At 41.0% G+C, this 52,952-nt stretch carries 24 protein-coding genes and 1 pseudogene; 7 read left to right on the top strand and 18 right to left on the bottom strand.

The genetic code is table 11. From position 1 onward, the window contains the following. Together F6K18_RS27485 and F6K18_RS27480 are read right to left on the bottom strand one after the other, a co-directional pair. On the bottom strand, positions 1-2,613 hold a 2,613-nt coding region (locus F6K18_RS27485), incomplete at its 3' end, for a filamentous hemagglutinin N-terminal domain-containing protein (RefSeq protein ID WP_287525520.1). 1,103 nt (positions 2,614-3,716) lie between these two features. Continuing rightward, positions 3,717-4,823, bottom strand: coding sequence for an AbrB family transcriptional regulator (locus F6K18_RS27480; protein ID WP_287525519.1), 1,107 nt, complete (start codon positions 4,821-4,823; stop codon positions 3,717-3,719). Between the two features lie 410 nt (positions 4,824-5,233). On the opposite strand from F6K18_RS27480, the gene F6K18_RS27475 reads away from it, so the two are divergent. Both F6K18_RS27475 and F6K18_RS27470 read left to right on the top strand, forming a co-directional pair. Next, positions 5,234-6,553: a 3-isopropylmalate dehydratase large subunit gene (locus F6K18_RS27475; RefSeq protein WP_287525517.1), complete on the top strand. Its 1,320-nt coding sequence runs from the start codon at positions 5,234-5,236 to the stop codon at positions 6,551-6,553. Between the two features lie 471 nt (positions 6,554-7,024). Continuing rightward, positions 7,025-8,371 (top strand): nitrate/nitrite transporter, encoded by a 1,347-nt coding sequence (locus F6K18_RS27470; protein ID WP_287525516.1) that lies wholly within the window; start codon positions 7,025-7,027, stop codon positions 8,369-8,371. Positions 8,372-8,538: 167 nt separating this feature from the next. Here F6K18_RS27470 and F6K18_RS27465 read toward each other — a convergent pair whose 3' ends face one another. Together F6K18_RS27465 and F6K18_RS27460 are read right to left on the bottom strand one after the other, a co-directional pair. Further along, positions 8,539-9,285, bottom strand: coding sequence for a M15 family metallopeptidase (locus tag F6K18_RS27465; RefSeq protein WP_287525514.1), 747 nt, complete (start codon positions 9,283-9,285; stop codon positions 8,539-8,541). Positions 9,286-9,319: 34 nt separating this feature from the next. Further along, complete coding sequence (locus tag F6K18_RS27460; protein WP_287525512.1) at positions 9,320-11,560, bottom strand: IMS domain-containing protein; 2,241 nt, start codon at positions 11,558-11,560, stop codon at positions 9,320-9,322. Positions 11,561-11,721: 161 nt separating this feature from the next. On the opposite strand from F6K18_RS27460, the gene F6K18_RS27455 reads away from it, so the two are divergent. Both F6K18_RS27455 and F6K18_RS27450 read left to right on the top strand, forming a co-directional pair. Continuing rightward, positions 11,722-13,698, top strand: coding sequence for a hypothetical protein (locus F6K18_RS27455; RefSeq protein ID WP_287525511.1), 1,977 nt, complete (start codon positions 11,722-11,724; stop codon positions 13,696-13,698). A gap of 26 nt (positions 13,699-13,724) precedes the next feature. After that, positions 13,725-14,114: a hypothetical protein gene (locus tag F6K18_RS27450; protein ID WP_287525509.1), complete on the top strand. Its 390-nt coding sequence runs from the start codon at positions 13,725-13,727 to the stop codon at positions 14,112-14,114. 384 nt (positions 14,115-14,498) lie between these two features. On the opposite strand, the gene F6K18_RS27445 is transcribed toward F6K18_RS27450, so the two are convergent. From F6K18_RS27445 to F6K18_RS27430, 4 genes are all read right to left on the bottom strand, one after another. Continuing rightward, complete coding sequence (locus F6K18_RS27445; protein ID WP_287525507.1) at positions 14,499-15,725, bottom strand: DUF1501 domain-containing protein; 1,227 nt, start codon at positions 15,723-15,725, stop codon at positions 14,499-14,501. A gap of 645 nt (positions 15,726-16,370) precedes the next feature. After that, entirely contained in the window at positions 16,371-17,852 is a 1,482-nt protein-coding gene (locus tag F6K18_RS27440; RefSeq protein WP_287525505.1) for a DUF1800 domain-containing protein, read from the bottom strand. A 543-nt stretch (positions 17,853-18,395) separates the two neighbouring features. Further along, on the bottom strand, positions 18,396-20,129 hold the full coding sequence (locus F6K18_RS27435; protein WP_287525503.1) for a trypsin-like peptidase domain-containing protein: 1,734 nt from the start codon (positions 20,127-20,129) through the stop codon (positions 18,396-18,398). A 702-nt stretch (positions 20,130-20,831) separates the two neighbouring features. Next, positions 20,832-20,954, bottom strand: coding sequence for a hypothetical protein (locus F6K18_RS27430; protein WP_287279125.1), 123 nt, complete (start codon positions 20,952-20,954; stop codon positions 20,832-20,834). Between the two features lie 1,389 nt (positions 20,955-22,343). Here F6K18_RS27430 and F6K18_RS27425 point away from each other — a divergent pair. Then, the gene (locus tag F6K18_RS27425) at positions 22,344-22,481 is read left to right on the top strand and encodes a hypothetical protein (RefSeq protein WP_287525502.1); all 138 of its coding nucleotides are present in this window, start codon (positions 22,344-22,346) and stop codon (positions 22,479-22,481) included. Between the two features lie 379 nt (positions 22,482-22,860). Here the strand turns inward: F6K18_RS27425 and F6K18_RS27420 are convergent, their stop codons facing one another. The 4 genes from F6K18_RS27420 to F6K18_RS27405 all read right to left on the bottom strand — a co-directional run bounded on the left by F6K18_RS27420 (position 22,861) and on the right by F6K18_RS27405 (position 43,172). After that, the gene (locus tag F6K18_RS27420) at positions 22,861-24,678 is read right to left on the bottom strand and encodes a hypothetical protein (protein WP_287525500.1); all 1,818 of its coding nucleotides are present in this window, start codon (positions 24,676-24,678) and stop codon (positions 22,861-22,863) included. Positions 24,679-24,966: 288 nt separating this feature from the next. After that, positions 24,967-27,162, bottom strand: a complete 2,196-nt coding sequence (locus F6K18_RS27415) for a hypothetical protein (protein ID WP_287525499.1) — start codon at positions 27,160-27,162, stop codon at positions 24,967-24,969. An 81-nt stretch (positions 27,163-27,243) separates the two neighbouring features. Then, positions 27,244-42,564 carry a hemopexin repeat-containing protein gene (locus F6K18_RS27410; protein WP_287525498.1) on the bottom strand — a complete coding sequence of 5,107 codons (15,321 nt, stop codon included), beginning with the start codon at positions 42,562-42,564 and terminating at the stop codon, positions 27,244-27,246. Positions 42,565-43,019: 455 nt separating this feature from the next. Then, positions 43,020-43,172: a hypothetical protein gene (locus tag F6K18_RS27405; RefSeq protein ID WP_287525497.1), complete on the bottom strand. Its 153-nt coding sequence runs from the start codon at positions 43,170-43,172 to the stop codon at positions 43,020-43,022. A gap of 1,929 nt (positions 43,173-45,101) precedes the next feature. On the opposite strand from F6K18_RS27405, the gene F6K18_RS27395 reads away from it, so the two are divergent. Continuing rightward, the gene (locus F6K18_RS27395; protein WP_287525496.1) at positions 45,102-45,809 is read left to right on the top strand and encodes a hypothetical protein; all 708 of its coding nucleotides are present in this window, start codon (positions 45,102-45,104) and stop codon (positions 45,807-45,809) included. A 219-nt stretch (positions 45,810-46,028) separates the two neighbouring features. Here F6K18_RS27395 and F6K18_RS27390 read toward each other — a convergent pair whose 3' ends face one another. Further along, positions 46,029-47,684, bottom strand: a complete 1,656-nt coding sequence (locus F6K18_RS27390; protein ID WP_287525494.1) for a hypothetical protein — start codon at positions 47,682-47,684, stop codon at positions 46,029-46,031. A gap of 1,033 nt (positions 47,685-48,717) precedes the next feature. Here F6K18_RS27390 and F6K18_RS27385 point away from each other — a divergent pair. Beyond that, positions 48,718-49,809 (top strand): metallophosphoesterase, encoded by a 1,092-nt coding sequence (locus F6K18_RS27385; protein ID WP_287525492.1) that lies wholly within the window; start codon positions 48,718-48,720, stop codon positions 49,807-49,809. 343 nt (positions 49,810-50,152) lie between these two features. Here the strand turns inward: F6K18_RS27385 and F6K18_RS27380 are convergent, their stop codons facing one another. The 5 genes and pseudogenes from F6K18_RS27380 to F6K18_RS27365 form a co-directional block, all read right to left on the bottom strand. Next, a complete protein-coding gene (locus tag F6K18_RS27380; RefSeq protein WP_287525490.1) occupies positions 50,153-50,281 on the bottom strand; it encodes a hypothetical protein in 129 nt (42 codons plus the stop codon). A gap of 262 nt (positions 50,282-50,543) precedes the next feature. Next, positions 50,544-51,785, bottom strand: coding sequence for an FIST N-terminal domain-containing protein (locus F6K18_RS27375; RefSeq protein WP_287525488.1), 1,242 nt, complete (start codon positions 51,783-51,785; stop codon positions 50,544-50,546). A gap of 207 nt (positions 51,786-51,992) precedes the next feature. Continuing rightward, positions 51,993-52,124 (bottom strand): zinc ribbon domain-containing protein, encoded by a 132-nt coding sequence (locus tag F6K18_RS36915; RefSeq protein ID WP_353735193.1) that lies wholly within the window; start codon positions 52,122-52,124, stop codon positions 51,993-51,995. A 59-nt stretch (positions 52,125-52,183) separates the two neighbouring features. After that, positions 52,184-52,480 (bottom strand): annotated as a pseudogene (locus tag F6K18_RS27370) (RNA-guided endonuclease InsQ/TnpB family protein); the annotation flags it as partial. A gap of 24 nt (positions 52,481-52,504) precedes the next feature. After that, positions 52,505-52,675, bottom strand: coding sequence for a hypothetical protein (locus F6K18_RS27365; protein ID WP_287525486.1), 171 nt, complete (start codon positions 52,673-52,675; stop codon positions 52,505-52,507). Between the last annotated feature and the right edge of the window lie 277 nt (positions 52,676-52,952).

The following is a 52,952-nucleotide window of genomic DNA, read 5'->3' as shown; positions in this document are numbered from 1 at the left end:
CTCAACAGTTATATCATTTGTCGCCTCCAACTTAACATCCGCATCCCCAGAAGTTTCATCAAATTCATCATTGATCGTAATATTCGTTCCAGACAAAGAAACACTTTCCCCACTAGCTTTAATTCCGTTACCCGTAGCAACAATATCTCCAGTAGCTTCAATATTAATTGCACCACCTGTCCCACTATCAACTTCTGTATTTTCTGTAGATGCCACCCCAGAATTATTTTCTGTAGCATCTTGCTCCGAAATAGAAATATTTTCTGTTAAAGTCACATTTCCTGCACTCTGAATTTCTATATCTCCCCCAGCAGTAATAATACCATCCACATCCTCACTCACATCACCAATATTCACATCTCCCAACACATCAAAAAATGCTCCACCACTGCCAGAAACAGCTTCCAAATTTTCTACATTCAACTGCAAAGGTGCATCAGTTAAACCTATTCCTCCACTGCCAGAAGTTTGAAATAAAACACTACCCGCATTTATCAATGAATTCTCTGAAACTCTGGCAATATTTCCCCCATTAGCATTAACTAAAACTTGCCCTGTTGTGGTTAAGTTTGCCAAATTTATATCCCCTACTTCTCCTAAATTTCCTAACTCTATTCTGATGTTTCCAATTCCGGCATTTAATGTTGTTACATCTAGTTGATTTATTGATGCTGCTCCGGCACTCCGGTTATCAATATTCATCTCATCATTATTACCAAATAACTCAATATTTCCATTGCCAATTGATGTATCAATATCGGCATTTATATTAATACTTCTACCTGCTTTTAATTCTACAGATTCAGTAGTTTCTATTTTTTCATTAATTGTTATATCGTTGTCGGCGAATAAAATTATATCTCCTGATAATTCCTCAATATTTTCTGCGGAAATTGTTACATCAGAATTTTCATCTTGAGCAAAGGGGTCTATTGGTGTTTCTTTTTCTGTTGTTTCTGAGCGATCGGCAATTTCTGTCTCTGAATTTGTATTTTCTGTTATTTCTGAATTATCGACATTTTCTTCTGTATTTTCTGTAGTAGGATAATCTCTACTTTCTGTAGATTGCACTTCCGAATTATCATCTACTGTTTCTGAATTTTCAGTATTTTCTGTAGTAGGATAATCTCTACTTTCTGTAGATTGCACTTCCGAATTATTATCTACTGTTTCTGTTTCTGAAATTTCAATATTTTCTGTAGATTGCACTTCCGAATTATCATCTACTGTTTCTGAATTTTCAGTATTTTCTGACTCTCCCACTGTAATATTTTCTGGGTCTAATAATATTGTTCCTGGAGTGCCAAACGCAGCACTAACATCGACATTTCCATCAAATATTAATTGTTGTTTTCCAGATACTTCAACAAACCCTCCATCACCAGAAAATTCTCCTCCTCTCGCACTAATATTCCCGGAAAAATTAGTAATTCCATCTGACCAAATTATTACTTGACCTCCATCACCATTTGTGGTAGCGTCAGCGAAAATAAATGAGTTATTGTTAACAAATGTTTGCTGAGAATTGGGTACTATTCCATTACCTTGAAAGTCGCCTCCAATTAATACTCTTCCCCCTCCATTTAGACCATCGGCGTTAATATTGGCATCAATAATTGCTACGCGATCGCCTAACACATTTATCTGTCCTCCGACATTAGATCCCCTCTGACCCCCCTTTGAAAGGGAGGGATTGGAAGTTGTTGATACATCTATATTTCCCGAAGTAATTGCTGTACCTGGTAAATCAGCTACCAGGGTATTTGAATCTATCAACACCACATCACCATTTCCATTCACAGTCATAGATGTGGCCTGAGTTATTTCTCCACCTGTTAAAAGTTCGGGTAAGGATAAGGGGGTTATACCAAAAAGATCTTCCCCATTCGCTGTTGTTGAACCTACTTCCAAACTTAATAAATTTCCTGGTTGGGATATTCTCAGGATACTACCTCCTTCTACTGCTGCGATAGTAACGTTGCCGCCTGCTGTGGAGAGTTGCCCTGTGTTAATAACCGTGCCACCCAACAAAGTAAGATTTTCCCCTGGGTTTAAACTGAGGTTCCCTTCGTTAACTATAGCGCCTGGGTTTGAGACATTAAAATGATAGCCACTGGGGTTTCCTACTAGGTTGGCATAATCATTTGTTCCCATGGCTTGAAACCAGAAGTTATTGCTGTTAAAACCTATACCTGTGGCTGTAGTCACGCTGAATGAGGCGGGGACATTAACACTAGCGTTGGGGCCAAACATTATGCCTGCGGGGTTCATCAGGAAGAGGTTAGAATTACTACCGATGACTTGGATCAGACCATTGATAATTGAGGCGTTACCTCCTGTGATTCTGCCGAGAATATTGCGAGTATCTGGAGTGGTTAGGAAGTTGGCTGTTTGACCAGAGTGAACGTTGAATTGGTCAAAACTGTGGAAGAGGTTAGTCCCATTATGAGCGCCACCTTGAATATTAAATTGATTGCCGTTTTGATTGACGGTTGTACCTGTGCCGTCGTTTGAGGGGGTTATGGGTTGAGATTTGGCGGGAGTTGTAGCCAATATCCCTAAAATTACACTCAGAGCTGTTATACTGTAAGATTCTAATCTATTAGCTTTCATAAAAAACTTTTACAGTTATAATACTTATTTTAAGTAAACAGAGAAATTAGGCAACGACAATATTTTTAGTCAAAATATCATCGTATTTTTCTTCTAGAGATTGTAGCAACGATCCTCCTGTTTATGCTACTAAACCGAACAGCCTAATCTTCCTATTGCAATATAACATTAGACATCTGGTAAAAATCAAAAATAAAATCAATTCTTATCCATAAATTATCAATTATTTCTCCCTGTTGCCTGTTGCCAGATGAGCTGTTGCCTCTTTTCTGGAGATTTCTATTAGAACCTTATTGAATATAATAGCTGTAAACCCAGGTCCAGCAATTCTCATAGTTAACATTCGAGTAATATCATGTCTGGTAGCATCGGTATTGTATAGTTAAAGTAAGAAAGAAGGAAGAAGGAAGAGGGAAGAAGGCTTAAAAGCTTGAAAAAACGTAAATTTCCTGTAGATATTCACTCTTGGTTTTACACAAACGCGCCCCAGCAGACATGATATAAGTTGAATTGCCAACACTAAATCCGCTAACCACCTAGGTTATTAAAAGTTGCAATCATCGCTTCCAACCCACCAGGGGTGAAAGTTAACACAGAAGTTTAAATCCACTTGAGTCAATAGATGAAAGCTATAGTGGTATACGCTATGTAGAACCCATTTGGGATCTTTTTCAAGATAAAGTTTTTTTTAGTAGGAGTCAAGAACACCGAGTCAGGAGATGGAAGGAAGGAATATAGAAAAAGGTCGAAAAATACTCCCCACCTTCCTATCTTCCTACCTTCCCATCTCTTTTGAGAGCGCTTTTGAGATTGGTGAACCACAAATTCAAAACAATAATACTTGTAGGGACGTTCCATGGAACGTCTCTACTGTAGTCTATTCAAATGAAAACTGCTGTAAATAGAACTCAAATGGGTTCTATATAGTATCTTTGCGTAAGTCCTGATTATTTAATTATTTAGATAGCTCTGTAAAGTCGATGCGTTCATAGATGTAGAATTAAAAATTCTCAAACATTTGCCCAGGAATGCACAACCAATAGTATCATTCATCGATCAATGGAAGATTTTCCTTATTCCTTCTTCCTTCTGCCATTATATTGCTATTTTGATATGACACTAGGGCGTATTTTCATTCTCTTAACTATCAGAGTTGTCAACCCAGGTCCAACTAAGATAATAGTTAACATTCGAGTAAGTTGAATTGCCAAAACTAAACCAGCATCACCACCCAACTCATTCACAGTTGCGATCATGGCTTCTATCCCCCCTGGGGTAAAACTTAACACAGAAGTAATTAAGTCCACCTCTGTTAAATTATAAAATTCATAACCTACTCCAAAACAACCGATAATTAATCCTATTACCAGTCCGAGATCAATTAAAATAGCTTTCCACAATTTACGAGCATTTTCCCAATCAAACTGAACGCCTATAGAAATTCCTACTAGCAGGAGACCGACTGCAAATAACCATTGAGGAACTTGTAATTGATATGGCGTTCCCCACAAAGTAGTTAACCCAACTATAAAACTACCTAAAAAAGCAGAGGAAGGCAAACGTAATAATTTTCCGCCCCAAATTCCTAAACCACAACATCCTGCTATTACTAATAAATTCCCAAATATGGATATGCTTGTTTTACCTGATACTAATAAAGTTGTAGTTTGAGTCTGGTCAATAGCTGAAAACATGAATATGGTAGCAGTTGGTATAATAAATACTACTAATAACAATCGCAAATACTGGAGGATAGCAACAGCAATAGGGTCTGCCTCTAGTTCTTCACTCATAGCAACGATAGCAGAAGCGCTGCCAGGAATAGATGCCAGAAAAGCAGTAGAGCGGTTAACTCCACTCAAAAGTGACAACAGATAGCCTTTGAACATACTTAAGGCAGCAGTAATCAGAATACACCCTATTACAGGAATAGCGTAAGTGCTAATTAAACTAATTGTTTCTGGGGAAAAACGAAATGCTGTAGCAATACCAATTATTGCTTTGCCCATCATCATTATTACTTTCGGTAACGGTTGGGGAGTACCTTGAGCGATCGCATAGATAATTCCGGCAATCATCGGCCCGAGCAACCAACCGACAGGAAAATTGAGCCAGTGGAATATAGACCCTACTAAAATAGCTAAGGTTATGGGGACAATGGCAGTTTTGATAGTTGATAATTTTGAGATAATTGCTTGGTTGTTTAACACGCTTAAAAATATATAAAATTTTGCAGACAACTTAATATTTCTTCTGGCAGCTTTGGAATTGTAAATAACTGGGGCAGGTTTTCAACACATTCAGGTTTAACCATACACTTTTTACTACATTCTCCTGTGCCAACAGGAATAATATTAATATTATAGGACTTACGCACTTCAACGTATTTCTGTCATTGCGACCAATAGGGTTTGCGCAGCAGTCCGGAACGGAAAGCAATCTCAAGTCCTAGTTTTTCGTACCTCATGCGTAGTCCTGATTAGTTATTGTAGTTGAATATCTATAATTAGGCTCAGTTGCAACACACCTTACACTAGAACAAGAGTGTGATTCAGAATTTTGCATAAGTTCTATATTTGTTATTGTAGTTAAATATCTACAGTTACTGGAGAACATTACTATGACCATGACCTTAACGGAAAAAATTTTAGCCAAAGCTGCGAAACTTTCTCAAGTAACTCCTGGAGAAAATATTTGGGTTCATGCTGACCTGTTAATGACCCATGATGTTGCTGGCCCCAGTACCATTGGTATTTTTAAGCAGGAATTTGGCGTAAATGCCAAAGTTTGGGATCGAAATAAAATAGTTATTATTCCTGACCATTATATTTTCACCGCTGACAAACGAGCTAACCGCAATCTTGATCTTGTACGAGAATTTGCCATTGAACAAGAAATTAAATATTTTTATGATATTAGCGATCGCTCCGACTTTCAGGCCAACCCTAACTATAAAGGTGTTTGTCATATTGCCCTAGCTCAAGAAGGTCATACTATTCCCGGTCAAGTACTGTTTGGCACTGACTCCCATACTTGTAATGCTGGTGCTTTCGGGTTATTTGCCACTGGTATCGGTCACACTGATGCAGCTTTTGTCATGGGAACAGGTAAATTATTGTTGAAAGTTCCTGGGACAATGCGGTTTGTTTTCTCTGGGGAATTGCCAAATTATCTATTGGCAAAAGATTTAATATTGCATATTATTGGTGATATTGGTGTATCTGGGGCTACTTATCGCACAATGGAATTTGCGGGTGAGACTGTGGAAAAGATGACCATGGAGGAACGAATGACTTTGTGCAATATGGTAATTGAGGCGGGGGGAAAAAATGGTGTTATTGCTGCAGATCGGACAACTTTTGAGTATTTGCAGGGGCGAACTACCAAAACTTTTGAGCCTATTTACAATGATATCAATGCTAGATTTTTTAGTGAGCGCTCCTATGATGTCACAAAATTAGAACCAGTAGTAGCTAAACCTCATTCTCCAGATCGCCGAGAATTAGCACGAAATTGCCGCGATATTATGATTGACAGGGTTTATATTGGCTCTTGCACGGGTGGAAAAATTTCTGATTTTATTGATGCTGCTAAAATTATTAAAGGTCATCAAGTGAAAGTGCCTACATATTTAGTACCTGCAACTCAAACAGTTTACAACGATTTATTTTCCATCAAACACGATGGTCAGACCCTATCAGAAATATTTTTAAATGCAGGTTGCCTCGAACCTGCTCCTCCTTCTTGTGCTGCTTGTGTAGGAGGACCGCTAGATACTTTTGGGCGGTTGAATGAAGCTCATGTATGTGTTTCTACCACTAACCGTAATTTTCCTGGTCGCATGGGTAACAAACAAGCTCAAATATATCTAGCATCTCCCTATACTACTGCTGCTTCTGCTATAACTGGGTATGTTACAGACCCACGAGAGTTTATTTAAGAGAAGAAGGAAGAGTTTAACAATTAATAATTAATAATTAATCATTAATTATTACCTCTCCTTGAAAACGGATAGAATTGACGAACAGGAAAATTAATTCATTAGACATCTGATAAAAATTAAAAATAAAGTCAATTATTATCCATATATAATCAATTATTTCTCCCATATGAGCTGTTCCCTTTTCTCTGAATATATCTATTGTTTCTCCTTTAAAGGAGAGGGATTAACACTTAATCCTTTGAGAATATAGACTAAATATTGAAAAAAAAGGAAATATGGTGTAATATAAAGTCTCATTAATTAGCCATAATAAAAATCTTTTCTCCGATCAATTACTCCCTGTTCCCTGTTCCCTGTTCCCTCAATTTTTTATTGTGGTTATTCAAAGAGACATAATATAAGTTCTCAAGAAGACCGACAATAACTTCTCAGAGCTGATATAATTCTGGTTCAACCCAATCTAATATCATGCTTAAAATTACTCCCAAAAATCTGTTACATCCCGACTATCCTTTCGCTCCTAAAAACTTCCCGTTTTTTTATGGTTGGATAATTTTAATTGTTTGCACCATTGGGGTCATAATGAGCATACCTGGTCAAACTATTGGGATGAGTGCTTTCACTGACTATTTACTAGCTGCTACTGGTCTGTCACGGTTACAATTGAGTAATGCTTATTTTTTTGGTACTTTGACCAGTGGTTTACTATTGCCTTATGGCGGAGTATTGCTAGACCGTTTTGGGGCGCGAGTAACTGTTGTTTGTGCATCAGTAGGTTTAGCTTTAACTTTGTGTTATCTCAGTTTTAGCGATCGCCTAGCCACCCTCATCAGTAACGCACTTCCCAAAATTCCCTATTCAACTATAGCGCTATTAATACTGATATTAGGTTTTGTCTGCCTGCGTTTTTCCGGCCAAGGTATGTTAACTATGACCAGTCGTACAACTCTCGGTAAATGGTTTAACCGTCGTCGGGGTTTTGCTTCTGGTATTAATGGTGTATTAATGGCTTTGGGGTTTTCTATTGCACCTTTAGTTTCAAGTTCATTGATTAATACTTTAGGTTGGCGAAATGCTTGGCTAACTATGGCAGCAGTTGTTGGTATTGGTATGGGGTTAATAGGGTGGGCATTTTATCGCGACCTTCCTGAAGAATGCGGTCTATTAATGGATGGAGAGTTGCAAACACCTACGGTTAAACTAGAAAACTCATCTGAAAACAACTTGCAAGATTTTACCCGCGCTGAAGCCGTCGGCACAATTATGTTTTGGGTGGTGACATTAGTATTATCCTCACAGGCTTTGATCTTTACAGGTATTACTTTTCATATCGTTGATATTGGTGCCGAATTTGGATTATCCCAAGTAAAGACAGTGAGTATATTTTTACCGCAGGCAGTTGTATCTACTATTGTTGGTTATTTGATGGGTATGGCTGCAGACAGAGTTAATATCAAATATTTATTCATGGTGATGATGGTTGGTCAGGCAATAGGTGTGACTGCTATTGCTAATTTTGGCGTGCCATTATTTCGGGTATTAACTATTGTGGGGTTTGGCATTAGTACGGGATGTTTTGGTACTTTATCAGCAGTAGCTTTACCGCGTTTTTTTGGTAGAGCTTATTTGGGTTCTATTTCTGGTTTTCAGATGATGATTCTGGTCATAGCTAGTGCCATAGGACCTTCTTTTTTAGCTATATTTAAAGATAAATTAGGTTCTTATCAACCTGGTCTTTATGGTTGTTTGATATTGGTAATTTTGATTTTAATTCTCACTTTTTTTGCACGCCACCCTCGCAAACTTGATAGATGAATTATATCAAGTCCGGTGGAACAGTTGTCATTACGAACGCAGCGATAGCGGAGTGAAGTAATCGCAAAGTACTGTGATTGCTTTCCGTTCCGGAATGCTCCGCAAACGCTTCACTTCACTTCCTTCCGCTCAAAAAGTATCCTCGCTATATTTACCCCAACTTCAAACTATCGAAAGCCATCATACTTGAAAAAACGCCAATGCCAAGGTTCATAACTTACTCCTTGAGAGTTGTTTTCAGGAAATGACATTTCAAAGCCGTATTGGCTTGCATTTTCAATTAGCCACTGAAAAGCTTTAGTTTCTGCAAATTCATAAGTAATATCTTTTTTCGGGAAATTGCCATCAGTTAAGTCTACAGCAAAACCTGTATGATGTTCACTGTATCCTGGTGGTGCAGAAAGTTTTGCTGCTTTTTCTGGGGAACCCTGGCGCTGAATCTGGTATTGGAACAGTTGCTCTTGATCAGCAATTGTCCGAAAGCCTGAAACAGGAACTATCCAGACTCCTTCATCCCTGGCAGCATATATCATTTTCATCAAAGCAAAAGCAGCTTCTGGTGTCAATTTTTCAAATCTTTGATATTCTGCACCTGTGGCATAACTGCTAACAATTACCATTTTTTGCGGGTCTCCTTCCTGGTAGGGAAAATGTCCGAATTTTGGCTTTTTTACTGTTAACACTGATTTTGGCTCAACTGAGGGAGCGATTGCTGGAGATGGTGGAGATGGAGAAACTGTTTTTTCCGGTGCTGGAGAAACAAGAACGGTAGGCGTAACAGAAGGAGAAGGTGTAACGGTTGCTGGTTTTTTAGTTAAAAATTTCACAATTGCATAACCGTTAAGAATTAGTCCCACAACTAATAAAGTGGTGGGAACAAAAAAACGAAAGCTAGTCCAGAAGCTTTTATTCATTGGTTTCCTATAGACTTATTTTTTAACCTGTTCATTAGTCTAGTCTTGTAGTATTTGCTATTTTCCACTTGCCATTGCTAAATTCAAGAGTAAAGCGATATACCCCACGACTAGCACTCGGATCAATACCTCCACCAATGTAGTAAAGCGTTGTAAACTCGTAAACTCGTACATCAATTGCTGCTTGTTTCCCCGATAATTGAAAATTGCCAACAAGCTCAACACTAGGTTTGTCATAAGTGTAATATGCTCGATTTTCATTAAGCCAATCTATAGTTCCCTGAGTTTTGTCATAGTAAGCGCCAACCGTGTACTCTGATAAAAGTTGACTATTAGGAGGATTGCCTAAAACCTCACCTTTAATTTCCAACCAATCACGAACTACCTTAAGGGCAGTCTCGGAGGTTAAAATACTACTATCAGTATTTGAATAACCTATAAGACGAGGTGCATCGTTGACAGATTCAACTGTGATTTCAAAATTTTTCCTGTCTGTTTTACTATCTGAAGCACCAATAGGCCAAATAAATTCTTTCTCGTTAATAGTATCGTTATTACTAAGGTCTTGAGCAAATATTGTTAGGCGATCGCTACCCATAAAGTTTGTATTACTTTCATAAACAATTCCATTATTAGCCTTAAGAGTGTTGTTAACCTGGCTAGGGGTACCACAGAAAGCTACTGTATTATTCTCACTGTATTTAATCCCCCGAAATGATACGCCACCGACTACATTTTCTTTAATAATTATTTTTCCATTGTTAGGAGTAAACTTAAGACAAATGTTATCCCCGTCAGGTTCTTTAACACTAATTCCTTTGATACTAAATTTTTGGTCTTCTTTGGCAATTTGGTTTCCTGGAACAGTAATAACTGGACGTTGATTGTCGGGAGTCACGGTAACTATTCGATTAAGGGTATTACTAATTCCGCCATCTCCGTCAGTAACTTTTATTTCCAAGGTGCGAGTGCCCTTTTTGGGATTATCTGATACATTTTGATAAATAATACTTTTAACTGCAGTTTCAACAGCTTTAACAGTGGCACTAGAATTGAAAACAACTTTCAAAGGCTCAGTGCCAATGCCTCCTGAAAAACTACCAATTGACGTATTTCGGTAAGTAATCTGGTTATTATTTTCCTCTGCAGATTCCGTACTTGGCCTTTTCTGATAAATCAACAAACGATCGTTCTCAGTGCCGCCTTTTACAATTTTTACGGTTAATTCGCCTCCATCAAAATCAGGGGAATCTGAGTCATTAATTTCAATATCGCAAGCGATCGCTATTAACTTTCCTTGGGGACAAGAAAACTTTTCTTGAGTTTCACTAAACCTTAATGGTTCTGATATTGAGGTAGGTTGACTGCTAGGGATACTTGATGAATTGTCGCCAATTAGAACAATTGCTATCAATCCTGTAAAAATCACTAAAACTCCCAATGCACTAGCAACAACACCAGTTATAGATGAAAGGGAACCAGAAGCAGCAATAGGCAAAACAGTATTAAGGGACTGGTGAATACTTTCAGCACTAACGCCATTTGAGTTGGCAGATAACATTTGTTCAAAAACCTTAGCGCGTGAATCGCTAATTTGCTTATTGGTATACCACTCCCAAGTATTATCGTTTTTTCTGAGCAATTCCTCACGCTCCAAACCTGTCATTAACATCAATACTGTTATTGCCAAATCTCGAATATCTTGAAACGGATTAAACTCTACTTCTGTTGTATACTCGCTCTTCTCTCCTAAATTTGCATTAGAGCTAGGTTCTTGTGTGGAATTATCTAAAGCTCCTTTTTTAACAGTTTCCCTTATATCTTGAATCAGCTTAAAATTTACTAAAATAAGTAATCCATCCTCAGTTTTGATCAAATTACTGGGAGAAATGTTACCGTGGCTAAAGCCTTGATTGTGCAAGTCAGAAAGCACTTTTAAAACTTGGTTCATCAACTGAACTGCCTCATATTCACTTAATGTTTGATAGGATGTTCCTTCAACATAAGTTTGTATTATTGATAGTTGCTGCTGGTTGCTATCGAAATAAAAATCTTCAATTTGTTCAATTTGTGGATGTTTTAATCTAGCAAAACTATCTAATTTATGTTGAAACTTTTCCAAGTCTTTACCTGTGAAATCTCTCTTTAAATAGTGTCCATGGTATTGATAATTGTCTCCTACTAGAGAAATAGTTTCCAACGAGTCTTTTTGAATATCCTTAATGAATAAATAACGTTCATCCTGCTTTGAACCCAATTTAACTGTGTCTTGCATAAGCCTCGATTTATGGCACAACTGTGAAAATACTGAAATATATGTATGGCCTTTTTTGTTTCTCGGGAGATTGTCTCTCAGAATATAAGAACATTAAACAGCCTCTATATTTAATGATATACTAAGTATTAATGTATTAATAATCCTTTAGTCGAAGTTGGATGAAGATAAACTTAATTTTAGCTCTTGAAAGAGCGAATTTAACCTGGACTTTGCAACCACAGCGCGCTTGTAAAGTCGGCCATGATTCTGACTGCGATATTATCCTTCCTAGTATTGGTCATGTGCCTACCCTTAATTTAGAATTTAGGTATAACCAATCAACAAAAAAATGGTGTGTAAAAAAGTTGGATGGCTATCAGAATGTTACCGTTAACAATAGTCTGATGGAAGATAAAGAGGTTCCTATTTTGGGGGAAACTCGGATAGAAACTATAGAAGGCCAGGCATTATTGGCTGTACCTAGAGCAGAGACTTACGAAACGGAAAGCTCGCCATCATTCTTGCAAAACTCGACAACAAATTTAATAACATCAACACGGCTATTGTCAGGCTACGTTTACTTAAAAGGAATTTTTAGTAGTTTTGAGCTACTGGATTACTTACGAGTTGACCCCTACAAAGCGAAAATTCCGGCTTCTAGTCTTAACCTGGATGAAATTGCAGGTCACGCTGCTCGCTCGGCTTTAATTACAGTATTGTTTGCAATTTCAGCCTTAACTGTATTATGTGTGCAGACTTTAATAATAATCGAAACTGGTTTTTCAATCTGGGTTTTTCTGCTTGGCATTGTTGGGGGACTATTAGTAGGATTCGAGCTAGTTTATTTGCGATGGTTCATGGCCAGACAATTCATCAAAAAGAATTATACGCAAAATTATCAAGTTAGCTTCTTCAAATTTCTCGAACCATTAGTAAATAACTTTCGACAGCTAGTAATGCAGGTAGAGCAACGTCAAAATGTTATTGTTTTTGGTGGTAACTATCCCTTTACTGGTTATGGCGAGTTGATTCCAAAATCTAGTTGGACTGTACCAATAGACAGATTAGCAGAAGATTCAAATAGCAAAGTTGATATTCCTATTTCTGAATTTTATAAATCTGTTGATGCTGACATTGCTCAAAAACAACTACCAAAACTACAAAAGTATTCCTACTTATTTATTGATGGTTTCGAGCTAAAAGACAGTCAGTTTTTGGCCGTTCCTACTACTCAGCCAGGAGTAACTTACTTAGAAGACCCGCTCTTAAATCAAGAGCATAATAAAGTAGGAAGTCTCAAGCGAGCTTATCGAGTTTATCAATACACTGATACGGAACGTGATTATGTTCTCACCCACTTTTTGCGATTTTTAAATGCTGGTTCGATTACTTTTGTTGAGTCTTCTGCTTACATTTTGACAGGTATAGACCGCAAGCGCTTTAGCTTAGTTTCCACCCTTCAAGATACTAATTTTTTAAGGTTAATTAAAGCTCTGATTATTGGTATAATTATTGGTATAGTTCCAGGTGGCTCATACTTCACTGGCTTAATAGCTGTTGTTCATATTGGCGTTTTTATCTATAAAATCACTTCCTGGCAGTTGAATAATTTCCGACAAAAAAGAGCTGCAGAGTTTGGAGAGGAGTACAATTATGGTGTTGATAAGACTTTACGAGAGTATGTTGCAGAGCCTTTATTCTTTGAAAGAAAAGAGAAAGAGAAAGGGTCAAATTTTACAATAAGACAAATAGTTTTCAACCCACGGCTTTACAACCCCATAGGCATTGTTATAATAGTTATTGCAGTTTTGTTATGGTTCTTTGTTTGGATACCACTTTTGTTGGCTGCTTTTGTCAACATAGGTTTGAACGCCTTTCTCAGAGTTGATAGATATCTTAAAATAAATTTTGACTATTATGGTGCTCAGGATACATTACTTTATTGGAAAACTATTCAAACTAGCATTTTTAATAGTACCATTAAGACATTAAAAGATTGGGGAGTTGATACATCAGAGTTTGAATTTTTCAAGCAGGTTATCAATAATGGGATAACAATTGATGCTAATAACATTACGAATAGTGGTCAAATGGTAATTGGTATTGATACACAAACTACCCTTAATCAGCCTGTAAACAAACCTTCTAACAAATAAACTAACTAAAAAGGAGAAATGATAGAATGAGCGAAACTAACAGTGTTTCTATCAAGGGCAATATTTCAAACAACAATGGTCAAATGGTTACCGGTATTAAAAATCAGGTAACAACTCAGTCACTAGACTCCTCAGAAGCAGAGAAACTAGGAATTGAGGAGTTGTTGACCCAGTTAAAAGAGGCGATCGCTTCCGAGTCAAATTTAAAGGAAGATGATAAGGAAACTGCACTAGAAGAAATAGAAAATCTGAATCAAGCTGCCAATAATCCAGGGGATGGGGGCATGAAAAAAATGGCCAAACGTGCGATACAGATGCTTACAGGTGTATTCGCGGGACTGCCTGCCGCCGCTAAACTCGCAGAAATAGCGAATAAAACTTTGCCTGCTTTGGGCAGCAAGTTTGGATTGGAATAGTAATATCAAATTAAGGATACTAAAGCTACTAGATAGAAATATTTAGGATAGGCGGTGCGTTACATTTTATTAACGCACCCTACTTGACTAAATCAAGAGGGCGAATGCCATTCGCCCCTACAGGTTTTTGGTTATGACGTGAGGTCATCAACATAAAAAGCGCTGTAAATATATTAACTGATTTTTATGAAGCACAGCAGTGGGAGCATCTTGCTCCCGTGCTAGATATTCCTTTTTCCTGTAAACCATTACGCAAGTAGGACAACCATATAATCAGGACTTACGCAAATTCACCTTGAAAATGTCATATGTAGGGGCGAATGGCATTCGCCCTCAGAAGAAGAATTAATACTCTCACCGCCAAATCATCAACTATTATTTACTTCACAATAAAGCCAAACGCCGCTCAGAAGAATAACCAGAAAAAATCCGTGCTATTTGCGATCGCTCAATCTCAAGATGCTGTTCTAAAACACTAGAAATCACATTCCGGAAGTCAGTTGTCACCGCTAGATCCCGTCCCTCAAACAATTCTGACTCATCCAAACCAGGCCATTGTCCGTAAATCTGACCACCACGCACGCCACCACCTAAGACCCACATTACATTACCATGACCATGATCGGTGCCACCATTACCATTTTCTTTCACCGTGCGACCAAATTCTGACATTACTAAAATTACGGTATCTGAGTAAAGGGGACCCAACTCCTGAACTAGAGTAACTAAACCTTCCCCAAGAGGTTTCAATCGTCTTGCTAAAGCACCTTGACTGCTTCCTTGGTTAACATGAGTATCCCAATTACCGAGAGCGAGAAACCCTAATTGTGTTTTGGAATCACCAACCATAATTTGAGCTAAATTTTTGGCATCACCAGCAAAACCCTTGGGAGGTGGCGCTCCTGCTGAAGCTGCTTCCATTTCTTGCTCTAAGTCAGCTAATAGTAAATCTCTTGCTTGGCGACCTTCTTGGTAAACTCTACTAAGTTCGTCATTGCTGCTGTAAAGGCGATCGAATGCTTCATAAATTTTAGGGCGGTCTATGGGTAAACTACGGGTTGATTTTCTCCCGGTGGGAAGACTAGCAACTGGCATTGCACCCATGAGAATGCGAGGTGGTGTATCTCCTAAGTTTACAGCTTGAGTAGGTTGATCTTTTGGGAGATTTGCTAACAAACGATTCATCCATCCATCGGGTATTTTTTTATTACCTGGAATACCTGTTTCCATATAATATTGAGCATCAAAATGGGAGCGAGTATCGTTGTTTGAACCGCAGGCGTGAATAAATGCTAAACTGCGATTTTGCCAGAGAGGTATGATACTTGCTAGAGCAGGATGTAAGCAAAATTGGCCGTCTAAGTCGATCGCTCCTTCTGCTTCTCCTGGAGCAGGAATTGCTATTTTTGGTCGTGCATCGTAATAATTGTATTCTTGGTGGGGAATAACTACATTTAATCCATCGACTCCTCCTCGGAGAAAAATAACTATTAATCGTTTACGGTTGTTGGTTTGAGCTAATCCTTTTGCTACCCAACCATGACTACCAACAGATATTATTCCTGAAGCTGATAGTAAGCTAGCAAATTGTAAAAAATTACGTCTTTTCATATTATATTAAATCCGGTTAAACAGTTATAGAATGGTTAAGTCTTTAGGAGTCAGGAGGACCGAGTCAGGATTAGAGAGAATAACTTTGATGAGCGTAGTTATGACGATTGGAAAATTTTTTTATGTCCAATAAAACTGATTTGATATTACCTCTAATATTAAATCCAGTTGAATACTTATTATACCAATTCCCGAAAGTAATGCTATACTTCAGTTCTACTTCAACAGTCAAATATTTACCAAGATTCAAAGTCTTTTTTTGACAATTATTAGTCGGTTAGTATAGATTTTTCCTACTTTCAACCCTCCCCCACCTCCCACACTTCCCACACTTCCCCACCCAATCATACATAGCATTCTTGCGTGAGAAATGGTATTATATAGCTGGGAGTAGAGGTGGGTCCTCACCCTGCAATACTTCTAAAACTTATGGGAAGGGATAGATTTCCTACTCCCTACTTTTAGAAGAGATGTCTAATATCATGTCTGGATAAGAGCGCGATAGAACTCCGTGACCTTTACGCTACCAAAAAACTTTATCCTTCTACTCAGGGTTTCTTATTCTTTCTTTCCTCCTGACTCGGTCCTCCTGACTCCTGACTCCTCAAGAATTAAGATTCATATCATACCCTAATTTACCAACGCCTATTTTTCCATCATTTCTGGACTACCTAACATTAAAGCTGCTTGTAAATCATTTGGGCTATTTTTGATTATTGCTTGAGTTTGGGCAGAAAAATTATTTCCTAAAGTTGCCCTAAGTTGCCGATGATTTATCCGTCTTGGTTCCCCTTGGTTTAACTGACCACGAGATATAATTGTCGCAAAGCTAATTCGACGCATCATGGCATCGGAATTTAACCATGCTTCTTTAGTGTTTTTATAGCCGTCAGGAGTTTTACAAGCATAAAGCTTCATTCCTAATTGTTCTAAAATTCGTTTAATTCTCCCCCATCTTGGTTTGTCAGTATTGGTTGCTCTAGCAGCAGAAACAATATATTGATAAGGGGTTTTAAATTTGCTCCTATAATATTTTTCATTCCAGAATTCAGGACTATTAAATAAAGTTTCTAATACAGAACGAATGTTGCCGTTGGTTTCTTGAAATCTTTTAGCTAGTTTATTAACTAAGCTACCGGGAGGTCGATCGGCAACAAAATATTGAGCTAATTTATAACTAATAAAACGGGCAGTAGATGGATTACTTGCGAGAATATCTAAGGCTTTTTCTCCTTCTTCTATTCCACCTGCTTTAATGGGTATTCCTAAAAATATTTTATCGCTATTATCATGGCGTTCTGGAAAAAATTTAAACCCACTCCCATCTCCACCACGACGTTGTATTCCCCAACCTGTAAAAATTCTTGCTAAAGTTATTATATCTTGTTGTGTATACCCTCCATTAACTCCTATAGTATGAAGCTCCATAAGTTCGCGGGCATAGTTTTCATTTAAGCCTTTAAATCTGCCACGGGCACCTTTACTACCAGGAGCAGTATTTAGCCAATTATCTAAATAGAATAACATGGCTGGATGATAGGCTGTTGCTCCTAATAAATTACGAAAATTACCAAGTGCGTAAGGTCGAATAGCGTCTCTTTCGTAAGTGCCAACTAAGAGGCGAGTTAAATTACCTTTATCTACAGAAATATTGAAGTGGTTAAACCAAAAATCTACCATTACTTCTTGTAGTTGTTTGTTACTAAATATTGCTTGAAGTAAACGTGTATCTTCTGATTCTTGTAAAACTTTTCTGATACTTTTGTTCATTTCTCTTCGTTGTTTTTGAGTAAAGTCTTTAGCTCCTTTTTTTAGTGGAGGGACAGTTTTTTTATATAATTCTGTTGGAGCTAAGTTAAAGTTAGGAAACTTAGCCATTTTTTGCATGATTTTTGAAGATTCTCTAATAGTTTCTGGTCTCAGTTGAGACTGAATATAATTATTAATTCCCATTGATTTAACTCGTTCTATATCTCCTGGTCTAGGACCAAAACTTAGACGATTCAAAACATGGATAGTTTGGGCATTAATAGATTGACTATCAGCATAGCTAGGATTTGGTAATCCTAACCAGATAATTAAGCTAAATAGCAGAGATACAATCCAGTAACTAGAGACTTTTTTCATTTTACTTCTCCATAAAAGAGGGAGTAGGGAGTATGGAGTCGGGGGAAATAATTGAGAATTTATGTGGAATAATTGATTTTATTTTTTATTATGGGAGATGTCTATTAGACTTCTTGCAGAAGTCAGGGAATAGGGAATAGGCAATAGAGAACAGTAGGAAAAATATTTCCCTGTCTAAAGATTATTATCAGTCTATTTCCGTGCCCTATCTGTATATTGTTTTATATATATTTGTATGGGAGTCTTATTCTGAAAGTTTTTGATTTTAGTAAACGTTATTTACAGCAACATAATATATCAATAATCATAACTTAAATATTTTAATTTTACCACTACAAAATTTCTCTGTAAAAATCAGGAATTATCTTATCTTCTCTAAGTACCTAAACTTGATTTGGGTACATCTCATATTTGCAAAAATATTTTTTTTCTTATTCCCTATTCCCTATTCCCTGTTCCCTGTTCCCTGTTCCCTGTTCCCTAAAAGGGATAAATTTTTGGCTTTATTCAAAATTGAGATGCACCCCTTGATTTTTACTGAAATTAAGGAACTTTCCAAATATTAATCTTCCGGTCCCAACCACCGCTAATTATTGTTTGACCATCAGGACTAATTGCTACTGTACTAATATAACTGGTGTGTCCGTTTAAACTACCTTTTAATTTACCTGTACTCAGTTCCCAAAACTTGATGGTTTTATCCCAACTGCTACTAATTAAAGTTTTACCATTAGGAGTAATAACGATTGACCATACTCCATCTATATGTTCTTTTAAACTATGAATTAATTCATCTGTCTGCAAGTTCCAAATGTTAATCGTGCCATCACTACTACTACTAGCTAATATCTGACTATCAGGACTGAAAACTACAGACAAAATTGATAGAGAATTAGTATTTATATTACGGATTAGTTGACCTGTTTTTAGGTTCCACAATTTAATCATATTATCTTTACTACCACTAGCTAGAAATTGACCGTCAGGACTAATGGCGATCGCATTGATAATCTCATAATGTCCTTCTAGGGTTCGGATCGACTCTCCAGTACTTAAATTCCAAATTTTAATAGTTTGATCCCAACTCCCGCTTACCAACATTTCACCGTCAGGAGCGATCGCTACTGCATCTACCACATCGTTATGTCCAGTGAGAGTCTGCACCAGAGTAATATCAGTGACATTTTTATTTTTGGGTAGTTTCCAAATTTTGATAGTTTTGTCATCACTACCACTGATAACTAACTCTTCATTGGGAGATACTGCCACTGAATTTATTGATTCTTTGTGAGCTTTCCAAATAGCTATGACTTCGCCATTCTGAATATCTCTGACTGAAATCATCCCGTTACTACTACCACTGATGATATGGGAATTTAAAGCAACTACAGAATTCACTATTCCACCTACTTCATTAGAAATTGCCTTTGCTAGAGTAAAATTTACAGGAGTTTCTGTGCCATTTTTTTTTGTCGAGATAGTTGTAGAAACAGGTTTTGTTGCTTCTGTTGGAGTAGTTGTAGTTTGAGTGGTCTGGGGTTGTTGAGAAATGGTTGGCAACGAAACCTGTTGTCGCCACTGCCAAAAAGTATTAATTTCTATTCCTCCAGAAACAATCGCATCAGAATTTTCTTGCAACTTGACAATACCGTTAATAGCGACTAGATGACCTTCTGTATCTAGCACTGGTCCCCCACTCATCCCCGCTCTGACTAAATTATCATAAAGTAAACTATAACCACCGATAGGTTGCTGACGCCCTTTGACTACCCCTGGTGTACTCAGAAAAATTCGTTGTTGGAGGTTACTCCCAGAACGTGGCCATCCCCCCACAAAAACTGCTTTTCCCTGAACTAACTGAGTTGGGTCGCCTGTTTCGGCAACGGGGTAATTTTGAGAACTGGTAAATGGCACAACGGCTAAATCTACGTCTGGTACTTGTTTAATGAGACTATAGTAAACTGGATGCATTTCTCCATCGGGTGTGCGTACTTGGTAATCTCCTACTTTATTGACAACGTGCCAGTTGGTGAGTACATAATATGTATCTCCTTGTTTTTCGACAATTACACCTGAACCACCTCTGTTTTGTCCATCAATTCTAACTGTAATTTCTCCTGCTATTTTGTTGATTTCTGATTCTGTTAAGCTAAGAGCAACTTCTGATGCTATTAGTGGCATTAGGGTAGTGATACTAATAATTAAGTTTCTGATATTAATAGTCTTTAGAGGTAAAATACTAATAATAATTATGGTGATGATTTTCTGAAAGTTCATTTTTTTATTTGTCAGCAACAGTTTTTTGATTTAGATGTTTAACTTCCCTGGCGGGAAGTCCCGCGCTCTCCCGTTGGCGGAGCAAGTGCAGCAGCTATTAGGGGAGCGGAGGGATGGGAAAGCCTGGGCCAATAGTCGGATACCTCCACAAATAAAACCTTCCTATACCCTTGACAAGCTAGGAGGTATGCATGTTATCATCAAGGTCAACACAGGGGGAGGACATCACCTCTGTCAAAACAGCTGTCATTTTTTTCATGACTGAAGAATCCCGCGTTGTCGCGCTATGCGCAACGTCGGGAGTATGTCAATCAAATACTTTACTTCCCAACCGAAGCAGATATTTTACGCCTAATTATGAATATTATTTACAGAACCCATTTGAGATCTATTTAAAAAGAGATGGGAAGATGGGAATCTGGGGAGTTGGGGAGTATTTTTAAACCTTTTTGGCGTTGGTAAATTACAGGATGAAATTTGTAGGGGCAATCCCCCAATGATTAACCAGGGTAGATTACAGAGCGCTACGCCAAAATATAGCGCTGTGCGCAGGCAACAGGCAACACTTAACTGGGAACAGGGGGAATAAATTGCCGTTTGCGCAAGCATTCCGTAGGAATCATATAAGACTTCTAGCTCTTTTGCCCCTACTACAATTTGTAAATATACCAGCGCTCATTGCTATATAAATCATCCCATAAATTACCAACGCCACCTTTTTCCCTTATGCCTTCCCTCTAACTCCTGACTCCTGACCCATGACTCCTGACTCCTGACAAAAAACTCAATCGCCGACAAAGATACGATCAGGGGTTCTATAGACATTAGAGTTGTCGCTAAATAAAGGAAAAAAATCACTCTAACCTAGACAGAGCAATAATTCCCAGCATTTTTACCATCCAATAGCTACAATCCTTACAGAACAAGGTTTTTGGGATTTTTTTTAAGTTATAAAGCGACAAGTCTATTATATCATGTATCTATAGTAATAGACATCTCCTCCAAAAGAGGGAGTAGGCAGCTTTGCTGTAGGCAGTGGGGAACCCACCTTTAACCCCTCCCAGGAGGGGAAATAATTGATATATCTAGTGTGAGAATTGATTTGATTTTTGATTTTTACCAGATGTCTAATAGACAGGTAGGTTAGGACATAGAGTGATGATCAAACTCAGACAGGGGAATGTGGCGTTGCTGAAGCGCGTATATGATTTAATTTTAATTACTTAGGAGTCAGGAGGACTGAGTCAGAAGTCAGGAGAAAGAAAGTGCTTTTCGGTCAATTAAGTAAAGACAATATCTAATTTTGCCATCTTTGAATGACTCTTAATTTACCTAAATTACTTATTTCATACCTCAAATCACCAACGCCGGAAATGTTTTTCCCACTGTTCCCAGATCCTGTGTTCCCTCACACCGAGTGCGCATTCCCTCTCTTGTCAGCATTCCCATGGCGTTTGCGCTTTGCACAACTACATTTTATATGTTGCGGAGCAAAACGCCTGGTTCCAACCGCTTGCGTCTGTCGCACCCTGCGGGGTTACACCCCTGTTCCCTGCTATATATCTAACCTCCACCATTTATTGTTCCTTCAAGCATTTTCTTGTTTTTTCAAATTTAGGCATTGCTGAATTAAGGTATGAAAGTAGGTTTATAGAACCCATTTGAGATCTATATAATTATGGTGTAAGAGTCTTTTCGCGCATCAATTTTGAGGAAAAATCATATGAAGGAGTGTTGAATTTTTTGTATGATCTCTCCCCACATCTTCCCTCCTGTCTCCAGTATAGCTGTCTCCTGTCTCCTAGCTAAAAAAACTTGATATTTATGAAGATACGCTTAGGGGTTCTATAGGGAACAGGGAACACTTAACTGGGAACAGGGAACAGTTAATATTAACAAGTAGTTCAAACCATCCAAAATAAAAAATCCCAAATACAAAATTATCAAATCATACCCACCAGTCAGCAACGCCCAAATTTAAAATCTAGATGCAGTTAGTTAATTACTAATAGTTCAATCGCAATTTTTGTGTACCATAAATTTGGTGGCGCAGTATTACATTCGTCAATCCAAACTAAGGCAAAAATGGTATATATAACTTAAATAGTAGTATCATCAAAGTTCATTTTATTAGGCTCAATCAAAATATTACTAAACTATTGGACTGATAACAACAATCAAATAGTTTTCAGACCTTTACTATTTGCCAAAAAAATGCTATCTCCTCTTATCCCCAAAGCTACTAATTTAATTAGGAGACAGGAGACAGGAGACAGGAGACAGGAGAAATGGATCGGGAGCGAGGAAGTAGGAGTAAGAATTGTAAGAATGATTTTTCTACCCAAATCTTGAGCAAAGTCCGCTTCTAATTGAACCATTACCACTTAAAACCTAGCACTTTTTGATACTTAAAAAGGCTAAAACTTTTATCTATAAAGACTTTTAGATTTATCATTTTCTTTGTGGGTTTAATACCCCACCGTCAACGGGGGTGTTCACGCATTACTTGGGGGAGCGAATCCCCATGTATAGCAATGAGCGCTGGTATATTTACAAATTGTAGTAGGGGCAAAAGAGCTAGAAGTCTTATATGATTCCTACGGAATGCTTGCGCAAACGGCAATTTATTCCCTCTGTTCCCAGTTAAGTGTTGCCTGTTCCCTGCGCACAGCGCTATATATTTTTATACTACATTTTGTGATGCGGAATGTGGGCTAAAATGACCCCCAACCTAGACTATCAACTCCCTGTAGCCGTCCACGGCCTCTTTCACGTCGGCGTTGACAGCAATGGGTTCCTCCTCCTGCGGCAGTTCGACTTCATTTGACTCGCCCGCCAGAAGTAGAAGAGCCTCTCGCAGAATATACGCAGCCCGGAGAAAGACACTGGCGTCTTCTGGTGGCAGGCGTCGAGCCTGCTTGATGTTGCGATCGAGGGCGGCAATACTATTGCGAATCTGTTCTGGCGACAATTTCTCCGGCTTCGTCAGCACTTGATTGAGATCCTGGTCGTCCGGGGCGGCGTCTAGGTTCCCCTGGACTGTGCTTTCGGCTTCTTTATAGTCCTGGATAGCCTGGTTAAAATTGGCGCGGGTTTCTGTATCCACCTCCTGGTTATCTGCCGCCAGTTTCTCTTTGAGAATTTCCTCAAGACGCTCCTGACCCTCGTAACGCAGTTTCGGATCGACTCCACCCAGTTCGTATAAGGCCATGAGCAGGGTATAAAGAGCGCGCTGGAAGGTGCTCGCGTTTTCGGGCAGGAGCACTTTTGCTTTTTCTATACTGCGCTCGATATCGTCGATCGCTTCTTTTAGTTCCTCAGCGGAAAGTTCCTCTGGTTGTTTCTGTTTCAGCCTGTCGAGTCCGGGATACTCTGAATCTGCGGAGTTCTGTTTCGCGGGGTTGCGGTTCGCGATCTGAGCCTGGGCTTGATTGACATCATCGATCGCCTTGGTGAGATTCTGACTGGTTTGTGGGTCTGGGGGCGCATCGCTGGTTTTTTCGGCGATCGCTTTCTCTAATTCGTCTTTATCCTTAACTGCTAATTCTGGGTCAACACCCCCTAGTTCAAACAGAGCCATCTTGAGGGCAAAAAGCAAGCGCTGGAGCAATCCCGCATCCGCCGGGAGGAGGGCTTTGCCATCTTCGATCGCCTTTTCCACTGCGTCTATTCCTTCCTGAATCTCTGACGCTGACATGTCCTCCGGTTTTTTCTGTTTCAGCTTATTCAAGGCTGGATGGGAAGTATCTGTAGAGGATTCTCCCCTGGCTTCCCGGTTGCGCTGGATTTGGTCTTGGGCTTGGTTTACCCCTTCCACGGCTTGGGCAACTTTTTGTTGTGCAGCAGCATCAGGGGGGGCATCTTTGGTTTTTTCGGCAATTAGTTTCTCCAACTCCTCCTTATCTTTAACGGCGAGTTTGGGATCTACACCCCCTAGTTCAAACAAAGCCATTTTTAGGGCAAAGAGTGCTCGTTGGAGTAGGCTGGCATCTGCTGGGAGGAGGGCTTTGCCTTCTTCTATGGCATTTTCCACTTCCTTAATTCCGTCCCTAATTTCCCCCGGTGTCATCTCTGCTGGTTTTTTCTTGGCAAGATTTCCCGCTTTTGAGGCAGCGCGGGTAGCAGCACCACCAACTCCGGTAGTGGATGACCTATCCTTAACCTGAGCCTTTGCTTTATTGTAATCATCGGTGGCTTTTTTCAGGTCGGCGGTGTTGGTGGAGGTGTCTTTTTGTGCTTTCCCACTCTCACTGTTTGAATCCTTATTCTGTCCGTCGAGTTCCAGCAGCACTTTTTTCAGGAAGTGGGCAGCGCGGAGTAATTTGCTGGCGTCTTTGGGGGGCATGGATTTGGCAGCGTCGATGTCGGCGTTGGTGTTTTCGACGGCTTTGGTGGGATCTGATGGGGAGAGGTTTTTGGGATTTGCTGCTGTTTGATCGGGAGCAGTGTTTTTAGCCCTGGAGGTGGATTGAGGGCTAGAATTGGTGGTTTTTGGGGTAGATTTTTGCTTTTTGAGTTTGGCTTTGAGTTTTTTGGTTAGTGATGCCATGGTTTTGTCCTTATTTAATTGGAATTTGGGTTCAAGTGTATCCAGTCCTTGGGTAAGATTATGTAGGATGTGTTAGCGCGATAGCGTAACGCATCGTTTTACAAGAGGGGCGCATAACGCACTAAAGATTAAGGTGGGGGTGGTGCGTTCGAGACCTTCATCAAATGTCAAGATAGGGCTTGGTAAAGGAACGCACCCTACAAAAGCAGCGATCGCACTAATTTGCTTGGGGGTTTGGTTGTTGCGTAATGCTGTGGAATGGCGTACCCTACAAGATTGGCGCTCGCACTATAAATCATCCTGGTCTATTAATGTCGATAAGGGTGCTCTTGCAAAAGATGGTTGCGATTTTCTTTGGTCTGGCGCAGATGTTGGGCTTTCAGTCCTGGGGACAGGAGGAAGATCAACAGGAGGAGGATCAAATGATGAGGCAAGTTTACCAAAAAATTTGCTTTTTTCTTCTGATGTATTTACAGCTTGGCCGTTCATAAGGCTCATCATAAGTTGATGATAATTATCCCTTATTGGTACTTTCGCGCCTTTTACTCCTCTATTTTCAACCAAAACGCGAACGTCGGTAACTATTCTCTGACCATATTCATTTTCCTGGATTTCCAGAAAGGGGGGCGCAGGATTTTTCGTTACTATCAATAAATCAGTCTCGACACTTTCGTCCGGGCGTCTTCCGGGATATATGGCTCCTTGTTTTAAGTTTCTCAAGTAATTCGATTGCAGTGTCGGAACTTCATCTTGTTCTTCCACCGATTGAACCAGATTTGTCAGTGCTTTCTTGGGCGGAGTTTTAAACACAGCTTGCATTTGATTTTTGCCGGAACCCGCATGTTGGATATCTAGGTTTTTTTTTCCTTCTTGGTTCGTTTCTGCTATAAATTTCAGGAATTCCTGAGATGTTTTTTGCTTGAAATTACTATAACGTGGAAGAAAACTGTTTCTTGTTTCCTGATCCAGTTGTGCAAACCGGGAAACTGGCAGAGTGAGGCTGACCTGGGTATTGGCTTGCACAAAATCATTAAAGTTAATTTGTTTACTTCCCGATATTTGTACTGTTTTCTCACCCTCTCCTAAGAGGGGAGCCAGTGCCGGATTGACCTGCCATTTTTCATTGGAATTTGCGACTGCGCCTAAATTATTTGTTCTATTGCGATTATATTCTGTGATAGCTTCCTGCATGTGCATGGATAAAGCTTTGAGGAATTCTGAGTTCGCCAGATCTTTCGCCGGAAGAGGTTCGATCTGAAGTTCGCCATTAAAACCATTTTCCTGAACTTTTTCCATTCGCATGGAAAATACAGGAACTCTTTTACCCTCATACTCCATTTCGCTTTGAAATAACCAGGTTGTGGGGTTTTCACGTAACCACTGGATTACTTTTTTGCTGTTTCCATCTCCCTTTAATTTAAAATCACCAACGCCTTCTAGCTCGGCGCCGAGCTGAGTAGTGGTTTCTGTAGGCAGCTTCAGATGATTTTCTACAATATCTTTTGCGATTTCATCAGCATTTGATTTTTCGTAGGCGTCTGTACTCAGAAATTTTGGTGCCTTGAGGTCACCGTATCCCATTTTCTTGAGATTCTGTTGAACTTCATTTATTCGTGTTTGTAAATTTTCAATTTCTTTAGCCAGCCTCTCCATGGAAAGAGTCGGAACTTCACGCAAGCGTTTGTATACATAATTCGTGTAATCGGAAGCGAATATTGGCGGAAAGGTACTCGTATTGAGATCACTAATCTGCTCTCTTATCCGATTATTTTGTTGTATTACCTGATATCTTTCTGGATCTTTTTTGGGTATGTTTTGTAACTTATTTGTTAAATCTTGAATTCGTTGCTTTTTGTCTTCTTTCCACTTTTTCTCTAAGTTGGGTTGAATATTTTGACTCAGATTGTTTTGCAGATCTGTCATCATGATTACGTGGTTTTCGAATACTTCCCTAGCGATATCCTGTAGGGATTTTCCCTCAGTCCACTTTTCGGCTATCAAGTTTAAATGCGGATAAACGTCGATTCCGTAACCAGATTGATTAAGGGCTGCCTGTACTTCCTGCCGGCCTTTTTCTGCTCCATTAACCTTTTCGACTATTGTGTTTATTAAGGAATTTTCGTTGCTTCCCTTATTATTGCTAATGTACTGTTTGGTGATAAAATCCTGGTAGAGATTGAGATTATCGGTCTCCTGTAAAAGAGAGTCAAGCTCTATCTTTACTTTGCTGAAGATCTCTTCCGGCAATTTTGGAGATGAACTAATTTCATTCGAAGATTTTTTATCCTCAACATCTTTCGGCTCTTGCCTGTCTTGAGGAGAGGGCTGAACACTGGGAGACTTAGGAGTGCCTGAAACATTCAAACTAGGGTGCGGTGATCTGTGCGAGTGAGAATCAGCTTTCTTTGCATCTCCCCGGCTACCTTTTCCTGCTATCCTGGTCTTCTCTCCTTTATTTGTTCCCTTTCCGGTTATACCCGACATAATTCTACTCCTTCAGTTTACAAAATTCCTAGTCATTCCAATCCCGACGACCCGCCCTACGCGAGCCGCCGCAAAAATCCATTACTCCACACTCGCCTTATAAGCAAACACCAACCCCACATTCACCAAATCTACCTTCTTACCCTTCGCCTTAAACTTCCAGGTTTCACCCCGTCGCCCCACAGCCAAACTATTAGTCAGCAACAACTTATTATTCTTCAAAGTCAAGGCACTGTCCTCATTCATAATCAAACTCATCGCTCCCCCATCCTTCACCTCAAAGAACGAATAAACCCCAGTCACCTTACTCCCCGACAGATTCGGGAACAAATCGCGAGTAACCGTAATCTCCAAATCCTCCGTCTCCCCATAAACCCAAGCAAAGAACTCATTGGGGAACGTCGTCGCCAAGTCAATATGCACCGCAGTTTCGTAGGGTTTCAACAACCCCTTCACCGCATCAGCAAAAGCCTGACCCCCTTGCAACGCCGTATACTGTAACTCAATCTCCACATCCGTCAGTTCGCTGAGATTGTAGGAACCCTTTTTCCCACTCAACTCCAACCGCCAACTGGAAACCGCCCCCGTGCCCTCAAACGGCAGATAACGCTCATCGCCGAAATTTAACTCAAACAAACCATTGCTATTTTCCGTATAAGGATCTGGATTAGAAACCGCAATTTGCTGATTGGGTCGCCAGTCGCTGCGAATCGTCAAAGGCTGACTGTCTGTGGGTTTTATCAGATATTTCACCGCCTTCGCATCCGCTGCCATCACCGTTTTATGGCTTAACTGGGTTAGGGTCGCATTGACAGTTTTGCCCTCCCCTGCCATGATTTTTAAGGCAATAGTTTTGATTTGTCGCCCATAGTGACCAGGGAAGTCGTAATCAAAGAGTTCTTCGGTAAAACTGAACTCGCACACCCGTTTGTCCTTCAACGTCAAGAATGCCATCGGATCGATTTCCCTGAGGGAAATGGTTTTGGTAATTTCAAAACGACGGGCATCAGTTTCCAGATAAGCCTTTTCCATCCGATCCAAATCGAATCCTAGGGTATCACCGCAGAGCAAACCTTTCTTCAAACTATCCCAGTATTGCCCGTTGATGAACTGAACCTGCTGTTCCGGGATACCCCGTTCAAAGCAGTAGGATTTTTCCGCAGCCTTCGCCATGTCGTGGGCCATTTTGTAGGTTTGGAAATACAACCCAGACAGTTTGCTAGACATCCATTGATACAGTTGTTCGTTAGAGAACTTGCTTTGCATAAACGTCTTCATCGACTGGTTGTGGTCAATTTCCTTTTCTCCCACCGCCAATTCCTGTTCCGCAGCCCGAATCTGCCATTTCGCCCCTTCAATTTGAAAGTCCAATTGCTTGATTTCGCTCTGGGACATCATTTTTTGCAAGTGCCAATCTTCTGCCGTACGCAAGTATTGGGCATAGATACCAGCCACTTCCCCTTGCATACTCAGGTATTCCGCAATGGAACCACTAGCTTCAGCGATAAAACCCAAAGATGCGCCGATAGTAGAACCACCGGTGGTAACACCAGCTGTTGTTGGAGCTCCACCCTTAATATCCGCCATGGCATTGGCAATTGCTGCTGCCACCTGCAACACAGGGATGAGCAAATGAATTTTGGCAGAGGCGCTCATCAAATCGATTTGTTTTTCCTCCGCCTCAATCATACCCGTCTCAATTAAACTTTCATAATGATCCAGTTGATTCTCCGCACTGACTCGGCTTTCCTCCAGGTTTTTCAAATTTTCCCTAGCTTCGTTTAATTGAGCCAACTTGATTTCCTGGGTCATCTTCAGAATTACCCCTTCCTGCTGATTTTGCAGCATACTCAGGGCTTCAGCGTCTTTTTTCTCGATCGCCCCCAACAGGTCATTGCCAAACTGACTGAGCTTACCTACCAGTTCCCGTGCCTTATTCAGCATGAACGTAAACCGGTAGTGGGGTACCACCACATTCATTCCCCCAAGGATGCCACTCAGTCCACCGCCACCAGCTAACGCCCTCACCAATGCCATGGGATCTATGGGTGGCTGGAATAGGGGCAGGGGTTGCTTAATACCCATAATATTCAGGGAATGACGGATTTTATACAACCGGTCTTCAACGCGATCCCAGTAGGCTAAGAGTTGGGTATTTTCTGGGATAAAGAAGTAGGGGTTGCCCACACTGCTGTGTACCATACCGGCATGGGTAAGACTGCTTACCTCATTATTGTCGTCGGCAACGTCAAAGAGGAAATCGTATGCTCTGTCATCTATTTCAGCCCCGGTGTTTTTAATAGCCTCATAGTTCTTAGGTACCGACAATGGACGTTGCCCCAGATTTTGCGGTTTTTTACCCAGTAGGTCATAAGCCAGCACATAAAGCATCCGGGCTTCATTAATACTTTCGCGGGTGTACTGGCGAAACAAGCGATCGCCCCAATCAATCAAATTGTCGATGTAGGCCATAACCGTGCTGCGGCGATAGGCAATCCGGCGCAAGGCAGCAATGCCATGGGGGTTGGAGAGGTCATCCAAATAAGCTTTAATCTGGGCTGGTCCGCGATCTACCATCAGCTTGTAACGTTCAGGCAGACGCTTGATAATTTCCACCACTTCTGCGGCACGGGCGATCTCTTGCAGCAGTTCCTGATTTTGTTCTGTTTTGGCTTGCTCTTTTTTGGCTAAGTTTTCCAGTTCTTTAGCTAACTTTTTCAGGTCCGGCCAGGTGCTGAACTGCTTAGTATCGGGGTCTTGCGCCCAAAGTTTGTCAAATTCTTTCTTAGCGTCCTCACTCATATTTTCTAGACCTTGCAGGGCTGGGGCATAGGGCTTGAGCTTGCCAATCAATAAGCTGACAATAGCTTTCAGGTTATCTTGATCTTTGAGCGGTTCCAACCCCCGAATTAGGGCATCCACATCCACAGCGAGAAACGGCAAGAATTTCCAGTAATCCTCCACTTGGGTGGGATCGAAGACATATTCATACCAATGTTTTGCCTCCTCAAACTTCTGCGCCGTATGCAGTGACTGGGCAATCAACAGAGGCGCGTGGTAAAATAGCTCCCAATAATAAATACCATTAGCACCACGAAATTCCAGATGGGAATGCACCGGCAATCGGCTAATCCGCTCTGGATCTACCAGAATAACTCCTGTTTGAGCTGCATCTGTGTTTGCATCTGTGTTGGTGCTATGACGAAAAACGGGCTGTTCATCGATCGCCTGGGTGGACAAACTCAAGAGCCGGTCAATGCCACCAGCAAACAAAGCCTGACTAAGTTTGCTACCAGTCATGGAGGAGAGGCGAATTAAATCGTATTTGTCGTTAGTACCGCGTTTTAAGGTAGCAAAATTGTTGATTTCCACATACTGTTCACCGGCAAAGAGAGTGACCGAATCATTTGCCCCATTAATAGCCGCACTAAAGTCGGCGAAACCATTGGGCCAGTTCCAGTCGTTTCTCACCGGATTCACCACTGCCCTCCGTTGCTCGGGCTGCCATTGGGCATAATTCCCAAAATCATAGAACAGGTAAGCCTTGCCATCCCAGACAAAAGCAGCACGTACTGCTGACCAGTAGGGAAAGCCATCGGGATTGTTAAGCAGAAATTTCGGGTAGCCATCGGCTAATTGATCCAGTTCGTCATCGTCATAGCGATAGTATTGGTCGCCACTGAACAGATAGGTCTTGTTATCCAGGGTAAACCCAGCGTCGATAACTGGATCGGTTTGATCGGTTTGGTTGTTTTTCTGGATTCTGTCCCGGATTTTGTCCTGTATTTTGCCCCACTTATGAGCTACATTGAGGACTTGAGATAAATTATTGGAGGTAACATACTTGTCACTGCTAAAGTAATGGGTTACCCCGTCGCTGCCCTGGAATGCAGCATCAATAGAATTGAAGACCGTAGGTAAACCGTCGGCAGTACCGTTTTGCAAACTATGAATAGTTGCCGATGGATTGGGGAATTGATCTGCGGGTACTTTAATATAGCGATCGCCAGCAAAGAGAAAGACCTGTCCGTCGCGCAGCAGTGCGGCATCTATGGCATTGATAGCATTGACTGACAACCGAGACCTGGCAGTCTGTGTCAAATTACTCACATCGCCGCTTGGAAACCATCTAAGCCCCCCGGTGAGATCCTGTACACTGTTGATCTTCAGGAATTTCGTCTCATAAAGGAAATAGATGGAACCCTGGGTATCTCGGTACATGGAATCGATCCTCTCCTCTGCCCGAGAGTTAACGGAGTTGGCTGCCCTTGACATTCCTCGTGAACGCTTCAAGACTTTCGTCGATTTGTCCCACTCATTGAGTGCATTGTTATGGTGATTAAAAGTGTAAAGGGAATCGCCTTCCACAAATACCCCTTTAAGGTCGCCTTTCTTCAGGTAATAGAAAGGGTTGTTGGTATCATCAGTGGTGCTGGAACCCTTATGGACGTAAAACTTGTTACCATCGTCCCAGAAGAATACCCAGTCTTCAAGCTGAAAAATGGAGGTCACCGTTTCCATTAGATCTGGTGATGTAGCTGAGGTAGCTAAGTCTTCAAATTTTTCGAGGGTGGTATTGACCTCATTTTGGTCAAGCCGGATCAAGGTGCCATCCTTCAGGACTAGGTAAGTATTGTGCCCTTCTTTAAAGGTTTGTGCCACCTGCTTCGGATTGATTTCTGAGGGCCATAGATCCTTGAGGGTTAACTTCTCGTCTTTTTGGGTTACGTCTCCTAATTTCACCACAACCTCTTGACCACGGATAAAGTAGGTTTTGTTTTTGACCTGCAGTGCCGCATCCATTTTTTCCCAACGGGGAAACTGGTTGCTGTTGGTGCTGATGCGTCGGATGCCCCCCAATGGTTGATTGTAGTCACTGTCGTAACTTAGGTATTGATTGTCTTTAAACAGGTAGGTGATGCCGTTGCGCACCAAGGCTGCATCCACTGTGCCAGTCTCTTGGATCTTGGATTTGGGCTTACCCCATTTGTCGGCGATCGCTTGAGGGGAACCATCAGCTTGGGCATATTGGTTGCCAGCAATAAAATACTGGACTCCATTGCGATCGAAAGCAGCATCCAAGGTTTTGAAATCCTTGTTTTTTAACGGCTCGTGATCGCTAATATTCTTTGGCTTAGAGTTTCCTTCGGTGGCGCCACTGCTGGGTTTACACAAGTAGCTACCCCCTTTGTAGTCATAGCATACCCATTGTGGGTCCTGATTATCTTGGGGGGTATTCAGCAATACCATGCGCGATACATTTCCCCACTCCTCCCGTGGAAATAACTGTTTAAAATTGACGTTATCTTTATTGGGAATTGAGGCTTTTTTATCTTGATTGAGTTTTATTTCCCTGGTTTCGGGAAGGAATTCAAAGAAACCTTCACCTTCGTGGCGATCTGGCAGAAAATTGAAGCTAGCTTTCTGCTTCTGGGAATCCAGTTCACTTTTATTCTTAAACATCAGTCTGTTCTCATCATTTACCCAGATCACTAACTTGGATCGATAATCCTTGTCTGCCCAAGCCAATCTCAGATAATAGCCATCCTTTTGCGGCGTTGCTTCCACCAGATAGGTGGCATCTTGCTTATAGATTTCATTGTCTTCAAAGGGATGTGCTTTCATGAGATAATCATGTTGCCTGAGGTAATAATCGGTGACACCGGTTCTGCGCAACTTGAAGGATATTCCTTTGCCCGTCAGTCCACTCACAATTTCGATAACTTCTTCGTCTGCGATTGGCAAATTGGGATCTAAAGCTTGTAGACGGATTAACTCCCCATCCTTCATGAGCAATTCGGGGGTAGTAATCTCTTGCTCGATCGCCCCAAGTTGCAAATAAACCGTTTGATCCGTTAGAGAGTCAGGCCGAACGTTACCAGCGGACAGTTTAGGCTGGAGGGTATTTTGGGCAAGATATTTGTAGCTGATAGCGATCGAGTCCAGATTGTCGTTTGATTCAGCTGCAATGCCCTGGAAAGACAGTTCACTTTCCTGCACCTCATAGGGTGACTCAATCTCGATGGGGACTTGTTGGGCTGGCACCCACTGGTTATTTAAGTTGTAGTAGGAGTAGTTGATCTTGAGTAAATGGCTAATTTTGGCATTGCTTTCGGATTTAAACCGGTTGCCTTCCTGCTTGAAGGAGGATGAGGTATTGGACTTGGCATTGGTGGTAACTTCTGTGCTAGTCCAGAACAGATAGATCCGGTTAAAAGCATAAACTGGGTATACATAGTCGGCATCGATCTGAATGTTAACCTCCTGCCAAGGTTGCCACTGCACCGCATCAGGTTTTCCATCTACAAAAGTGACGAAGCGGTAATAATAACGTCGAGGGTCGCTCTTGGTATGGCCAAAGATTACCAGGTTTTTATCCTTTGTGTTCTCAGGGCGATCGTACACATAGCCTCCAGCAATCGCCAAATTGGATACCTCGATGTACTCATCTATGTATTGCTTAAAGGCGCTCGTGACCATGAATTCATTGAGTTCCCCCTGCAATAGGGATTCTTCCAGGGCTTTAAACTGCGGGGTTTTGGTATCCCGTAATTCCGGCCGAATATAGTTTTCTGGATAGAGGAAAACCTTGCGGTTAGCTTCCCAGACTCGGTAATTCCGCATCCACTGCCAGCGTTCTTTCAATAGTTCGCGATGGTGTTCGACAGTCAAACCTTCACGACGCTTTAATTGGGGCGATTCCAGATTAATAAAGTAACGGTGGAAATAGAGTTGTACCGCAGCGATCGCTTCTGTAATGCGAGAGGTTTCGGCAGTTTCCCCCATTTTGACGTCAATGAGCAGTGTTTCATAGACGTCTCGGGCATCTTCCGCTTGATCATCGTTATGGATAACATAGGGCAGGAGCGCATCCCGTTTCAACAAGTTAAGCTTGTTATTGACTTCCTTCTCCAAAACCCCAAACTGTGAACCACCGCAATGTTGATTACCCAACAAACCCAGCAAAGTCTCAGCAGCTTTATTAGGTTCAGCAGACTGACCATACAATTTCTGCCAAATCTTTTCGTATACAGTTTTAACCCCTGTACCCAGTTTGTTTGCTAGGGCGAAAATGTCCACCATGCGGCAAATCAGCTCCAGATTAAAGCGTCGTTCATCACCCATTATTTCTGGCAAAAAGGCGTTATGGCGTTTAAGCCATTTCACTTCCTCAACGTCCCAGTCAAAGATATCCGCCAAAGCTTTGTAGGGCGTTTTGACATAGCCATCGGCTTTACTTAGTAGTTCCGTCAGGGTAAGATCGCCACTGTAGCTTTCTTGTAACTGTTTGAAACGCGCAATAGTTTTGAGATCCTGAATGCGGTAGTCAGACCAATCACCCCAGCGATCAGTAAACTTTAAGGCAGGTAGACGCTTTTCCCCTGGTGCCGACAGGCAGCCATAATCATCTCCCCGATAGCGCACGTACTCAACCGGATCACCGCTGTTTTCATCGTCCTTAATCAGGTAAGTCCGTCCAGCAAAGGTGAATGCACCATTCACAGTTGCGCTGTTCTTGGTTCCACGAAATTCTTTCGGCAGTTGTTTGAACGTGGAGTCGATGTGCTGAGGATACCCGCTTTCTACCATCATCTGTTCAGTATCCGCATAGCGAATGTATTGCTCGTCTTTAAATACATAGAGCTTTCCAGCCGAATCTACGAAGGCAGCATCGATGAGCGGTTTATCAGTCGTATCAGATTTAAGAAAAGGGTTATCAGGCTGTCCCCACTTGTCTTTGATCAAGTGTTTATTTTCTTCCTTCTCTTTATTTTCTTCCTTCTCTTTATTTTCTTCCTTCTCTTTATTTTCTTCCTTCTCTTCCTTCCCGTTAACCAAGAACTGCTCCCCTTGCAACAGATAGACCTTGTTATCCAAAAACAAAGCCGCATCTATCCCGGTATGCCAAGCACTGGGAATATCAAGGCTGCCAGCGTCCAGTCCGAGTTCTGCTTCAATATCCCTGACAAATCCTGTAGCAATCCGTTTGGGATAACCATCGTCTACCTGTTGGTATTTTGTCCCGCTGTAGCGCAGATACTGATCGCCGGAAAAGAGATAGGTTTTGTTTTTTTCGGCGATCGCAAAAGCTGCATCAACCTGCCCCGTTTCCGCAATCCGATTGGGTTTATGGCTGAAGATATCAATGCTCAAGTGCGCCGTTGACTTAGCAGATGACACGTAGCAATTATCCCCCATAAAAAGGTAAATATGGCGATCGTTAGCCACCACAGCACGAATAATAATAGACCCCGATCCGTTTTCGAGTTCAGCCGCCCGCACCTCAAATTCAGTAGGCAAATGCTTGAACCCGGTTTCCTGGCGAAGATCCTGGGTGATGCGTTTGGGATAACCCTCGTCAACAACACTGTAATCGCTACCGGAATAACGGATGTAGTGTTCCCCTGAGAACAGGTAGGTTATTTCGTTACGGTAAACAAATGCGGCATCCACCTTGTCATTGAAAACATTGGGTAAAATACCCCAGTCTTCCGCAATCTTCTGTTCCTCGCTATAACTCTTACGGTCGTGACTCAGATAACAATGGTTGCCGAAAAAGTAGGCTGTACCGTCCGCACCAACAAACGCAGTTTCTAGTGCATCAAAGAGATGGTGTTCACAGTTTAGACCCTGCCACAATTTATCCAGGGATTTTGGTCCAGACCATTTCTCCGTCTCAACGCTATACTGCAAGAACTCGCGGTCTTTGATAAACAACAGGGTTTGCCCGTTTTCATCCTTAGGGTTTTCCACCACCACGGCATCAAATTGATCCCAGCCTTCTGCCAAGTAATCTTCGGGGATATTCCAGTAGCTCAGATCCGTGGTTTGAGGATAACCGTCGTCCGGGCGATCGTAATCACTACCGGTGTAGCGCAGATAGCGGAATTTGCCGTTGCTGTCAGGCTTCTCAAACAGGTAGGTATGCTCACCCATGACATAGGCAACATGGACGTGGCTCAATCCACCCCAATGTTTGGCAATAGAACTTACAGCAGATGTCTGCTTGTGCTCATTGAACACTTCCTTCTTCGGCGGTTGGTCATCCTCGTAAACCACAAATTGATCGCCACTGAAGACATAGGTTCGGCCATCACAGCCCACAAATGCCGCGTCGATCTGACCGCGATCGGCAATATTGTTACGCTGTCGTCCCCACTGTTCACCGATAGCATATTCGCGGTTAAGTCCCTTATCAAAGTATTTGTTGCCTTTAAATAAATAGTGATTGCCGTCGATACCTTTCAGCACAGCGTTTAGTTCGTTTCTGTACGTATTATCAGGAACATCAAGCAACACGGGTGGCATTTCAGCACTCAACACAGGATTTTTTCCTTCCAAACTGCTGTAGTGAGACCACTGCTTTTTCTGCCTTATATATACGCCACCATTTTCCATTAATGCACAATCGAGATCATCAAGATTGTTGGCGGAATAACTGGCATGGGATACTTCCGAAAGAACTTGAACGGCAGTACCCTTGAATAAATACACGTGGCGCTGGTCAGCAAAGGCGGCATCGAAGCCCTTGTCTAAATCCCATTCCGTGGGTGATAATTTAGCCAATGCTTTAAATCGAGGCTCTTCCTTAAGCGCTGACAAAGGTTTGGGATAACCCAACTCAACCTTGTCATAGTTTGACCCTTGATCTGGGTCTAGATAGCGGTAGTACTGGTCGCCACTAAAGAGATAGGTATGCCAGGTTATGACGGTTTTCATGGTGCCATCGTCCTGTTTCCTTTCTTCCCTTGATTCCAACCGCAAGGCCGCATCCACTTTGCCGCATTCAGCAATGGAATTATTGATATGACCCCATAACTTTTGGATCGGACGGGGATAACCATTGTCCTGTTGGCAATAGTCGTTGCCCGAAAAGCGGGTGTATTCATTACCACTGAAAAAGTAAGTTTTGCCGTCTTTACCCGTAAAGGCCGCGTCTATGGAAGCAAAGGGTATGGCTTCCCAGTAATCGCCTAGCTTACTCGGTTCCGACCACCAACGATGCATCTGATCGAAATAGATAAACTGGTCTTTAGCAAACAAGTAGGTTTTGCCGTCCGGTGCATTGAATACCGCATCCACCTCGAAGAATTTTTCTGGTAGTGATTCCGGTAGATTCCACCATTCCGGGTCACTTTCCACCTGGGGTTTGGGGAAGTCTTTGTCCGGCTTACTGTAATCACTGCTGGAATAGCGCACATAAAATTTTAGTTTTAGTAAAATTATTGCCCAAAGTAACCAGATTGCAAGAGTTTCAGTCCCTTTTAAAATGGCTAATGTGTAAAAATGGGATACTTTTTGCGAGGATTCCGCGCCGTTTTCTTTTTTAACTGAACCGAACAAATAGGTTTTGCCGTCGAGGACAAAGGCGGCGTTGATGGAGGTTAACCCACCCCAGTCTTTACTGATGTCGCGGGGGTAGCCAGGATCTGCTTCTGCATAATCGCTGCCGGAATAACGGAAGTATTGACCGCCACTGAACAGATAGATACACCCATCCAACCCAGCCAAAGCTGCATCTACACTGCCGCCAGAGGCGAGTTGACTGTTGACTTTACCCCACTCTTCCTGGGTGTTTTTAATTTCGATTTTGGTCTTGGAATCATCGATGTTAGTGGAATCGTCGCTGTTAGTGGGGTCGTTGTTCGTATTGGAATCATCGCTGTTGGTGGGGTCGTTGTTCGTATTGGAATCATCGCTGTTGGTGGGATTGTCGCTGTTAGTGGAATTCTCGCTGTTAGTGGGATTCTCGCTGTTAGTGGGATTCTCGCTGTTAGTGGCATCCTCGCTGTTAGTGGCATCCTCGCTGTTAGTGGGATTCTCGCTGTTAGTGGCATCCTCGCTGTTAGTGGGATTCTCGCTGTTAGTGGCATCCTCGCTGTTAGTGGCATCCTCGCTGTTAGTGGAATCGTCGCTGTTAGTGGAATCGTCTATCACAAAGCTAATGGAGTGCTCACCTTTGAAAAGATGCAGTTTTCCGTCTCCACCCTTAAACGCTGCGTCAATGTTGCTGTAAAATTCACCAGGTAGATTTTTGCCAAAGTGGTCTTTGAGTGATTTAGGGAAACCTTCAGCAATCTCCAGCCCCGAATTTTCGATACAGTCGCGATAGGCAAAAACCTGATCCTCAACGATAATGAATACTTGATCATTATCCTCATAAGCGGCATCAATTCCTTTTGCCCCGACTAGGCGGTTCTTTATGTTGCCCCAAACAGACCGAGTTTCTTGGATCTTCTGGGGTTCTGCTGAGGAAACAAACTGACCATTTTTGAAAAAATAGGTGTTGTTGTCGTGACCGTGAAAGGCAGCATCCAGATGATGGCGGAAGTTTTCCGGGAGAGACTTATAATCCCCTTCTTGTTGCCAGTCATCGATCGGCTTAGGATAACCCAGCTCAACCTTTCCGGTACTTTCGCTAATCCGAACAAACTGATCATTGGCAAACAGGTAGCTGCGACCACTTCCGTCGGTAAAGGCAGCATCCACAGTTTTCAAGGTCTCAAAATCGTTGTCAACCTTGCCCCATTCCCGTTCTCGTAATTGCCAGACAGCAGTGCTTTCCTCGCAATCTTTGCCTTTACCCTCCGTCACTTCCCGCACATAGTATTTGTTATCGGCAATCAAAACATCGCGTCCCAATTTATCTACAAAAGCGGCATCAACACGAGAGACAGAAATAGCTTGATCTTGATCGCCTGTAAGGAAAGTTGATAGCTTGTCATCCTCAGTTTTAATCTGTTCGTGGGTAACTGAGGAATAAACCCAGTAGCGAGCATAATCGTCTGTGACGTTGGGGTTGGCACTTTTGAATACATAGATTTGCCCATCCCTACTTTCCAACAGGGCGTCAAAACCGTTGATGGTGGTCTTACTGCTACCACTATTTTCGATTTTAGGCAATACCAGATTCTCAGGAAATTTCTCTACCAGATCCTGATCGTGGAAGGCGATGTCAATTTCGTCCTTTTCCAATTTCAGCTTCCCTGCTAACAGAGCAAATTGTTCCATGCGGCGGTAAGCACAGTTAAAATGGCTGTTCTGGGGTTCCTGCTCAATCCGGTCATTGACGCTCACCTTCTCCAATACAGGCAGTAACCATTGCTCACGAATGGGGGGTGAGCCAACAAAAATCTGGCGTGACAGAGTAGCGATCGCATCGGCTTCAAGACTGAAAGCTTCTTCGAGGGACTGGTATAAAACCTTGTCTTGCTCTTCATTTAATCTGTCCAGGTGCGTAACGATATGCTTGCTGGTCGCATCCACCCGCTTTGCCAGCTCATGGAGCAGAAAAAAGACATCTTTGTTGTAATCTTCAAAGGCTGGGATCTTGAAGGCCAAGGCGTTATCCACGTTGAGAAAATAGGGGATTTTGCCTTGGGGAAGCTTACCCTCTTGACTCAGTACGCCGTTGTTTTGTAGAACCGCAATCAGTTCCTCAATTTCGTCGCTACTGAAATTCAGAGCTTTGAGGGGCGCTTCCGTAAACTGATAGCGGTCTGCCGTACTGACAATACTCTGTAAGCGCTGGAATACTACCTGGTTATCATTGGGGCTAAAAGGCCAAGCGATGTCAAGATTTTTCTTGTTTTCCAGGTCGCGAAAATAATCTTTTGAGGTTTCCATCAACCGACCATTGGTGAGAAAGGCTTTGTCGATCGCTTCAAAAGTCCAATCGGCGATCAGTTTATCCGCCACATCCAAAAACTGGGATTGTCGGAAAGTGGTATATTGGGCTTTAGTGTTTTCGATCTTGTTGTGTAGTGCCTGGATAATACCATGGCGATTAGGATAGAACTGAATCGCCAGTTTCAATGTGTTGGCATTGGCTGACAGCATAGCAATTTTGTCCTTAACCACCCCTTGGCGATCGAGATAATCATTGAAACGCATATTTTCGAGCAAGTCAGCTATCTCGACCTCGGACAAGGGCAAATCAGAAAACAGCTCTTTATCGATCGCGATTTTTGCCTGCTGAAATCGTTCCCAGCCTTTTTGTAAATGCTCATAAACGTCCTTGGTATAGACACCAATTCGGGATTGAACCTCGAATAGGGATAAGTGATCCTCAGATTCAAACGTGGCAGTTTGGATGAGAGTGCCATCTTCGCCCAAATAACCGTTGAAGATCAAATTATTGTAAAGCTCATCCCGTTCCTGGGTGGGTAAATCGATAAACTTGAGATCGGAGGGATGGAGGGCGACATCCACATAATTTTGGTGCAATTCACTAATTTGAGCGAATAAACGCTGCTGTACGGCGCTAAAATCCCCTTCGATCTGGAATTGGGTAGGGGTTTTCGGCCAAGCTTCAGACCGCAACCGACCCTCGGTGTTCAAATAGCCCCGCAGCACCAGATTGGTAAAAATTTTGCCGGCGACTTTTTCGCTGATTCCCAAGCCCAGAAAGTCATCTCTGGTGATTTGGTCAATACTTTCTAGGGCTTGAAAGGCTGCCTGTTGGGCTGCTTTTTCCTGGAAACGCAAAAGTCGCGGTTCGGTACTTGCCACCAACACATCAGGTTTCTGAATAATAATCTGATAAATGCGGCGAGCAAAACGGGTGTCGATGTCGCCTGCTGCAAAGGACTTTTCAGACAGAAGTTGTGGCTTGATATTTTGGTAGAGGCGATCGAGGTTGGCTATTTTTTCTTCTCTAGCCTGAGCTTGGGGTGTGTTTTTCTCCTTGATTAATTTTGACGTTAAGTTCCGTGGAAACAAACCAGTAGATATCTTGAGTAGCTCTTCGACTGTTATTTCATTGTCCTGCATCCATTCAGTCAACCCAGATAATATCTGTACTAGCCACAACCGATCATTTACTGTTCCTTCACGAAGTATGTCGTAGGAATTTCGGGTTGTTGCCACAAAACCAATCAGGGCATCGCCATTGGTTGATTTTTGGATTAAGGGGTCTCTCTCCAGGATATCCAGCAGCATAAACAGCTCTTCAAAACTGATATCCAGCAACTCCACCAGTTTTCGAGTTCGATACAGGGTGTTGAGCATCTCCCATTCCGATGCTGTTTTACTCCACAAGCTATCATGCTTTGCCTTATCGTCAATATCCTCGTTGTTTCTTGAGCGGAACCCACGAATAACAGTTTCCAATTGTTTTTCCGAGATGCCTAAACCGTGGGCGACCCGCTGACGATAGGTTTTGTTTGCCAATGCCAGGATATCGCCAGTAAATGTTAGGGTCTGATACTCTGCACCCTGAAATTGAGCTGGTCTTAGCAAATCTTGACCAATGAATTGTTTGCCGATGGCTGCACACTTGCCATTAAACACGCGATTAAACAAATCGGCGGGTTCTTTGTCTTTATCCTTACCATGACCCAGTGTGTTAATGGCACCAAACAGAGCACAAACCTGGTCTGTCTGTAGGTCGTATTTTGTCTGCACAAAACGTATAACAGCCATATGTTGCAGAGCTTTTTTATCTAATTGGTTATCGCAACATAAGCGCAGCATTAGGTCGAGGTCAGTAAACCCAAGACCTGTCTTTTTCGCCAGGCGGATAAAACGCATAGCCCGATCTAACCAAGTTTTTGGTATCTCATTAGAAGCATTGCCAGTTTTGGGCTTCCAATGAAGTACATTACCATCAGTGACCGGTTCTACTTCTTGTTCTGTGTAAGCTAGATTTTCATCACTATCGATGTAAACAAACCCCTGATTCCCGCTAGAGTTCTTATTCCTGCCATTGACAAAGAACTTTTTGGCCAACCCTGTTTTAAACTCCTCAGTACTGAGATTCTGCTGAGTTAGTTCTCTCAGTTCTTTGTGTGTTAATTCAGTGGCAGCTAGAAATTTGTCAACAGATATCGCCTTTTTGATGTCGGACAAGCGATCGCCGTAATGCTCTTTAAGCTTATTCTCATTGTCGTCGGAAATATCAGTAGTAAATAAGTCCACATCCGCTTCAGACAAACCCAAAAATTCACGGGCTACTATATCGTAGTCATAAGTGCCTGAGAATGCTTCATGCAAGTTCTTAGCGGAAGCACCAAGGTATTGCAGATACAACTTTAGCCGTTCATTATCTAAATCAAATGGCAGGTTAAATGGGTACTTGGCTTTCTTTAGTGTGTCATAGGCTGTATTTTCCTTGTCTTCCCCTGCAATTTTCGCTTCTAATCGTTCGTTAACAATGTCTAAATAGGGAAGCAATTCAAAAGTCTGCTCCGAACTCAATAAAATCTTTTCTATGTCTTGGCGTCGTTGATTGAGGTATGTTGCGTTGTCTGAATTATTCACTCCTGGCGACCGCGTGAATTCATCATCAATTAACTGGAGTAAATCAACCAAGTATGCTGCTGGGGAGTATACAGAGCGAGATTCGTCACTTTCTCGAAAATCTATTTCACCAAAGAGTTTCTGATAATCAATTTTATTCATTATTTTTATCTGGGCTAAATTAGGATTAGCGAATCTATATATACCTGAGTTTTCACCGAAAAATTGGGTCTAGTGAATTGAATATATGCTACAGTGTTATTAGTTGCCGGGAGGCACGCCTCCTCCGGAGGAGCTACGAATTGCGGAAACTCGCGCGCGGACGTGGAGGGGTGGGTGCAGCACCCTGTGTTAGCGGAGCTATGCACCAGCAAAGCGTCAACCCGCCGAGGAACTAAGGTTCGAGAGGAATCTCTGTGCCTTTAAGTCAGAGAAAATGTCAAGGCATCTCTGAAAGCCATCCCTTTGAGTTAGAGACTTTTTTTTCAGGAGCATATCACCTTTGCACAATTTGATCTTAGGGGGTTGCACATTAAAGAATGATCATAGATTTTGGCGTTGGTAATTTGAGGTATGATATCATATCTGGATCAGAGCGCGATAGAACTCCGTGACCTTTACGCGACCAAAAAACTTTCTCCTTTTACTCGGGGTTTCTGATTCTTTCTTCCCTCCTGACTCGCTCCGACTGACTTCCCCTCCTGGGAGGCGCGCGCGGGTGGGTTGACTCCTAAAGAATTAAGATTAATATCATACACGCCCTTTACCAACGCCTAGATTTTAAACTGTACATATATTGAGGAAAGAATTATCCAAAAATATCTACTTTCGGATTTCATCATTCCTGATTGTGCAACGCCTAAATAACTGTTAATTGTAGGTACATCAATAATTTTAACAGGCTTTGTGTAACCTCTAGGGGTAGTTCTAGTATACTAATGGTAGATGGGGAATAAAAAGCCTACTATACTGCTACTGAAATAATTACAATCCTCAACGGCTTTGTTGCATAAAAGTGCTAGAAGGATTATAAAGCAAGCATTTATCAATAAATATGATTAATGATAAAGTATTACACTGCAAGATTTTCAGGATATTCGTGCAATAAAGCCATCCTCAACTATAGCGCTACCCATTAAGGTGTTTGACATGAATAGAAGCAGCAAACCCTTTTGTATTCCCCTGTTGCCTATTGCCTCTCTTGGTGCGCATTCCCTTGCGTCTGTCGCCGACGCGGGGTCGCACCGCTGTTGCCTGTTGCCTTGCGCGTAGCGCTATACCCTCTATATTAGATGATCAACCGTAAATTCCGAAGCATATCGGAACTCAGATTGTATATACTCAACCGTAAATCCCCGACAATATTGGAACTCAGATTGTTTGTAGATTTGTTAAGGTTGCGGAACCTGAAGTAGAGTTGGTAGTGCAGAGCGCAAAGTGTGGGATAAGTAATTAAGTCATTCCATTTCCCAGGAGCAATACTGCGCTCCGCAACGCTCCGCGAACGCGTTCCTTAGCTCTTTGTGCAGCAGTATTTTCCTTGAGAGCATGAACCCAAATCCAATTGAAATAGCTTACCACTAACCTTACAGTCACCTCAGTTTGCCTCCAGACCTTAGCAAACTTCCGCTGCTGGTTTTTCCGTGCTTATGAGTCTTTTTCTGGCCACACAGAGGACATTCTATGATAATTGAAAGTAGTTATACCAAATCTCACGCATTATTGCTACATCTCCTTGAGGTAGGGAGTAGGGACCCACCCCTAACCCCGACCGTGGAGGGGAAAAGGGAGTAGGGAGTAGGGTGAAAAGAGATAAGATATCTTAGTTTAATGCCGATAATCGTTATAAACATTACTAAACGATTATTATTACTTAATAACTGAAGTTTATCGGAAGTATAGCATTAATGCATGGGAATTGGTATTAGGGACAATGATCATATTACCGAAAAATCTTGGTCTCAAGCCTCCCCTTTTAAGCTATGCTTTATAAACATCTTTCTTAACATAAAACTTGACAAAATATACAAGTTCTGTGTATGTCTGGAAACGGCTTTTTCCGGAGAAAATTGTATTGAATGAGACAATTTTTTGAGGACTTTAAAGAAAATTCTTACTTCCCCCTCTTCCCCCTCTTCCCCCTCTCCCCACCCTCCTACAAAGGTTTCAGGAGTTCCTTATCAAGGATAGCCTTTTAAGGCAGGGTCAATTTATTGTCAATAGAGAAAAATTGATGGGGAGATAGGGAGATTCTTAATATTTGCACAATTTTTTGTATTTTATATCCATATAAATATTCTCTGACGACAATGAATTAGCCCTGCCCCTTTTAAGGAGATAAAAATCGGTCGTTAGCGCAGCTTCCCGTAGGGTGGGATGGCCTTAGCGTTAGCGTTAGCGTTTGCGCAGCATGACCATAGGAAAGCTCCTCTGTAAGAGGTAGCGGCTCTGTCACTCTTCGGGTCTCCTCGCTGGCCGACCATCGACCAAGAGAAAAGAGAATTCCGTATTTTCTTGCCTCCTTATTGCAGAGGTGCTGAAGGACGCAGTTCCTCCGGAGGAGGCGTGCCTGATAACTGAAATGACTATCCCCACACTTTCTTGATGCACAACCCTAAGTTTTTTGACAATAAGCTTTAAGTAGTTATGACATAGTATGATAATGCTTGGGTCATTATTTAATTGGTAATAATAATCTTATGAGTAATATTTATGTGTTCCACGAAGGCAGAGGAGACAATGGATGGCTTTGGTCTAATGCCTTTGATGGCTCTGAATGGGCAGGCGACCAAAAAATACCCAATACAGGTATTACTGCGGGTCCATCAGCAGTAGTATACAATGACCAAATATATGTGTTCCATCAGGGCATGGAAGATAGCGGCTGGCTTTGGTACAATGTTTTTGATGGCTCTGAATGGGCAGGCGACCAAAAAGTACCCGACACAGGTATCAGCGAGGGTCCATCAGCAGTGGTATACAATGACCAAATATATGTGTTTCACCAAGGCAGGGGAGATAGTGGCTGGCTTTGGTATAATGTTTTTGATGGCTCTGAATGGGCTGGTGATACAGAGGTAAAGAGAACAGGAATGACTGCGGGTCCATCAGCAGTGGTATATAATGGCCAAATCTATGTGTTTCACCAAGGTAGGGGAGATAGTGGCTGGCTTTGGTATAATGTTTTTGATGGCTCTGAATGGGCTGGTGATACAGAGGTAAAGAGAACAGGAATGACTTCGAGTCCATCAGCAGTAGTATACAATGACCAAATCTATGTATTTCACCAAGGCAGGGGAGATAGTGGCTGGCTTTGGTATAATGTTTTTGATGGCTCTGAATGGGCTGGTGATACAGAGGTAAAGAGAACAGGTCTTACTGACGATCCAGATGCGGTTGTCATGTAGTTAAATATTTTCTAGTCTATTACTTGCTTCTGACAAATTATATTAGACATCTCCAGAAAATAATAAATATTCCTATTCTAGCAATTATTCTAGAAACGTTTATACGGTCCATTTAATAGCGCGTTCAAAAAAAATTCTGCTATTTATCCACAGCAAGTTCCCCCCCCGACCCCTGCCTCTCGATCAACGTTTCTAGATTTTTTTTTGGAGATGTTTATTTTACCCATTCACTGCCGATGGTTGATCGTCAATAGGAATTCTAGGAAAGCTGGGTAAATCTATTGCTCCTAGTGACAGGTGCTGTTTTTGTGGGACTTCTGATACCACATCTTCTTCAAGAACTTCAGGTTCAAATACAAGTGGTTCCCAAGTTGGTAGATCTAATTTACTGCGCTGCACATCCTCTGATACTTCAAAAAAGCCTTCTGGATCTATGTCTTTTTCTGGCTCTTCTTGATACTCACTAACATTCCACTTTCCTGTAGCTATATTCCATGATATGCGTTCGCTTTTAATTGTTGTTATTGCTTCATCTTCAGAAGTATCACCTTCTAGATATTCCTCTACTATTATGTTATTTTCTGCCAATTTTTCTACTTCCTGAGATGAATTTCTATATTCATCTAAATAGTTTTCCTCCATAACTACATATTCTTCTGACTCGATCTCTTCTAATGCCATTGCTGGTGATTTTTCATCTATCAATTCATAATTTGGGTCTTCACCTATTCTACTAAACGAGGGTAAACTAGGATTTAATTGACTTGTACTGACCTCTTGAGGCAACTCATTTTGAGAAATATTTTGTTCTGATAATTCTACTTGTTCAGGTTCTGCTAAAGCTTGTGGTAAATCTATTTTCTTGCCCAGGCTAATTTTGGCAATATTTTTTTCTTTCTTGCTAAAAAGAGCTTCTTGTTGCTGTTGATTTTTTTGCTGTGGCGACCAAGGTTTAACTGGTTCGGAATTTAATGAGGGTGGTTTTTTAGTGTTAAAGTTGACAAAGAGATGTTCTTGTTTTTGAGGTTCAGATAAAGAATTCACCTGAGATGCTATTACCGGAGATTCTTCTGTAGATATTTCTGTTGGTATATCCATTGTATCTATTCTCCCTGGCATTTCTAAGCATCTTTCTAATGCTGCTTTAAACTGTAGAGTTTGCTGCTGCTGGCGGTATAGTCTTGCCCGCAATTCTTTGCAACTATTTTCTAATTCTTTGAGATGATAAATTTGTTGACTGTAAGATTGTTTGGTTAAGGCACATTCTCGTTCCATTTGCGCCTGTTGTTGCTGACTCACATCCCATTTGTCTGTTAGAGACTCTACTAAAACTTCCTGACGTTGAATAATTTGATTACATATTTCCAACTTGTAGAATAGGCGAGTTACCTGTTGTTGAGTTGCTGCTAATTCTTTAGTTCTTTCTTCTAGCAACTTTTCTTGATTTTCTAGAGTTTCTTGACATTCTTCTAAGGCTGTTTCTAGGTCTGTAACTCGATTTACCAGTTCGCGGTTACAATCATGTAGAGCTTCCATGAGATTTGTAGATTCTAGATATTCAATGGAGTCTTTTGTTGGGCTGACTTTAATTTCTGAAATTTCCTGGGACTTTTTTGGAGTTTGATTTTGATTGGTTGGTACTAAATTTTTGGCTTCTGCTGAAGCTGTTCCTACTACTGGAATTGAATCGACACTAATGACACCAGGAAAATTAACTGTTTCCCACTCATCATCCTCTGGGACAGATGTGTGTATTTCTGATTCAAGAGCTGGTTTGATTTGGTCTACATGATCGTCATGGCCCAGTTTTTGATTACTTACTGGATTATTGGTTTCTGGTAAATTTTGGTTTCCAGGAAGTTCCGCTTCTGGCATTGCTTTCACCTAGGATTTACAGATTGCCTTTTGATTATTATATTAATGTTATCATCTCTCACCGTCAACTATTTTATATGTTTATATATATGAGTAATACGGCGAGTAATACAGTTAGCAAAAAAATACATTTTATTTAAGGATAGATAATTATTAGGTTAAGTATCTATAACAAAATTCATTTAACATTTTATTTTATTAGTTTAGTATAGACAAAAATTAAACTTTCTGTCTTACGGCAGTTTTTTGAATTTATTAAGAAATAATTCAATTCTCAATTCTCTAGGACTAGCGGATGTAGCTTTTATAGCAGAAGGAAGAAGGAAGAAAGCTTTAGTTATCTAGGGGATTCATTATCTAGGAGATTCATTATCTACAACAGAAGGAAGAAGGAAAAATCTGGCGTTGTCTGAGTTTTAAGCTTTTGGTGTGTTAGCGCCCTTTCCTTGGACTACATCATTGCCGGAGTATAAATTGTTTTGAGACTCCCACTAAACATTAAAATATTAGAGTTGTGAGGAAATAAAAACTAAAACTGCTCAAAATCTTACTGTATAAGCCTTTCAATTTAGGTAAATCAACAAAGACTAAAACCTTTAACATATAAGAGTTTTAGCTACTCTTTGAGCTTATTTTGCAACAAGTTTATTAATTAGTGGTAGGTCAGCTCATCTATATAACTACGCAAATAGGGCGCGGACATCTATGAAAATGCAAAATGCTCAAAGTTAGTGAGGGATTATTTGTGACTTCTGACTTCTGACTTCTGACTTCTGATTTAAGGCCATCTTTGTGATTGATCGCTAGTTGTGAAATATAATGAAAATCTATAGAAATAATTAAAAAGCGTTTCGGTCCAGAATGCTCCGCAAACAGTCGATTGGCCTTTAGTAGTCAGCTTTGCGCTAAGGGGGTTTAAACCCAAACTTTTAGCGGGCTAAAAGCTGAGTGCTGTTTGCAAAGCATTCCGGTACGGAAAATGCTGATAGCTAGTTAACGATTGATTTAGCCTAATTTCCAGAGGACTTTTTCCATGGCTTTGAATTTTAGATTTGCTATTGCTAGTGATTTACATATTGCAGTTCCTAATACTATTGCGGAACAAGCGCATCGTTTTCATTTAGTAGAAGTGAGTATTCCTGCTTTTGAAGTAGTATTAGAAAATTTAAGTAAGCTAGATATTGATTTTTTACTATTACCTGGAGACTTAACTCAAGATGGTGAACTGGAAAATCATACCTGGTTAAGTAAAAAATTAGCGACACTTCCCTATCCAGTTTATGTAGTGCCTGGTAATCACGATGTACCAACAAAGTTTACCAATGACTATTCTATTGGTTTGGCAGATTTTCCTAGTTATTATCACCATTGTGGATTTGATTACGAGGAACGATTATATTACACTAAACAAATTTTGCCTGGAGTACGAATCATTGGGCTTAATTCTAATCAGTTTGATAGTTCGGGCAAACAAGAATATACAGGTGGTTTAGAAGCAGAACAATTAGATTGGTTGAAACAGATTTTAACTACTACAAAAGAGGAATTAGTGATGGTGATGTTACATCATAATGTGATTGAACATTTACCAGATCAATCCCATAATTCCCTTGGTCGTCGTTATATGTTAGAAAATAGGTTGGCATTGTTAGATATTCTTCAATCTGCTGGGGTTAAGCTGATATTTACTGGTCATCTTCATGTTCAGGATGTTGCTGAATATCAAGGAATTTATGAAATTACAACTGGTTCTTTAGTTACTTATCCTCATCCTTATCGTATTATTGATTTTACTACCGACTCTAGTGGTGAGCAGTCTTTAAAAATTGAAACTCATCGAGTTAATTCTTTGCCTAACTTTCCCGAGCTTAGCAATATGTCTAGGAATTGGCTTGGCGATCGCTCCTTTCGTTTTATGTTTAAACTTTTGACTAATCCTCCTGTAAATTTATCACCAGAAATAGCAGAAAAACTTGCCCCTAGTCTACGTTATTTTTGGGCAGATATTGCAGGTGGTGATCCTGTGTTTAACTTCCCTGAATTTCCGCCTCATGCTAAACAATATTTTGAAAGTTTTAGCGCCACTAAAAGTATTGATAATAATGCTACATTACTGTTGCAATAATCAGCTTTCCTGAAAAAAAAATCATAATTTTATCTTTTATGATTTTCTACTGAGGACTGAATTGTGAATTCTGAGGACTGATTTTTGATCGTCAATTATCTTCATTAACCTTTCTCAACAATCAAATTCTCCGGAAAATATTCAGCATAAACACTCAATTACTGATATCATGTCAGCTAGAGGGCATTTGTGTAAACCCAAGAGTGAATATCTAAACGAAATTTAAGTTTTTTTCTTGCTCTTAAGCCTTCCTGTATCTTCCCTCTTCCCTCTTCCCTTTTCCTTTTCTTCGCCATACAATACCGATGCTACCGGACATGATATGACTCAATTATGACCACTATTATTTTCTCCTGACTCCTGACTCGGTCCTCCTGAATTCTGACTCCTGACTCGGTCCTCCTGAATTCTGACTCCTGAATATAGTCAAGTCAAAAGTTACTATTTTTTTTGCTTTTGACTTTTGACTCATTATCTTTTTCTTTTGGGTTTAATATCAAATCCGTTTAATTCGGTATAAAAAATGTTCCATTTTCAGCCATTGCCAAATATTTCTCGATCTCCCCATCTCCCCATCTCCCTATCCCCCCACTTCCCCTCCTGGGAGGGGTTAGGGGTGGGTCCCCATATAATTACACCGATGCTACCGGATTTGATATAATACCCCGCCGTCTACAGGGTGTTGACAATTGGTTGAGGTTTGAGTCCCCATCCACTTCTTCCTTCTTCCTTCTTCAAGAAGGTTGACGACAAATACCAAATACAGAGGTGTAACCATGTAAAAATGTACTACCACCCACCGGACCAATTTCACCATTACAGAAAAAGCCACTGATAGGAATATTCAAATAACTACTAAATAATCTAGAATCAAAATTAGGTTTACCATATAATCCTTCTCCTCGTCCCAAACAAGCAAACATTAAAGCAGTAGCATTATTTGTAGATTTAGTCTCAAAAGAAACTTCTCTTTGATAGCGCTCTAGTAAAATTTCTAAATCTTCTGCTGAGGTATTAGCATCTCGTAAATGAAATTGAATTCGTTGGCCCGCCCTTACCTTATCACCAATGGCGATCGCTCCTGCTTTAGGGTCAACTCCAATTAAATTACGAATTAGAAAATCTCCCTGTTTTAAGTTTTGCTGAAATTCGTCTCTTACTATACCGACAAAGAGAGAATTTTCTGCTAGCTTCCTGTCTTGTTCGTTGAGATTTTGTACTAAGCCTTGTAATGCTTCTAGCGGAGATTGTTTAATACCACCTACCATTTGGTCAGAACTAACTAATTCTTCAAGTTCTAGAACTATATTACGTTCTCCTTCTGTAACACGATATGGTTTACCAATAGGCCGACAGCCTTGTGCTACTATTGTTTCTAAAATAATCTTGCCAGATAGAGAGACTCCTACAGCTCCTTCTTCACAAAGGCGGTCTTCACAAAAAAGTCCTGCATTGTTACCAGTAGGGCCACTACTAGCTAATCCTCCTACTTTAGCTGAATTAGGATAAGCATAATCTAGCCCTTGAAGCAGGTCATTGATTTTGGCAGAAAATGGGTCAGCGAGTATAATAAATTGAGGATTGTCTGTAGTAGGTACTCCGATGAGATTACACCAGTCATCGGGAGAACTGTCTAAGTCTGGTAGTTGTTCTGCACAGATGTGAAAAGCTGTTACTGTGACTTCTGGCAAATGTGCCAAACTGAGACTAATGGCTGGTTGGTGTTCTAATTCTTGTGGTTTTCCATCATCTTTCATACCAACTATACCACCACCTCCACAACCGACGAGTACTGTTTCTGGTAAATATTCTTTTAGTAGAGGCATGAGTCGTGAATATTCACTGGTAAAGGCTGAGGAGATAAATACCAGTCCTAAATCTGCTGTAGTTCCTAATGATTCTAAACTTTTTTGTGCTACTTCTTTAACTGCTGCTTCTAATGAGGGACGGGTTGATAGAGAGTTTGACCACTGCATGTATACGGAGGCTCCTTGTGAATATATTTTTAATATTAATATTTCAGTATAGGTGAAGTTCTCTCCCGTTAAATAGGAGATAATAACGGGAGCTTCTCAAACAAAGAAGTTTCTTGCTCCTGCTGGCGCAACCCTGCACGAACACAGGTTGATTAACGTCTTACGCCTCCACAAGCAGACAAGATGATACCCACCTCGTTTAATGTTTTATTGCAATATGTTAATAGCAGCATTCTCATCTCTATCTAAAACTATTTTACATAATGGACAAGAATGAATTCTAACTGATAAAGTTAATGGTACTTTCTGACCACAATTCCTACAATGAGTGAGAGGTATGATTCGAGTTAACTTTAATTACATGAACACCGCATTTTACCGCCACTGCATTCAATTTTTCAATCCATACCCCAAGCTACATCATCAATTGATTTTGAGAGTTTCGTGTTTCTTGCTATTCCTTTAATCTTGAAGTTTTCAACGGCAATTAAGTCATTTTCTTTAACTAATTTATGAGCAGTTTTGTCATGGAAATCTTCTCTTTGTCTGGCAATATGTTGATGTAATCTAGCTATTATATTTGACACCTTTTTCCAATTATTAGACCCCATTTCTTTTCTAGATACAATTCTATGCTTTCTGACTAAATTAGATTGAGATTTTCTATAAAAATTCGGCACAGAAACAGTCTCACCAGTATTAGTAGTAAAAAATTATTTTCAGCCTAAATCAATACCTACAGCAGTCTTAATATTATCTGTAGGAATTAAACCCACCCCTTCAGTTACCCTCCCTGGAGGGGTTAGGGGAGGGTGATCTTCTAAGCTTAAACTTATATAATAACTATCAGCTTCTTGAGTGCGTCTTACATTCTGGGGTTTCCCCACCAATTAGCACTCGCTTTTTTGGTTATAGTTGCAGTTTTAATCACAAACCCATCTGGAATAGGTCTATGAACTATGAATGAAATAGGACCAAACCTCGTAGTAATTATTTGTTTCCCATCAAATTTAATTACTGATGAGCGGATGATTAACTCTACTAAAACAGAATGACTTTAATTTCCTTGATTTTTTGAATCTTGGTCGCCCTCCAGGTTTACCAGTTTGATCAGGTATTAACCAACGTTTCCAAACTTGATCTAGTCTTTGTAAGTTAATTTGTTGA

Source organism: Okeania sp. SIO2C2 (assembly GCF_010692625.1).
In the GTDB taxonomy this organism is placed as follows: domain Bacteria; phylum Cyanobacteriota; class Cyanobacteriia; order Cyanobacteriales; family Microcoleaceae; genus Okeania; species Okeania hirsuta.
Note: the sequence above shows the minus strand (reverse complement) of the source record. Positions and strands in the feature narration are given on the sequence as shown.

Coding starts and splice junctions, on each gene's coding strand:
- F6K18_RS27470 (WP_287525516.1), top strand. CDS start 7,025: ATGCTTAAAATTACTCCCAAAAATCTGTTACATCCCGACTATCCTTTC.
- F6K18_RS27455 (WP_287525511.1), top strand. CDS start 11,722: ATGAAGATAAACTTAATTTTAGCTCTTGAAAGAGCGAATTTAACCTGG.
- F6K18_RS27430 (WP_287279125.1), bottom strand. CDS start 20,954: ATGTCTATAGAACCCCTGATCGTATCTTTGTCGGCGATTGAGTTTTTT.
- F6K18_RS27390 (WP_287525494.1), bottom strand. CDS start 47,684: ATGCCAGAAGCGGAACTTCCTGGAAACCAAAATTTACCAGAAACCAAT.
- F6K18_RS27475 (WP_287525517.1), top strand. CDS start 5,234: ATGACCATGACCTTAACGGAAAAAATTTTAGCCAAAGCTGCGAAACTT.
- F6K18_RS27415 (WP_287525499.1), bottom strand. CDS start 27,162: ATGTCGGGTATAACCGGAAAGGGAACAAATAAAGGAGAGAAGACCAGG.
- F6K18_RS27425 (WP_287525502.1), top strand. CDS start 22,344: ATGCTATCTCCTCTTATCCCCAAAGCTACTAATTTAATTAGGAGACAG.
- F6K18_RS27395 (WP_287525496.1), top strand. CDS start 45,102: ATGAGTAATATTTATGTGTTCCACGAAGGCAGAGGAGACAATGGATGG.
- F6K18_RS27385 (WP_287525492.1), top strand. CDS start 48,718: ATGGCTTTGAATTTTAGATTTGCTATTGCTAGTGATTTACATATTGCA.
- F6K18_RS27465 (WP_287525514.1), bottom strand. CDS start 9,285: ATGAATAAAAGCTTCTGGACTAGCTTTCGTTTTTTTGTTCCCACCACT.
- F6K18_RS27445 (WP_287525507.1), bottom strand. CDS start 15,725: ATGAAAAGACGTAATTTTTTACAATTTGCTAGCTTACTATCAGCTTCA.
- F6K18_RS27450 (WP_287525509.1), top strand. CDS start 13,725: ATGAGCGAAACTAACAGTGTTTCTATCAAGGGCAATATTTCAAACAAC.
- F6K18_RS27375 (WP_287525488.1), bottom strand. CDS start 51,785: ATGCAGTGGTCAAACTCTCTATCAACCCGTCCCTCATTAGAAGCAGCA.
- F6K18_RS27435 (WP_287525503.1), bottom strand. CDS start 20,129: ATGAACTTTCAGAAAATCATCACCATAATTATTATTAGTATTTTACCT.
- F6K18_RS27440 (WP_287525505.1), bottom strand. CDS start 17,852: ATGAAAAAAGTCTCTAGTTACTGGATTGTATCTCTGCTATTTAGCTTA.
- F6K18_RS27460 (WP_287525512.1), bottom strand. CDS start 11,560: ATGCAAGACACAGTTAAATTGGGTTCAAAGCAGGATGAACGTTATTTA.
- F6K18_RS27420 (WP_287525500.1), bottom strand. CDS start 24,678: ATGGCATCACTAACCAAAAAACTCAAAGCCAAACTCAAAAAGCAAAAA.
- F6K18_RS27410 (WP_287525498.1), bottom strand. CDS start 42,564: ATGAATAAAATTGATTATCAGAAACTCTTTGGTGAAATAGATTTTCGA.
- F6K18_RS27380 (WP_287525490.1), bottom strand. CDS start 50,281: ATGAGTCAAAAGTCAAAAGCAAAAAAAATAGTAACTTTTGACTTGACT.